Raw genomic sequence first — 57,671 nt, 5'->3', positions numbered from 1 at the left:
TCGCTGATGCGCAAAAACAGCGCCGCTTTCCGCGCTCTGTGGCTTCCGACATCGACAGCCTGCTACGACTCGGACGCCAGAAAGGCCTCACAGCCGGATTGTTAAAGCGGCTGGAATACCTCCTCCAGTCCAGCACGAAGCCGCTGGTACAGCAGTCGGATTTGTTCCGCCTGACATACGCTATCGAACATCTCAGGTCACAGGGCTGGGTCAATGCCGTGGTGGCGGAGGAAGAGTGGGTTCCTGAAACCCTGTCCGCCGAATACGCGGACGTACCTGCGTTGCTGGTGAGAAAGTCCGAACTGCAGCGCCATTTTACTGAAGAGGGTAAGCAGTCCGCGCCAGTGGAGTTTATCGTTGCTGGAGAGGTGCGTGTCGTTGGCGATGCGTTTGATGCGCGGGCGTTGCGTTATGTCATTCAGGAGCAACACGCCGGGTGGTGTTTGTTATCGTTGTTGCCAGTAGCCGATATCTGAAGTGCTGTTAGCAACACTACCGTAAAAGGATGAGCATGGAGCGGATTGATTATCACCTGGAAAAGTATCATTTTTCATGCGCTGACGAGTCGCCCCGCCTGACCCGGCAGTGGGCCGACGTGCTGGAGGAATGCCGCCATCTGAAAGCCGGAGCAGAAGAACGCCTGCGTATTGCCCTGCTCAACGTCGATTACGTGACCAGTTTTGAGCTGCCTTTCCGCTTACTGTTGCTCCGTACACCACAGCTGATCGCCGGTCTGCGAGATGAGCTACTGCTTAATCAGAAAGATGCGATTTTCAACGGGAAACGTTTTGGCTGCGTCTGGAGCCTGAAGACCGATCTCAGCGCAATACCGGACGCGTTCCGTTATCACCTGGTGACCCGCATACGCCGTGTGAGCCCTGATGGCGTTTCGGCAGTACCCTTTCAGCAGATCGCAAAGGAGGTGAAATCGCCCCGAGAGCGTATCAGGCTGGCACTTGCCTCAGGGTTGCCGGTGACCGCACTGGATGCTCTCTTCTGGTTCGGTTGCCAGCGTATGGCGGCGGATGTGCTGCGACTGCGTAAGACAGGGATGGTAATTGCGACCTCAGAAACCGACATCTTCGACACACTGACGGGGACAACCCGCCGGGTTCCGGTTTATCGATATGATGGCATGTAACGCGCCCTCGTGATGATCCATCGTTACAGGAGCCTATCTTTACTCTTTCACGTCCCGTCGCCCCGTCCCGTTTATCAGGTCACCCGTTATAAAACCACACCTTAATTAACATCTGAAATTCAGTTGAAACGTATTGTTAATCATCAGCCCTTGTGTGACTCATTTCCCGTTCGTAATATCCGCCACCGTGTTGGAAACACTGACCGCCATTCGCTCAGCAGGAAAGAGCCGGTGACACTGATGTTGCAGGTGCGGGCTTTGAGGCCCGGATGGCGGTCCATACTGGCTCTTCGGCCTGCGATGAAGGGTTAACCCTGAGTGGCCGGAGAGCCCATTTTCAGTCGATGTGTACCAATACCGGGCATGGTTGCTGTTGATCACCAGATCCCCGTACTTAGCTACATGTAAAACTCGCAATACACCCACCCTATCTGTAGTCGCAGCCCAGGCCACGCAACGCTGGCGAGCGCCATCCACTTGAATGCGCAGGGCCTTCTCTGTTGTGCCGTTTAATCTACTGGCCTTAATGACGCGTCAGATTTTTGCCTGCGTGACAGCCTGAGGTCATACCTGTTTGTCTTCCCGCCCCTGTCCCACGCCAGGCCTGAATGTCGGCACTGTGAATTCATTAAATTTACGTCTGGTATCACCAGGTTACAAAAAATGAATATCCCTGTTAAAAAACCGTTCGTATGTTTCCCGCTTCGGTTGGCCGATATTTTATCCCTGTTTTCATGGGTAATTGATGTCTGTCGTGCTTATAAAATAAATAAGCACGATCATTAATACTGTGATTTGAGTTTGTCGCAGTGCAAACAAAATAGCGGAGTGACGCTGTTGCACTAAAGACACAGGGATACTGGCTGACATTATTAACCCACAGAACAGGGACAGTTATGTCTAACTCTTTTCAGTCAGAAATACCCAAAGCACGTATTAATCTGAAGTTGGATGTTTTCACGGGAGGCGCGCAGAAGAAGGCTGAGCTCCCTTTGAAGCTGGTCGTGTCGGGAGACTTTAGTAATGGCCGGGAGACGGCACCGCTTTCAGAAAGGAATAAGGTCAATATCAATAAGCTGAACATGCAGCAGGTGCTGGCAGAGTTCGCGCCGTCGGCAAGCTTTGACGTGAAGCATACAGACGGTGATGAAGAAACGGAAGAGAAGATCAACCTCACGTTCCGCCATATGAAAGATTTTACCCCTGAGTGCATTGCACAGCAAGTGCCACGACTGCAGGCGATGCTCACGATGCGCAATCTCCTGCGCGATCTCAAAGCGAACCTGCTGGATGACGCCAGTTTCCGCCGCGAGCTGCTCAATATCCTGCGTGACCCCGCCCTGAGCGACGAACTTCGCGCCGATATTTCCGCGCTGGCTCCTCAGGACGTCTGATCTTCCTCCTTCCATTCACGAGATAAACCATGTCAGCAGAAAATACGACAGCCACAACGACAGAAACTCTGGTGCAGGAGCAGTCTGCCGGGATCTATACATCTTTACTGAATAAAATCAACCTGGTACCTGTTGAGCAGCTCAGCGATATCAGCGCCTGGAAAGATGAAGCCGATATGGCGGAAGCCGGTGCAAGCCAGCGCGTGACCGCTGCCCTGGGCGTCTTTCTGGAGCAGTTGCGCCAGTCGGGTACCCGTAAAGTCGATAAGCTGGATAAAGCCCTGCTGGATCAGATGATCGGCGAACTGGATCGCCAGCTCAGCCAGGATCTGGACAAAATCCTCCACCACCCGGAGTTTCAGAAGGTGGAAAGCCTCTGGCGCGGTGTGGAGCACCTGGTGGGTAAAACTGATTTCCGAAAAAATATTCGCGTAGAGTTACTTGATTTGTCCAAGGACGCGTTGCGGGAAGATTTTGAGGATGCGCCGGAAATTATCCAGAGTGGATTATACCAACATACGTATGTAAATGAGTATGATACTCCGGGCGGTGAGCCTATTGCAGCATTAATCTCTGCCTACGAGTTTGATGCGTCTGCGCAGGATATCGCGCTGCTGCGTAATATCTCTAAGGTGTCCGCCGCGGCGCATATGCCGTTCATTGGCTCGGTGGGCCCGGCGTTCTTCATGAAAAACACGATCGATGAAGTGGCCGCGATCAAAGATGTCACCAACTATTTCGATCGCGCAGAGTATATCAAATGGAAGAGCTTCCGGGACAGCGATGATTCGCGCTATATCGGTCTGACGATGCCGCGCGTGCTGGGGCGTCTGCCGTATGGCCCGGACACCGTGCCGGTGCGCAGCTTTAACTATGTGGAAGAAGTCAAAGGCCCGGATCACGACAAATACCTGTGGACCAGTGCGTCCTTTGCCTTTGCGGCCAACATGGTGCGCAGCTTTGAGAACAATGGCTGGTGCGTGCAAATTCGCGGTCCGCAGGCCGGGGGCGCAGTGGAAGACCTGCCCATCCATCTGTATGACCTCGGGACCGGCAGCCAGGTCAAAATTCCGTCTGAAATCATGATCTCCGAAACCCGCGAGTTTGATTTTTCCAATCTCGGATTGATCCCACTGTCCTACTACAAAGGCCGTGACTACAGCTGTTTCTTCTCGGCCAACTCCACCCAGAAACCGGCGCTGTACGATACACCGGACGCCACGGCCAACAGCCGCATTAACGCCCGTCTGCCGTATATCTTCCTGATGTCGCGCATTGCGCATTACCTGAAGGTAATTCAGCGCGAGAACATCGGTACCACCAAAGACCGCCGGGTGCTGGAGCAGGAGCTGAACCGCTGGCTGAGCGGTCTGGTGACGGAGATGACCGACCCGGGCGATGCGCTACAGGCGTCACACCCGCTGCGCGAAGGCAAAGTGGTGGTGGAAGACATTGATGATAACCCGGGCTTCTTCCGCGTGAGGCTGTTTGCGGTGCCGCATTTCCAGGTGGAGGGGATGGACGTCAATCTGTCTCTGGTCAGCAAGATGCCGAAGGCGAAAGACTGACGCCGGAGGGGCGCGTGAAGATAACACAACCGTACTGGGGAAAAGGTGTTTTCATTTCCCAGCACCACTTTCAGCAACAAATCACGGCGTCAGCCTGGCAGAGTGAGTGTATTGCACAGATGGGGCTGAATCACCCCTGGGGCGTGCTGGAAGCCACGTTTGAAACCGAATCGCTGAAGGTGGAGCGTCTGCAGGTGCAGCGACTGTCGGTGCGTTTTCAGGACGGAACGCTGATTGAGACCGGTAACACCGACACCCCGGCACCGGTCCTGGCACTGGAGGGACTCACCGGTGAGGTTGAAGTGGTGCTGGCCCTGCCGCTGCTGCACAGCGGTGAGAGCAACTGTCTGGAAGCGGAAGAACGGGCCGAGCGCCCGATCCGTTACCGCCAGCAGTGGCGTGAAATCCGCGATCAGTACGGTGACGGCACCCGTCAGATAACCGTGCTGCAGCATGAAGTCTCACTCCGGCTGGCCTCTCAGGACAACAGCGAATACCTGACCTGTCCGGTGGCGCGCCTGCACCGCGAGCCGCAGGGGAACTGGGTGCCGGATGAGACCTTTCTGCCGCCGTTGCTGAGCATGCGGGCCAGCCCCTGGCTGGCGAATAGCCTCGGGCGACTTCTGACCCAACTACGGGCGCGTCTTCAGCGCCTCATGTCCATGCGTCGGGAGAGTAACGAACGCATGGCCGATTTTGCCGTGGCGGACGTGTCGCTGTTCTGGTTGCTCAATGCGCTCAACGGCGCGGATCCGCTGCTGGAGAGTTTTCTCCGTTTTCCACAGACGCCGCCGGAGAGGCTGTGGCCTGTGCTGGCCCAGCTGGCAGGGAATCTGCTGACCTTCTCGCTGGACCATCAGGCGAGTGTTATTCCGCAATACGATCATGCCCGGCCGGAAAGTGTCTTTCCGGCGTTATTCGATCTGCTGAGTGATTTGCTGGAAGCCAGCCTGCCATCACGGGTGATCAACGTTGAACTCACCTTCGATAAACGGCTGCACCAGTGGCATGCGGATTTACGGGATGCCCGACTGCGCGAAGGCGCCGACTGGTATCTGTCGGTGCGCTCATCGATGCCCGTGGCACAGCTCCAGGAACAGTTTCCACGGCAGTGCAAAGTCGGCTGCCCGGATGAGGTCACGGATCTTGTGAATGCGTCACGTCAGGGTATTCCCCTTCAGCCGCTGCGTCATGTTCCGGCTGCAGTACCGTTGCGCATGGAGAATCAGTATTTCTCTCTCGACCTTTCCTGCCCGGCGGCTCAGGCGATGCTGGACAGTGGTCACTGTGTCTTTTACACACCGGGAACGCTGGGCGAACCGGAACTTGAACTGTTTGTGGTGCTGCGGACATGAGTGATAACCCGAAACGCCAATCTGTGGATATCGACGCCCTGTTGCAGGACACCTGGCTGCAGGTTATCAGTTTGCGCCACGGCCCAACAATTAAGGAAGGAGAAGGGCAGAGTTTCTGGACGTACTGTGTGGCCACTGCCGAAAGGGTGCAGAGCGTTCTGGAGAAGGCCGGAATGGATGAGGCCAGCCGGAAAGATATTCTCTACGTCCAGTGTTCGCTGCTCGATGAAGCGGTGAAAGGCCGCAACGTACAGGATGATGCCTGGGTTCAGTGGTACGTGATGCCGTTGCAGGGCCATTTTTTCGGCAATATTGATGCCGGGGATGCGCTGTGCGCGCGGATGCGTGAGGTACTGCGTGATCCGTCTGCAGATCAGCGGGTACTCACCTGTTTTCACCGGGCGATGATGCTGGGATTCCTTGGGGAATACCGGGCACTGGATGCGCCTGAACGTCAAAAGCTGGTCACTGAATTAGCCGCACGGGTCCCCCCGTTGCGTTATGCGCAGTCACAGCCGGTGCTGGCGGGCATGAAGGCCGGTTACCGCCTTTCGGGCTGGCTGAGCAGTTGGCCGCTGCAGACGGCCGTCGGCGCATTACTGCTGGCCGGGCTGTGGTGGGGGTTAAATCATTGGCTCGATCAGATCCTCGGATCACTGTTGCCGGGTGTGGTGAAATGAGCCAGACGCTACAACGTGCGCTGGCGCTATGGGCGGCCCTGCTGTCGTCGGCACTCTGTCTGGTCTTTCTGCCGGTCTCCCTACCTGTCGCCATCGCGCTCACGGTCTGTCTGTGGGCGGGAATTGCCGCGCTGCTGCTCACCCGCCGCCGTGCTTCTACCACAGCGGCCTCGTCTTTTTGGGTCGGGACACTGCCTCCGGCCTCGTATTGTCAACCAGTGATGCTGGTCTGCGGCGATTCTGACGCACTCTGGCAGGATGCGCCAGACGTGCAGATCACGACAACAGGCTGCCGTATCCGTGTGCCAGTGCAGCAGGATGTGGCACAGGTGGTCCGGGAGCTGTTGCAGGTCCGTCCGGGGTGGGGGACACAGTTGTCGGTGATGGTCTGCATCTGTCCGCAGCAGCATACCGATACCGCGGTGTTGACCGGCCGCCTGCTCTCTCTGCGGGGACAGCTCAGCCAGGGCCGCCGGGAGACTGGGGGCGCACTGCCGCTGGTGCTCTGTTCTGTAGTGAGTTCCTCCCTGACACCCGTCCCGCTGTGGCAGGTGCTGTTGCCGGGGGGGCATGTCAGCGTCTGGTCCGGTGAGGTGGCGCATGGGCCGGTAGCCTCATGGATGGCCGCCTGTGGTTCATGCGCTGTACAGCAGCAGATACTGATAAATAGCCTGAGCGCATGGTGTCAGCGGCACGTCACGGATGTGCTGGGCGAAGTACAGGCTGATTTTCCTGCCGTATCACCGTCCATCGTGCTGTGGGGCTGCATCCCTTTTGTGGATGGTTCACCGTCCTCCTCCCTCTGGACGCGCTGGTTACGTGAACATACCGCGCTACAGCGGGTTGCTGGCTGGCAGCCTGCCGCAAATGAGGTCTCTCACCTCCCTGCGTTGCCGGATTTTATTCTGTCATCCTTGCCCGGCGGGCACGGGCTGACGGCCCGACAACGGGCAGGGCGCAGCGTGCTGCGAATGTTCCTGTTGGCAGCCGTGGTGGCCCTGTGCAGCAGTGCCTGGAATAACCATCAGTTAATGCAGCGACTGGCTGCTGACATGTTGCAGTATGTCCATGCGGGCAGCCAGAGCGAGCGTCGCGCTGCTGCCGTAAAACAACTGCAGCAGGATGCAGCACAGCTGGATGACTACGCCCGCAATGGTGAACCGCTTCGTCTGGGGCTGGGGATGTACCGTGGCGAACGGCTGTATCTGCCGGTACTGGACACGTTGCGCGGTTATACCCCACAGATTGCGGCGACCTCCCCGGAACCACGTCCGGTGACAGCCACGCCTTCCACCGTGCGCCTCGACAGCCTGTCGCTGTTCGACACCGCCAGCGCCACCCTGAAACCCGGCTCCATAAAGGTGCTGGTGAATGCACTGGTCGGCATCAAAGCAAAACCCGGCTGGCTGATTGTGGTCAGCGGGCACACCGACAACACCGGCAGTCCCGTGCTGAACCAGACGCTCTCCCTGAAACGGGCCGAAGCGGTACGCGACTGGATGCGCGACACCGGCGGCGTGCCGGAAAGCTGTTTTGCCGTGCAGGGCTACGGGGCCACCCGTCCCCTGCAGGCGAATGACACGACGGCGGGCCGGGCGGCCAACCGTCGGGTTGAAATCAGTCTGGTGCCGCAGGCGGATGCCTGCCGGATACCGGGCGTAAACCCTGCGTCATCACAGGATGATGGCGCCTCTCAACATCATGAATAAAGGAAGCAATCCAATGGCAATTCCGGTTTATCTGTGGCTGAAAGACGACGGCGGTGCGGACATCAAGGGCTCTGTGGACGTGAAGGACCGCGAGGGCAGCATCGAAGTGGTCGCACAGGAGCACAAGCTTTACATCCCGACTGACAACAACACCGGCAAGCTGACCGGCACCCGTATCCACACGCCGTTCATGCTCACCAAGGAAATCGACAGCGCCAGCCCGTACCTGTACAAGGCGGTGACCACCGGTCAGACCCTGAAGTCTGCGGAATTTAAGTGGTACAAAATCAACGATGCCGGTCAGGAAGTGGAGTACTTCAACACCCTGCTTGAGAACGTGAAAGTGGTGAAGGTGAATCCGGTGATGCACGACATCAAGGACCCTTCCTACGAGAAACACAATCATCTGGAGCAGCTTGAGCTGCGCTACGAAAAAATCACCTGGACCTACAAGGACGGCAACATCATTCATTCCGACTCCTGGAACGAACGCGCCACCGCGTAAGCCCTCTGGCGGACAGCCCTTTCTGTCCGCCTTTTTTGTTCAGTTCCTGCCCTGCGGGTGCTGAGCAAAAAAACACCACAATCCGAAAAACTGACCTGATGCGCCTGGGGCTCCTTATCTACGGGAAACGGCGATGGGCGGTAGCGTGTCTGAAATCCCCGACTGCGAGTAAATGAACATGGAAAATCCTGCTGTACTGTTACGTCGTCTCAACCCGTTCTGCGCCCGCGCGCTGGAGGGGGCTGCCACGCTATGCCAGACCCGTTCCCATGCGGAAATTCATCCTGAGCACTGGCTGTTGAAGCTGCTGGAGCAGGGGGAGGGCGACCTCACCGTGCTGGCCCGCCGTTATGAATGGGACATGGATGCCGTCTGGCAGGATTTACTGGCATACCTGGACCGTCTGCCCCGTTCGGTCAGAAGCCGTCCGCAGCTGTCTGCGCAGTTTAACGAACTGCTGCGTCAGGCCTGGCTGTGTGCGTCGATGGCGGGAGAAGAGCAGATACGCAGTATCCATTTACTGATGGCGTTTCGCAGCCATCCGTCGCTGCTGCGCTGCGACGGCCTCTGGCCTTTGCTCTCCCTGACGGCCGGGCAGATAGCGCAGCTGCGCCCGTTGCTGGATATGCACTCCGATGAACGCCCGGACGTCCAGCGTGAAGAAGCGGAAATGATGGCCGATGACAGCCATGATACTGGCAACGGTAACGTGACCTTTGTCGGTCGTCCGGTCGGCGCGGGCGGGGCAGCAGCCTCAGCCACAAAAGAAGGTAAACCCACGGCGGCCCTGCTGGCCGTGCTTGACCGCTTCACCACAGACGTGACCGCCAGAGCCCGCGACGGGAAAATCGACCCGGTATTCGGGCGTGACACTGAAATTCGCCAGATGGTGGACATTCTCTCCCGACGTCGCAAGAACAACCCAATACTGGTGGGGGAGCCGGGCGTGGGTAAAACCGCCCTGGTCGAAGGGCTGGCGCTGCGTATCGCGGAAGGCAACGTCCCGGCGAGCCTGAAACCGGTCATCCTGCGCACCCTCGACCTCGGTCTGCTGCAGGCCGGTGCGGGTGTCAAAGGCGAATTTGAACAGCGCCTCAAAAACATCATTGATGCCGTGCAGCAGTCTGACCACCCCGTGCTGCTGTTTATCGACGAGGCCCACACCATCATTGGTGCGGGCAATCAGGCAGGCGGGGCCGACGCGGCTAACCTCCTCAAGCCCGCCCTGGCCCGGGGCGAACTGCGCACCATTGCCGCCACCACCTGGTCGGAATACAAACAGTACTTTGAACGCGATGCTGCCCTGGAGCGGCGCTTTCAGATGGTGAAAGTGGATGAGCCGGATGACGATACAGCCTGCCTGATGCTCAGGGGCCTCAAGTCCCGCTACGCGGAGCACCACGGCGTGCACATCAGCGATGAGGCAGTTCGCGCCGCCGTCACGCTGTCGCGACGCTACCTCACCGGACGCCAGCTGCCGGACAAGGCGGTGGACCTGCTGGATACCGCTGCCGCCCGCGTGCGCATGAGTCTCGACACGGCCCCGGAGGCCCTCACCCGGCTGGCGGTGCAGGAGAACGCGCTGGTGCTGGAAGAGGAGGCCCTGCTGGAGGACCAGGCGGTGGGCCAGTCCGTGCCCGATACCCGACTGACGGAGATTGCACGGCAGACCCGCCAGCTCACTGCCGAGCAGCAGATGCTTGAAGTCCGCTACAGCCAGGAGAAGCAACTGGTCACGCAGTTGCTGGACAGCCGCAAGACCTCCGGGCAGCAGGCCGAAACCGCTGCCTTTGTGCAACAGCTGCACACCCTGCAGCAGAACAACCCGCTGCTGTGCCCGGATGTGGATGTCCGCACGGTGGCCGAGGTGATTGCCGACTGGACCGGCGTGCCGCTCTCGTCACTGCTGAAGGATGAACAGACCGAACTGCTGCATCTGGAGGCGCATTTGCAACAGCGCGTGGTGGGGCAGGAGACGGCACTCACTGCCATTGCACAGCGCCTGAGGGCATCAAAAACCGGGTTGACGCCGGAGAACGGGCCACAGGGTGTGTTCCTGCTGGCGGGCCCCAGCGGTACCGGCAAAACTGAAACCGCCCACGCGCTGGCGGACGCGCTGTACGGTGGGGAAAAGTCACTGATTACCATCAACCTCTCCGAATACCAGGAGCCGCACACCGTCAGCCAGCTAAAGGGCTCCCCGCCGGGCTACGTCGGCTACGGCCAGGGCGGTATTCTGACCGAAGCGGTACGCAAACGTCCCTACAGCGTGGTGCTGCTTGATGAAGTGGAAAAGGCCCACCGGGACGTGATGAACCTGTTCTATCAGGTGTTTGACCGGGGATTCATGCGCGACGGTGAAGGACGCGAGATTGATTTTCGCCACACCGTCATCCTGATGACCTCGAACCTGGGCTGCGAATACATCATGCAGCAATTAACGGAAAACCCGGAGACCACTGACGGTGAGCTGCACGCGCTCGTCCGCCCGCTGCTGCGCGACCACTTCCAGCCTGCGCTGCTGGCACGTTTTCAGACGGTGCTGTATCGCCCGCTCGGTGAAGCCCCGCTGCGCACCATCGTGGCGATGAAGCTGGAGAAGGTCATGCAACGACTCACCCGCCACTACGGCATCACCACCACCATCGATGAAAGCCTGTACGACACGCTGGCGGCGGCCTGTCTGCTGCCGGACACCGGGGCGCGCAATATCGACAGCCTGCTTAACCAGCAGATACTCCCGGTGCTGAGCCAGCAGCTGCTGCATCACCTCGCTGCCGGACAGAAGCCGCAGCACCTGACGCTGGGCTGGAATGAGGACGAAGGTATCGTGATGGAATTTGACGCCAGGGCAAACCGCGAAGCGTAAACCCGCCATCCCTTTTTTACCCTTTTGATAAACAACAGATAATGAAAGAGTCTTTTATGCGTATGAAGAAAACAGCGTCAGTCCTGAGCCTCCTGGTGGTATCCGTCTGCGCACATGCAGGCATGTTCGGTGATTCAGGGGATTTCAAATGCGGCCGGGACGATGCGGTACAGGCTGTGAAAAACGCCATCCGGGATGATGCTTCCGCGAAACTGCAGACGGAGTTTATTACCGAAGCCGGTATCTTCACACAGCCCCGTAACAGTTACAGCACCGCGCTGGCAAACATACAGGCGGATGTTCGCGGTGTGTCCACCCTCAGCCAGAATGAGAATGGCATCGCCTGTACGGCGACTATCTCCATCCCCCTGCCGGAGAATGCCCTGATTGCCGCCACAAAAATCCTTGGTCTTTTTGACGAATATCTCCAGGAAAACGGCGCGTTCAGCAACGGGCATGTGACCTGGAAAAACTATTCGTACCGCATCAGGCTGGCGGATAACAAAAAGGATATCACCGTCAGCGACATGGACAATATTGCCGCCGTGATGACCAAAACCGCCTGGGCCAGCGTGAACAAGGACCAGTTGATTAACCAGGTGAATGCGCAGGCGCTGGCCGATGTCCGCACCGAATACGAATCGCAGGACGCGCGTCTGAACGCCGTCTGGAAAGACCTTCCGGACGCGGTCCGCGCAGCCATGAAGACTGAGCAGGTTAACTGGGTCAGTGCCAAAACCCGCCAGTGCGGAAAAATCAGCGACACCCGCCTTGAGTCCATTCCGGTTGAACGCCGGGCTGAAATTTTTAAATGCCAGACGCAGATGACCACGCAACGGATTGAGTTTCTCAGCAACAACAGTAATGAATTGCGGGACGAGAACTATTCACAAAGGGAAGGTTAACGCATGAGTACACAATCCGTTCGATACAGCCACAGTCACCATCTGCTGTCGGTGAAAGGCTGCAGCGCCATGCTGGACGTGCTGGCACTGGAAGGCGATGAAGGGCTCAGCACGCCGTTCCGCTACCGTATTGAATTTACCAGCGATGACCACGGTATCACCCGTGAGGCCATGCTGATGAAACCGGCCTCACTGACGCTTCAGAAACCGGGTAACCGGAAAGTGGCGGCCCAGCCCCTGCGTATCATTCGCGGTGTGGTGACCGGTTTTGAATGCCTGAGCACCTCGAAGGACGAAACCCGCTACGCCCTGACCCTGCAGCCGCGTCTGGCGCTGCTGGACCGTTCGCACCAGAACGTGATTTATCAGGACCAGTCGGTACCACAGATTGTGGAGCACATTCTGCGCGAGCGTCACGGCATGCGCGGCCAGGATTTTCTGTTTTCCTTCGATACCGAAAAATACCCGCGTCGCGAACAGGTAATGCAGTTCGGTGAAGATGACCTGACCTTTATCACCCGCCTGTTGGGCGAGGTGGGTATCTGGTTCCGCTTTACCACCGACACCCGCCTGATGATTGACGTGGTGGAGTTTTATGACAGTCAGCAGGGGTATGAGCGGGGACTGACGCTGCCCTCCGTCCCGCCTTCCGGCCAGCTTGACGGGGAGACTGATGCGGTGTGGGGCATGGCAAGCCACTTTGCGGTGGTGGAAAAGCAGGTCAGCCTGCGGGAATACAACTACCGCCAGGCAGCAGAGGACATGAATACGAAGGCGGATGTCACCCGGGGCGACAGCACCACGTACGGCGAGGCATACCACTGGGGCGACAACTACCTCACGCCCGGTGACAGCTACGCCCGTTACCCTGAGCCGGAAAGCGGCATGTTTTATACCCGCCTGCGCCATGAGCGCTACCTTAACGCGCAGACACACCTGACGGGACAGACCGCCTGCTGCACGCTTTTCCCCGGCCAGGTGATGCGCGTCACTGGTGGTCATGAGGTCAGCGACATCTATGCGAAAGGCGTGCTGGTGACCCGGATTATCAGCGAAGCCCGCCGGGATAAAGCGCTGGTGGTCAGTTTTGAAGCGATACCGGATAACGACAACTATGCTTACCGTCCACAGCCACCGGCACGCCCTGTGATGGCCGGAACGCTGCCTGCCCGGGTGACCTGTACCCCGGGGAACGAACTCTACGGTCATATTGACCCTGACGGGCGTTACCGCGTCAACATGCTGTTTGACCGCGATGAGTGGCGGCCTGGTGGTGAGAGCCTGTGGGTACGGCAGTCACGGCCTTATGCCGGTGACACTTACGGTCTGCACCTGCCGATGCTGGCGGGAACGGAAGTGGCGATTGGGTTTGAGAACGGCGACCCGGACCGCCCGTATATTGCCGGGGTGCTTCACGACTCAAAACACCCGGACCACGTGACCATCCGCAATGACAGGCGTAACATTCTGCGTACTCCCGCGAAAAATGAGATTCAGCTTGGTGACAGCCGGGAGCAGGAGCATATCCGCATCCGTACCGAATACGGTGGCAGGAGCAGCCTGAGCCTCGGACATATCGTGGATGATGCGGGTGAGAGTCAGCTCCAGAACCAGAAACGCGGTGACGGCTTTGAGCTGCGCACCGACACCTGGGGAGCGCTCCGTGCCGGTAAGGGGATATTTATCAGCGCCGACGGCCAGCCGATGGCGCAGGGGCAGCAACTGGAGATGGATGCAGCCCTCGGTAACCTGAACCTGGCCCGCGAGCAGATGAGCGAAATCTCTGCGGATGCACAGGCTGCCACCGCCAGCCCGGCGGATTTACAGGCACAGATTGCCCTGCTGGAGCAGAAACTGACAGATTTGAAACAATCCGTTCTGCTGCTGAGCGCCCCGGATGGTGCGGCGATGACCAGCGGCGAACAACTGCAGCTGTCGGCAGGCAGCAACCTCATTGCCACTGCCGGTAAAAATGCTGATATCAGCGTGGTGAAGAATTTCTTTATTGGCGTCGGGAATACGCTGAGCGTGTTTGTGCGCAAACTGGGGATCAAACTCATTGCCAATCAGGGACCGGTTCAGCTCCAGGCCCAGAATGACCTGATGGACCTGCTGGCGCGTAAAGTCATCAATATCGTCAGCACGGAAGATGAGATCAAAGTTCTTGCGAATAAAAAACTGACCTTAGGCGGTGGCGGCAGTTCGATCACGCTGGATCAAAATGGCATTATTTCAGCAACGATTGGTGATTTTCGGATCAACGCCGGGCAGTTTATTCGCTCGGGAGGCGCATCGCAAAAAACAACGTTTCCGGTATTTCCGGTGATTGAACCCGGCGAACAGAGCATGCGCTTTGCTTTTGCCGGAGCAGATACTGCCGCAGAGGTCATGGATCTGATGGTGGATCAGCCCTATACGATCGATGACGGGAAAGGAAATATTCTGGCATCCGGGAGAACTGACACAGCAGGGCGATTGCCGGAGATTGTCACCAAAGAGAATGAAACACTGAATTTAATTATCGGTGATGAAGAATGGCAGTCTGAAACTTTGGTTAGCCAGTCAGTGGATCAAGAACCTGTTGATAACTTACTGGATGATGAACAGGATCCGACAATTTTTGTTTTAGACAGTGAGGATGTTCCGGAAACGTCGCTGACGGAAAGCATGCTGGAAAAATTACTCCGTACATCATGAGGCTACGAATTATGTTAACAACATTAAGAAAATGGATAGTTGGTGTATTCATTATACTGATGAGCACCACTGTTTATGCTGGTTGCCTTAAAGAGGGAGACAGTGTGGAACTTAGCGGCATCATGAAAAAAGAAATGTTCTATGGCCCCCCAAACTGGGGGGAGGATAAAGAACATGATAAAAAAATGTATTACTGGATATTACATCTAAGCACGCCGCTTACATGTGTTGTCGATGCTAATACAGATCTGGAACGCTGGAATAAAGAAGTTCAGCTTGTTATTTCTGGTGGCGAATATAAAACAAGGGAAAACCTGCTTAATACCATGGTCACTGTTAAGGGAAGCATTTTCCTTGCTGAAACTGGATATCATGTAGAGCCAGTTTTACTGGATAATGTGACTTTTACTGATGGTAAGTGATTTTTACAGGAAGTGATGAGATGAGATTTGTTAAAGCTACATATAACGAAACATTAAAAACGGTTGAGTATGAGGCTAACGATGGTTCCCGTTTACTAAAAACCGGAGGTACTCTTAACTGGCGATTTAATAACCCTGGAAATCTTATGGCGACAAAGGATGCTAGTAAGCAGGCGGGAAGGATTGGTTCTGCTATTGTTCATAATCCAGAAGCGAATAAGTTTGCAATATTTGCAAGCATTTCACTCGGGGAGAAAGCTAAAAACAGGTTGTTAAAAGAACAATACAAAGATAAAACAATTCCTGAAGTCACGGAAAAATACTCACCTTCTGAAGGGGGGAATGATCCCGTAGAGTATGCTAATTTCATTATGAAAGAAACGGGGATACCGGATAATAAAAAAGTCGGTGATCTTGATGATGAGGACTTTGGAAAGCTTTTAAAAGCCATTAGCAAACAGGAAGGTGGTTTAAAGCCGGGAACAGAAAAATGGGTTTACGTGACGAATATAACAGTTTCTGATGGTGCCCGTCCTGTTGCTGATGTGCCTTTTAATGTCACTCTTGACAAAACGACTTACGAATGGAAAACGGATACCTACGGGAAATTAAAACCAATCATACACATGAAGAAAGGTATGGTTATTACCATCAAATATGTGAACTCTGCTGGTAAGGAAGATATTGTTTACTCTGCAATTGCCGGAGATGAAACGAAAAATGTACTCATCACACGTCAGTTCTCACAGTTTACTGCCAGTACTTTAGTCCGTACACCAAAGACACCGAGAGAGAAAAGTCAGCCAAAACCAATTAATTACATTGTGAGGTCTGGTGATACGTTGTCCAAAATTGCTACCCGATACCAGGTAAGTGTGGGTGAACTGGCGAAAAGCAACAACATCAAGGATGTGAACAAGATTTACCCCGGGCAGACTATCGTCCTTTATCATCAATCAGTAGCGGTTCAATCAACGGACAAAACGAATTCGGTTAGATCGACTTTACCAGACTCAGCGACCAAAGATAATCCGACACCACCGACAGTACAGAAAGTCGCAGCTGTTACCCATAAAGTGAAACTGGAACCGGTTGGTAGCAAAACATCAGGCAATCCGATCGCGATTTTACCTCATGATCAACGTGAAGCTCCATGGATGGCTATTGCTTTTCATGAGGGGGCCGAGGTATGGCACTGGGGAGTAAATAAAGAAGGGTATAAAAACATTAACTATCATGCTGAAACGGGAGCCCCATATAAAACTATGGTGGGTGACGCTAACGCCTGGTGTGCCTCTTTTGTCAACTATTGCCTGAAGAAAAGTGGTTATTTGATGTCAGGTAGTGCAAATTCACAGTCATTCGCTCATAGCAATAATTTCGTTAAAATTGATGAACCTGTATATGGCGCAATTGTTGTATTCCACAAAAAAGGGACGAAAGGAAGTGGGCATGTAACAATGGTATATTGTAAAATGAAGGATGGTGAAATTGGTGTTTTAGGAGGAAACCAAGGGGATAGTGTTACTATAAATCCAATGTATCGAGTATATTCAGGCGAAAGTTCAATATTAAAATATGAATTGGTTGGCTACTATGTTCCGATTAATTACTACCCAGAGGCCAATAAAATATTGAAGAAGGGTGGTGATTTACCACCAACTTACGATAACATTAGAGCTTTAAGAAAGCATCTTGGATTCCCTACTCATTCAACGCATGAAAATAAAACGCGTTAATATGTTAAGGTGAAAATTATGAGGTATGTATTCCTTTTGGTCCTTCTGCTTACTACTGAAGTTCATGCTAGTAGTAATGATTGTTTTAACAAGGATGATGTTTCTACTATATCTAAATTATTTCTCGCTAATGACAAACTTAGTCTAAAAAACTTAGCCATTGACTCAATTAAATCCGATCTTGTTTCTGAGGATTTCTACACTAATGATAACGTGACTCTTAGAAATGTATCTGAGGTGGACTATAGATGGAGTAAGGACAGTAAAGTTGCTAACCTATCTAACTCTGCAAAGTCTTTTCCTGAAGGTAACGTTTGTGTAAGGTTGGTTATGTTTTCTTTACCAGAAAAGATTAGAATAAAATGTGATGATGATGGGGCTTATGGTTATTTTTTTGATTTCAAAAAGAAAAGTGGGACAGTGATATTGTCAGACTTTGATTCTGAAGTTAGCTACTCTGGTGCGGTGTTATCCTGCAAGGCAGCAAATAAATACCTAATGCTTCGGTAGTTTTTAACAACATTTACAGCTATTTGTTATTAATAATTCTGACCTTAAAGAAGTTTAGATGCACTAAATATCAAAGTTTAATCAAAAGGCAAGGAGGGTTTTAGATGAAATACAGGCTCTGTTTTTTATTTTTACTTGTTAACCTTTCAGCCTTTGCCAAGGAAATATTGTTATACAAAACATGGGATGATCTTGCAGGACACCATGAAGTAACTTTTACACGTGGCGACTTAGCATCTGATGAATTTGGTGGTGGAAAATATTTAATTGTTGAGCAAAAAACAGGGGCGCATCTCGACTGGCATTTAAAAGATTATTTAACAGAGTGTGATGCTGATAAAATACTGGATTTAGCTAATGGCTCTGTGGAGTTTAAAAATGTCTTCAATGATGGGGTTATGACTGTATTATTTGCCTACAGAATAGGGTGTGTAGGTGGGATTGATGCTGTTGATTTAAAATACTTCGCTTATCACAATGGGATTAAATACTCTCTGCGAGGGGAAGAAAATATTGTTGTTAGCAATGATGGCAATAAGAATGATAAACCCAGAAATCCTGTCCCAGACTACAACCTTAGAACAACCAAACCATTGCTGAGCTACATGATTAATAAATGGCCTTTAATTTCAGTAAGAAAATTACCTTAGGCCAAAATGGGTGTATGAAATAAACGGTTTTTTAATAAAAAATCCACAACTAGCTGATATGCATTAGTTTATCTGAACATGGTAATGCAAACTGGTGTTCGGTGGTTATCAATTAAATAAAGATAACGATGAAATACTCCTTAAAAAATCCCCCTCCGGTCGCGTACCGACCGGATCCGCTAACAGCGCTGCCCTGGCTGCTGTTTTTCCTTTTTTTAATCGTAGCAGGGATTATCCTGACCCGCGTGATCGGTAAGTATACCGATGTATTGTCATTCTGGATGCTGGCGACAGGTGGTGCTATTGCCGTCTGGTCGTGCTGCTTTATCGGCTACCTCCTGTTCTGGCTGATACAGCACATCATTGCCAACGGATATGACACCGAGCGCGAAGTATGGATGTGGCAAAAGACTTGTCAGAGCCGTCGGGCCCTGCAGGTCCTGCAGGCTAAATTTATTACCGCTTATCCCGATAACTCAGCCACGCAGCCTCCGCTGGAAGCAATGATGGCAAACGACAGAATCATTGCAGCGCAAACTGACCGTGGTGGTAACAAAGGTATCAACCATTCGCAACTGGCAGCAAAGCGGACCGACACAGTGAAGGACATCGTTACCCGGACGGTAACTGATTTGTTGCTGGAGATAAAGACCCCACTGTTACAGCTTCCCCCCACGCAACCAATCAATATCCTGCTGGAAAGCACCTCATCGCTCAGTGCTGATGAGGTGAAGTCTGTATTTGTCGCACAATGGCAGGCCGCCGGGTTGATGAATCCCTTTGTCTTCATCGCCGGAAGCGGCGTGCAGGTGGTGGAGCACTGGCTCGATCACTGCATTCGCGAAAAAGCCCTTCTTCTGGTCCTGGCGCTACAGATTGATCCTGAACAGACCGACAACACTGGCGAAGCGGCGGTGGCATTGTTACTCGGAAATCGCCTGACGCAGACCACAATTACCCCCACGGTGCTGCTACACCGCCCGGATCGTTCGTCAGCCGATACGCTGGACACCGGCATGAAACAGGCAGCTTATCACGTACCGTTGCACGGCGATGACGTTCAGTACCTCTGGTACTCCGGGCTGACGCCTGCGCAGTGCTCAGCCGTGATGACCCACAGCAATGCTTTCCCTGCCGGTGCTGTTGAACAGGAAAATCTTATTCAGCCTGACCGCTCCATCGGACAGGCCGGGGTGGCAACCTGCTGGCTGATGTTTGCCGCCGCAGCGAACGCCGCCGATATAACCGGACATCCCCATATGGTGATAACCGGGGACAGCAAAACAGATGAGATATGGAGCGCCATTATCGCGCCGGTTGATTTCCACCAGGAGAAGGACGCTTGAAACGTTACAGGTCACTGATTTTACCCTCATCGGGGGAAGTCACTTTTGTGTGCATCCTCACCGTTTTTTTTCTTGTCGTGCTGGGACTGGGTTATGTCTCCTGGCATGACCCCGCCATGCTGGGGCTGGTTCAGGGGAGTGCACAGCAGCAGCGCTGGATGAACATTACCCTTACGCTCTCTGCCGTCCTGTTCTTTTTGCTGCTGATGTCGGTCTTTGCCTTACGTCGTGCAGGTAAAGGGACGTTTAACAAGAATGCGGGCGATAAAGGCGATGACGATGTGGTTAAAGCTCAGGATGCTGCGGTTGCGACGGTACTGCCGCTCATCTCGCAAATCCGCAGCCATCTGCATTTTCGCTATCACACCTTCTGGCGTAATAAGGTCACTCTGTTGCTGGTGGTCGGTGATGAAGCCACCGTCAGCCAGCTGGTTCCCGGCCTGGTGGCTGCACAGTGGCAGGAGGGTAACCGCACCGTGCTGATTTACGGTGGTGACCCTGCTGAGGCGGTGGACAGTGAGCGTTTCACCGCCCTGCGCCAGCTGCGTTACGGTCATCCGCTTGACGGCATTATCCGCGTGCTGGGTGCAGAGCAGACAATGACCCCGGCGCTCAGCGATTCGGATTTACGCTGGCTGGAGCAGGTGGGGGGATTGTTGCGCCATCAGCCGCCGGTCTGGCTCTGGCAGTTGTGTAAAAGCAAATGGTCGCAGGCAGGACGTGTCCCCCAGCCGGTGGGGATTTCCCTCTCCCGTCAGGCCTCCGCAGACGAAGTGGCGGCACAGCTGACCGGGCTGTTGCCACAGCTGCGTGAACAGGGGATGGCGCAGATTGCGGTTAATCCACAGCATGACTTTCTGCTGCGCCTGGCACAGTCGCTGACGGACGGGGAGATTGCACACTGGCAGCAGCGTCTGGTGCCGTGGTATTACGCCTCACAGCAGAAGGTTCCACTGGGCGGTGTGATGTTCAGTCTGCCGGAGTCTGCCGCCGCAGAGGCGCAACCGGTCACCGCGCTGCATGTGCTGCCGCCTTCAACGCTCTGGCCGGGTATTACTGCGGCCTGTCAGCAGGTGCGGGGCTCCCGTCCTGTCACCGCACGCGAAAGCTGGCTGCCGCGTGCAGTGTTGCTGGCAACCGGCTGCTGTGCAGCGGGCATGGTGCTCTCCTTTGTCCTCAACCGTCAGCAGATTATCCTGGTCGCGGACCAGGCGCGGGCACTGGTGGCGCATCCGGCGGTATCGGATGCGCAGCTCACCGCGTTGCACGACCTGCGCAATCAGGCCGGGCGTCTGCAGCACGATGTCCGCTCGGGAGCACCCTGGTATCAGCGCTCTGGCCTGAATCATGCACAACCTCTGCTCGACGCCCTGATGCCGTGGTATATCGAGGCAAATAACCGTCTGCTGCGTGACCCGGCCACGCAGGCGTTGCATCAAAAACTGCGTCATTTTGCGGACCTGCCTCCGGCAAGCCCGCTGCGCTCACAGCAGGCGAAGCCCGTCTATGACCAGCTGAAAGCGTTACTGATGATGAGCCGCCCCGATAAAGCGGAGGCGGCGTTTTATGCTGCCACGATGAAAACCGTACAGTCCGCACGGCCTGGTATCTCGCCGGGGCTGTGGCAGAGCCTGGCCCCGGATTTGTGGGCGTTTTATGCCGCTGAACTGGCCGGGCACCCTGAGATGGCGATAAAACCTGATGCAGCGCTGGTCTCGCAGGTTCGCCAGAGTCTGCTCCAGCAGCTCGGCAGGCGCAACGCCGAAGGCACCCTGTATGAGAATATCCTCACGCAGGTGCGTCACAACTACACCGATTTGACTCTGGAGGACATGACGGCCGGTACCGAGGCCGGTCGTCTGTTTACCACAAAAGAGAGTGTGCCGGGGATGTTCACCCGCCGGGCCTGGGAAAATGAGGTGAAGGACGCCATTGACCAGGCGGCTTCTGCCCGTCGCGAAGAGATTGACTGGGTGCTCAGCGACAGTCGTAAACCGGTGACCGGCGACGTTTCACCGGAGGCACTGAAGGCCAGGCTGACGCAGCGATATTTCACCGACTTTGCCGGAAGCTGGCTCGGCTTCCTCAACAGTCTGCGCTGGGTACCTGCCCGCAACATTGCCGACGTGACCGACCAGTTGACGCTGATGAGCGACGTGCGTCAGTCGCCGCTGATTGCACTGATGAACACCCTGAGCACTCAGGGCCAGACCGGTCAGCAGGGCATCGGGCTGTCGGACTCGCTGATGAACTCGGCGAAGAAGCTGATAAAGCGTGACGATATCCCCGCCATTGACCAGCAGGCCGGACCCACAGGTCCGCTGCAGGAGACCTTTGGCCCGTTACTGGCGCTGACCGGGAAAAAAGACACCGACGGTGCTGTCAGCACAGGTGGTACGCTGACCCTCGCGGAATACCTCACGCAGGTCACGCGAGTACGTCTTCATCTGCAGCAGGTGGCAACCTCACCGGACCCGCAGGCGATGATGCAGACGCTGGCACAGACGGTGTTTCAGGGGAAAAGCGTGGACCTGACCGACACGCAGCAGTACGGCACGCTGATGGCGGCGGGGCTGGGTGAAGAGTGGCACAGCTTCGGGCAGACCGTGTTTGTGAGACCGCTGACCCAGGCCTGGGAAAACGTACTCCGCCCGTCTGCAGCAGGACTGAACGACCAGTGGCGGCGTTCGGTGGTTACCGGCTGGGATGCGGCCTTTGACGGCCGCTATCCGTTTGTGGCTGCCGGAAGCGATGCGTCGCTGCCGGAGCTGGCGGAATACATCCGCCAGGGCAGCGGCCGTATCGACACCTTTTTAACCAGCCAGCTTGCCGGGGTACTGCATAAGGAGGGTAACCGCTGGGTGCAGGATAAATCAGCCAGCCAGGGGCTGACGGTGAACCTGGCGTTTTTGAAAGCCATCAATGAACTGAGCGGTCTCTCGGCGGTGCTGTTTGCCGACGGCGGCCAGGGGCTGAGTTTTGACCTGCAGGCCCGGCCTGTGCCCCGGGTGGTTGACACAACGCTCACCGTTGACGGGCAGGTGCTGCACTACTTTAACCAGCTTCCGGAATGGCAGGCGTTTCACTGGCCGGGCGAGACTTACAGCCCGGGCACCATGCTGACCTGGAGTACCACTACCACCGGCTCACGTCTCTACGGGGATTACAGCGGGATATGGGGGCTTATCCGCTGGCTGGACCAGAGCCAGCGCCAGCAGCTTGACCCACACCGCTGGATGCTTAGCATGAAAGCCCCAGACGGCAACACCCTGCAGTGGGTGCTGCGCCCGCAACTTGGCAGCGGCCCGCTGGCGCTGTTGTCCCTGCGCGGCTTTACCCTGCCGGAGCAGATTTTCCTGGCAGGGAGCACTACGCCCCCCCAGGTACAGGCGGATGACGATGATGATGAAACTGACGGGATGGTGCCATGAGTACGCTTCAAAAACTGGTGGTTGTCTGTCAGGCGGATGCTGACCTGCTGAGGCGTCAGGCACAAATAAACGCAGAGCGCTGGAATACCTGGCTTCTGCCGCTGAGTGAGTCTGCGCCAGTCGGGGAAGACCCGGCGTATGATGATGACTTTCAGCAGCTTCGCGAGGAAATCAACCGCCTCTCCGGGATAGATACATCGCAGATTGTCGGGCTGGCCGAAAAACTGCTGACCACCGTCTGCAAGGATATTCGCGTGGCGACGTTCTGTGCCTGGGCTCGTCTGCAGGAGGAGGGTGACAGCGGACTGGCGGAAGGGCTGGAGCTGATGGCCGGTCTGCTGCAGCGTTTTGGCCCGGACCTGTATCCACAGCGTGCGGCCAGTCGTAAAAGCGCGCTGGAATGGCTTTCCGGCCCGAAAATGCTCGACAGCCTCACCCGCTGGCCTGAGGCGGATGTGCTCATGACGCAGCGTATTGCCGGGGCCCTGCTGCTGGCGGAATCCGCGCTGCTACCCGAAGAGGTGGCGTCGTCCCCGTTTGCCGGACTGAGCCTGGCGTTGTTGACCCGGCTTGAGCGTAGCGGCGGTACACAGGACCCGTCGCCCCTGCCTGCCGGAGAAACAGTAACGAATGCCACAACCTCACCACTGGGGGGAGTATCCGTATCGACCCGAATCACCAACAGCCGCGAGCTGCTCGACCAGGCCCGCCTGATGGCGGCCTGGCTGCGTGAACAGCCGCAGGGATGGCTCGCAGGCCACCATCTGATGAAGGCCGTACGCTGGGCACCGGTTAACCAGTTACCGGCGCTGGACGCCTCCGGCAGAACCCGTCTGGCGGTACCGAAACCGGAGCACCGTGCACAGCTGAAGCGTCTTTTTCTGCAGCAGTCATGGACGGAACTGCGGGCACTCACCGACGACCTGTTTATGCAGGGCGTGAACCATCTGTGGCTGGACGTGCAGTGGTACGTCTGGCAGGCGCTGGTGAACACCGGCAACGACAGCGTACTGGCCGATATTGTCCGCAACGACCTGCTGGGGTTACTGCGCCGTCTGCCCGGACTGGAAAGCCTCACCTTCAGTGACGGCACCCCCTTCGCCGATGAGGTGACGCTGAGCTGGATACAGCAGCAGGTGCTGAATGAAGACAGTGACATGCTGGTTCAGCAGGTGACGGCCACAAGCCACACCGATAATGACATTCTGGCGCTGGAAAGCGAAGCGCAGGCAATGGCTGACAGCGACGGTCTGGACGCCGCGCTGAGCTGGCTGCAGCACCGCCCCGGCGTGGTCACCGACCGCGACCGCTGGCTGATGCAACTGCTGATGGCCCGTCTGGCGGAACAGTACGGAAAAAATGCGCTGGCCCTGCACCTGCTGGGTGAACTGCATACCCGGTCCCGTGACCTCACACTGCGTCACTGGGAGCCGGAGCTGCTGTTTGAGGTGAAGGCCCGGAAACTCAAACTACTGCGTTTGCAGGCCGGGCGCAGCGAAACGGAGAAAACGCGACTGCAGCCGGACATGGAGGCACTGCTCGCCGGACTGGTTGCACTCGATCCGGTACGGGCTGCCGTACTGTGTGGATAATCACAACTGAATAAGGAGAAACACAATGGCAACTGGCTATTACCTGGCGCAGGGGGATAAAACCTCCTGTGGTGGCAAAATCACGGGCGGCACCGCCGACCATCAGCTGCCCGGTAACGTGGCAGCCTGTGAGGGCGATCCGGTCACCTGTGGTCAACATGCCGGTACTTACAAAATCACCGGGGGGATCCCGGGCGATATCGTTCACGATCGCCACATGGCCGGAACTCTGCACAGCACCAGTACCTGCCCGTGTAAGGCGCATTTTATTCCGTCAGTGACGACCGATACTTACGAATAAACGCTGACGAGGTGCCCTTTTAAAATAAAACAACAGATGTTAATCCATTAATTATCAAACCTGTTGCTGAGCTGTATTTGTAAGTGATTTTTTGTTTTTTTATTTTTTAATGGGAATGCGGCAAGTTTGATTGGTGAGAATGCTTACTCATGACGTCAATGAATGTAAATTTGAGTGTGAATGGTTTTTAATCAAGGAAGGGAGTGACAATGAATAAATTTTTTAGGATTATGTTAGTGGTTGGTCTGGTATTTATTGGGGGCGCGGGATATCTGTCTTACACCGATTACTTATTTCAGAGTACGGCACTGCATTCCACAGGTAAAATAACAGACCTTCGTTACAGTAAAAGTCATGATTCATCGGCGGTCTGGTATCCGCAAATTACTTTTACAGATGAACAGAATGAAAGAGTCATCTTTGAATCCTCAACAGGCAGCTCTTCTTATCGCAATAGCCTTGGTGACAGTGTCGATGTTCTCTATCAACATGGCGATGCCAAAAATGCGAAAATCAATGATGTAACAGGGCTCTATCTCGGTCCTGCTGTCCTCGGTGTTTTGGGGGGCGTATTGCTGTTTTTTGGCCTGGTGAGTTCACGTTTACTGAACAAAGGAAGCAAGCACCGTACGTTGATGCGAAGCGGCAAGCCACTGACGGCGAAAATTATTGCAGTGGAGCTTAATGATTCCATTAGCTTTAATGGTCGTTCGCCATGGAATATTGTCTGCCAGTGGTTAGAGCCACAAACCAACACGGTTCACGTTTTCACCAGCGCCAACTTTTATTATGACCCATCCCCTTTTATTTCAGGTGAGAGTTTAACGGTGTATGTCTCACCTGATAATTATAAGAAATACTACGTGGACATTTCTGCTTTTCCCAAAAAAGCGTAACGACGTTCAGAACAAGTACATCGTCGTGCTGCGCAACGTAAATATGCCTTGAGACAATGAATTTATGGATGATGTAACCCTGCGTTATTTTGACGCGGAAATGCGCTACCTGCAGGAGGCGGGAGAGGAGTTTGCCCGCGCCCACCCTGAGCAGGCAGCAATGCTGCTCCCCGACCGGGTCGGTGCACGCGACCCGTCCGTCGAACGTCTGTTTGAAGGGTTTGCCTTTCTGATGGGACGCCTGCGGGCGAAGCTTGATGATGACCTGCCAGAACTGACCGAGGGGCTGGTCAGTCTGCTTTGGCCCCACTATCTGCGTGCCATTCCCTCGCTGTCTGTGGTGGCCTTCACCCCGGACTGGCAGGTCATGAAAGATCCCCTTACACTCCCCAGGGGTTTTGAGGTGATGTCCCGCCCTGTGGGTGAAAAGGGCACCCGCTGCCGTTATACCACCACCCGGGAGGTGAATCTGTTACCGCTGTCGCTTGAACAGGCCACGCTGACAAACGACACCGATGGCCGCGCCATGATCCGCCTGCGCTTCGCCTGCAGCGGACTGGCCGACTGGAGCAAAACGGATGTATCCCGTCTGCCGCTGTATCTGAATGCCGATCCCGCTCTGGCCTGCGCCCTGCACGAGGCCCTGACGCTGAATGTGGCAGACATATGGCTGCGTTTACCCGGTGAAGCGGATCGTCGTCCGTTGAACGGGTATTTTGCGGCGCAGGGATTTGGGGAGGATGACGGGTTGTGGCCGCAGGGCGGCAGCAGTTTTGCTGGCTGGCAGCTGCTGCAGGAGTATTTTACCTTCCGCGAAAAGTTTATGTCGGTCTGCCTGCGGGGGCTGGAAACCGTCGAATTACCCGAAGTACTTTCCGGGTTTGAGCTGGACGTGGTGCTGAATAAACACTGGGAGCATCCCTTTTCGTTCCAGGCGCGGCATCTGCAACTGAACAGTGTGCCGGTTATCAATCTTTTTCCGCTGGAGTCAGATCCGCTGAGTATCAGTGCCCTGCAGACGGACTATCAGTTGTGTCCCATGCGTATTCAGGACGGCCATACCGAAATTTACTCGGTAGATACGGTGCTCTCCGGCAGCGGACACCGCTACGTGCCATTTTCCAGTTTTCGCCATAAGGGCGGGATGATGCGCCATGCCGCGCCGGAATATTATTACCACACCCGTGTGCGCCGGGGCGCATCCGGGCTGCATAACACCTGGCTGATACTGGGCGGTGAGGGGTTTGACACGCTGAGCATCCCGGATGAACACCTGTCACTCAGCCTGACCGCCACCAACGGGCAGCTCCCCCGGCGGGCGCTGGAAAACAGCGTGCTGGATACCGTGGTGAAAGGCACAGAGGTGGCCCTGTCCGTACGTAACCTGTGCGCGCCCACTCAACCCTGTTATCCCCCGGATCGCGATCGCTTTCACTGGCGCGTACTGAGCCACCTGGGGTCCGGTTTTCTGTCGATGATGGATAACGCCGAGGTGCTGCGCGGGACGCTGGCGCTTTATGACTGGACCGGTGAGGAAATGAACCGCCGTCGGCTGGAGGCGATAATTGACGTCAGACACAGCGAAACTGAACGCTTCCATCAGGGCTATCTGCTGCGCGGCGTATTGATTGAAGTGACGCTGGACAGTACGGGCTTCACCGGTCGCGGGGATATCTGTCTGTTTGGTGAGATGCTGAGCCGATTCTTTGCGCTCTATACCGACATTCATTTGTTTAATCGCCTGGTCTTTATTCTGCAGCCAACCGGAGAACGCCTGGAATGGGAAGAGAAACATTCGCGACGGATACCCGGTTAAATCCGCGCCTGGAGGCGGACATCACCCGGGTGGGATTTTACCGGCTGTGCCAGATCCTCGAAAAACGGCATGCCGGTCATCCGCCAACCGGCAGCACGTCGAACCCGGCTGACGATCCGGTGCGTTTTTATCCGCATCCCGGTATGGTCTTTCCGGCGGGTGAAGTCAAAGCGGTGGAGTATGACGACAGTGATCGTCACGCCCCGCCGGTAATACGTACCACCTTTCTTGGACTGTATGGCGTGGACTCGCCGCTGCCGACCACCTGGATTGATGACATTGTTACCCGGCGGGAAGGCCATGAGGCGATGCAGGGGTTTCTCGACATCTTCAGCCACCGCATCATGACGCAGTTCTACCGGATCTGGCGCAAATACTCGTACCCGGCCACCTTTGAAGCCGGGGGCAGTGATGCCATTTCACAGTCGTTGCTGGGACTGGTGGGGCTGGGGATCCCCGGTACGGCAAGCCACATTGCCACGCCGGTGTCGCGCTTCCTGGCGTTGCTGAGCGTACTGCGTCTGCCGGGACGTACCGAAGCGGGGATCAGGGCAATCGTACATCTGCTGGCACCGGCCACCACGGTTCAGGTGTTGCCTTACAGCCCGAGGACGGTGCCGGTGAGAGAACCGCCGGAACTCACGGATGAAGGAAGTATTCTGCTGGATGGCAGCCTTCCGCTGGGGGATGAGCTGACGGAGCTGAACAGCCAGATACGGATTGGCCTGCGTACCGCTGATGAAGAGGAAGCACAGTCCTGGTTTCCGGGCGGTGAGTTATATCATGATTTTCTGGTGATGCTGCGTGTCTATCTCGGCTGGCGCTGCAAAGCCCGTATCACGCTGACACTCAGCACGGCATTGCTTGCCGTTCGACCGCTGGGTGACACCGGGTTTTCACTCGGGATGAGCGGCGTACTGAGCGTGGACGGCCCTGTTACAACGGACGATATTCCGGATGATATCCCGCCCGATTTTACCCTTGAACTCTGCCATTACCACGGGCTTACACCGGCGGTATCAACGAAAGGAAACACGCGTGTTATCTATCAGTTCGACTAAAGGGTATTACCTCCTCCTGCTGGCGGTGCTGTTGTCAGGCTGTGGGCTGGCCCAGCGGACCTCAGAGGGCACGGCTTCAACCATGAAAGCCATTTTCTACAAAAAAATCACCACCCTGCATCTCGATATCACCGCCCGCGAGGCGCTGAATACTGACGCGATGGAAAGCAGCCATATCTCCGAGCCGGTGATGGTGCGGGTATACCAGATGAAGGATCGGAAAGCGTTTGACCTGGCGCTGTATCAGCAACTGGTGAAAGACGACAGTGGGGTGCTGAAAGGTGACCTGCTGAGCCAGCATGACGTGGTGCTGAAACCCGGTGCCGACGAAGCGCTGAATCTGCCGATGGACCCGGAGGCGAAGTTTGTGGCGGTGGCGGCCTTCTTCCGCCAGCCGGACGACGCGAAGCAGAACTGGCGTCTGGTGATTGACCGGGAAGCGCTGGATCCGGATAAAGCACGGATCGTTGAAGCCCGTGATAACTTGCTGACGCTGCTGCCGGTGAAGGAGTAATAACATGCGCCGTCCGTCTCTGTACGAAAAACTCTATGGGCATTTTGCCGGTGGTCTGCCCCTGGGGCAGGTTAGCGAAGAAAACCAGTACATTCTGTCGGTGCTGGATAACCTGCAGCGGGTGCTCAATACCCGGGCTGGCTCGGTGGCGCATCTGCCGGACTATGGCCTGCCGGATATGACACTGATACTGCAGGGGATGCCCGGTACCGCCCATGAGCTGAAAACCACGCTGGCAAAAGTGCTGCTGAAATACGAGCCGCGCATTCAGGACATTCATGTGGTGATGCTGGAGCAGGCCCAGCCCGGTGAGCTGCGCTACGCCATCGAGGCTGAGATGCCGGACGGTGAACTGGTTCGCTTTGGCACCGAGTTTATGTCCGAAGGCAAAGTTCTGCTCCGCCACCTGAAGCAACAACGTATTCTTCCCTCCTGATTAAAGGTACTGACGCTATGTTTTCCCGACACCTGCCCCTGCATGCGGGCCAGGACCCGCGCGCGTGGTCTGAATACACGCAACTGCGCGATGAACTGAGCAAGCTGACCCACCCGGCCAGACCCGACGTGGACTGGCAAAGCGTGGAGCAGCTGTGTGTGACCCTGTTTCGCCACAATGGTACCGACCTGCAGACGGCGGCGTGGTTTTGCTGTGCCCGCCTGCAACGTTCCGGCCTCACGGGGCTGTCGGAAGGTCTGGAGCTGGTGGATTCATTGATAACGCACCAGTGGAGCGTCATGTGGCCTCCCCAGATGCCGGTGCGCAAGGACATTCTGGTGTGGCTCAGTGAACATCTGATGCTGAGCCTGCGCCGGTTTACCCTCAGTCATCAGGACCTGCCTGCTATTTATCGTCTTGAGCAACAACTTCGGCACCTGTGTGACCTGCTGCAGCGTCTGGTGCTTCGCCAGGTGAGTAAAATGGATGCACTGCTGCACTGGATGCACGCGGCGGTGGTGAGGCTGGAGAACGCAAAAGATGCCCCCTTGCCCCCGGCCGTTGAGTCTTCATACCTGCATACCTCCCGTGCGATACCGGAGAGTATCGGGCAACCCTGTGGCAACAGTGAACCGGTGGTACTGGTGGTGCGGGATGATGGTACACAGCACATCACACAGACCTCCATCCTGAAGCGTCATCGTCGCGGTGTGTGGACGGGATTTGTCGGTGGTGTCGGCGTAACACTGTTGTTCACGGCGCTGAGCGCCTTGGGCTGGCAGCACTGGCAGGATAATCAGCCAGAAACCCTGATTGACGCGTCGCTCTCTCCGTTGCCGGTCGTGCTCTCTGCCTCTGAACAGGGGGCAATGATTGAAGACAATGCCGCCGCGTTACAGTCACAGGGGCGTGTTATTACGGAACGCACGCGTCGTCAGCTGGATGTGGTGGCAGGTCTTTCCCCGTCATGGTCGCAGGATTACGGCTTCGCGCTGGTGGCGCAGACGCAGCGCCTGTGGCCACATCAGCCGGAAACGGCAGCGCTTGCGAAGCAGTGGCAGCAACAGGTGGAGGCAAATGCCCTGCCGGAGGCGCGTCTGCAGGGCTGGCATCAGGCGATGGGACAGTTGCAGTTGCTGATGGAGAAACTCAACAGCACCGATATACAGCGAGGAAAATACCTGACGGTCTCGGAGCTGAAATCCTCGGTGTTTGCTATCACGCAGACGCTGAGCCAGAACGTGCCGCTGGAAGAACAGTTACGTCAGTTGTCACAGCAAAAAAAAGAGAACGGCAATCAGCCTACCGCAGAACAGCAGGCAGAACAGAATCTGCGACAGTTGCAGAACCGTTATGTGTTGATTACCCATGGCGGCTCGAGTGACTGAATAATGAAAATGAAACCGAATCCATCATCAGTGGGTGCTGCAGAAAAAAGTGCCACGCGCCGTAATCACTATGTGCAATGGACGCTGGCAGAAATTGCCTTTGTTGAGAAACACTACGGCAAACTCCCGGCGCGGGAAATAGCCACGACTCTGGGAAGAGGGGTGGCTGCGGTCAGGTCGATGGCATTAAAGATTGGTGTTGGTCGCCCGGGAGCGAAACCCTGGGATATGTGGGAAATTAACATCATGAAAAAACATTACTCTCATGGTGCCGGTATCGCCATGGTGAGGGCATTGCTGCCGCACCGTGATATGGAGTCTATCAGGAAACAGGCGGCCAGGGCAGGTCTCACCGATGTGCGGGAATGGCATCCTGACGCCATCGCATTCCTGAGGGAGCATTATGGTCGTATGCCTGTTGAGGAGGTTGCTGCAGCCCTTGATAAAAGTGTCAGTGCTGTGAGGAACCGGGCAAATGTACTTAAGCTGGGGAAAACGCAACTGAGTAGGTGGACCCGTGAGGAAAACGCGATATTGACCGGGCATTATGGTAACTCAGGTAACCTTGATGCCATTCATTCACTGTTGCCCCATCGTTCCAGAAAAGCCATTGAGGCGCAGGCTGCCAAATTAGGGTTAACACGAGCGCAGATATGGACACCCGAGGAGCTCAGCATTCTTCAGCAGCTTTACCCGATACTGGGAAGAAAGTTGACCAGGGTATTGCCCGGCAGGACGAACAGTGCGATCCACCACCAGGCAGAGAGACTGGGATTGCGACGATACGCTAAAAAGCATAGCGGTAAGCCTGAACATGACAAGGGGTAATGGTTTAATCATTATTAACGGTGGGAATTACTTAGAAAACACATTCTCTCTATTTTGAAGTTTGCGAGGAAAATGGGCTTTATTATGGTTTTTATTTTTCTTTTTCTTTCCTGTTGCGCCGATATATAGCATGATTCCCTCATGTGGATGGAGTAAAGGGAATAGTGTTCATTATGGTGGTTTGTAAATATTAGCAAGCACGATGATGAGGAGTAATGATGTTTATCTGGACAGCGAATTTATCAATGTGAGCTAACGGGGAAACAATGATTCGTCATATTTTATTTATTACATTTACTGATTGTGCTCTACCGGAACAAATACTGGCCGTCAGAACGGCATTTCTGCAGATCCCCGATCGGATTGAAGGGGTTACAAGTGTGGAGTGGGGCGTAAACGACAGTCCGGAAGATAAGAATGCAGGGTTTACTCACTGTGTACTGATGACGTTCGCGAATGAGACAGCTCGCCAGCGATATCTGCCACATCCTGTACATGATGATCTTAAAACGATATTTCGACCGATTCTACAGGATATCATGGTGCTGGATTATACCCTGGCGCCCTGATTAATTTTTTCTGTAGATTGGTAACACGATGAATTTGAGTGAAATGACACAGACGATGACGGATGACGCAAAACGTATTATGGCCGCATTCAGAGAAGCACCGGTCATGACGTTACAGGCAGTCACCACCATGACAGGCCTGAGTGAGCACACCACGCGATTTATCCTGGAGCAGTTGCGGCAGGCCGGGTGGGTTATTAACAGACATGAACGCTGGAGTCTTGCTGAGGGGGATATTCTCTCGAGCCGAGGCGATGGGGGTACTCAGCGGTCGGTTCTGGCGTGAAGACGAACTTCGTATTCTGAAAGCACATTATCCCCTGCTGGGTAAGAAAGTTGCCCACCAACTGCCAGGCAGAAATGAAGTCAGTATTCTGATAATGGCAGGGCGGCTGGGTCTGAAGAAATCCCGTGAAAGTCGGGTCGGGTTTCGTCGCTGGAGCGATGAGGACTGGGCGCTGCTGGAGAAAAATATGCACCTGAGCATAGCAGAACAGCAGGCCACAATTTTTCCTGACAGGACTCAAAGAGCGGTTGAAAAAGCGTGCGAACGGCTTATACGCGGAAAAGGAAATGATGGAAGTCGTACCTGATGTAAAGGTCTTTTCGTAGGTCATCAAGCATGCGAAAGTAGCCGATAAAACATTTAATGCTAACTTTCCTTGTGTTCGGAGGTAAATATGAAATCGTTGCAGTCGGCATTGTAAGGTTATACTGGGTTTATGAGGTTTATGAGGTTTATGAGGTTTATGAGGTTTATGAGGTTTATATTTGTAATGGTCCATTCTGATCTGGAATAGCAGGAGTAGTTGTGGCTGGAGTATATGGTATCAATTCCCCGAAAAAAATGTTTGATCATCTTAAATGGAAAGTATCCATTTACGGAGAAAACCCAACAGATGAGCATTTAACTGATGTGTTATTTCCACTTATTCATTTACGAGAATGGGTTTACCCTGATGGGCATAAGCGACTAAAGAAGTTACCGGAACAACTACGAACACGTGAGGAGTTGCTCTTTGGGAAGTTATATAAAATGCATGAATTCAGGATGATACTTAGTTTATTTAATAAGGCAAAGCACTTTAAAGATAAAGGCAATACCCCTGCGATGTCATCGGTACAAAACGCTCGGGTAGGATTGATGCGGTGCGGTGATCGGCTTAATAGAAAATACCATCTGGTCGATGGTAGAGATATCCGCGAGTATTTCAGCACAGTAATAGAAATGTACAAGGCATACTTTGATGAAATATCAGAGTAATCACATTGTTCAATTAGGCTTTGATGTAATTAAAAACTAAATACTGGAGGGAGTATGAATGAGAAACTGAAAAAAGCATTGGATTATCTCTGTGTTGTTAACAACGTATCCGCTGGAATGCTTTCTCACCCACTTGACGAAAGCAGAACAAAAGAAATGTTTAAATTTCTTCATTCAATAGGTGTTGAATTAGAACAACAGGCTATTCGTCGTTGGGCTGTTGAAAAAAAATGGGAGAAAGTAAGTGTAAAAGAGCTTACAGATTTAGCCCATAAAATTAGCTCAGGCAAGAGAGTTGTAATTAATTACCCCGGACGATTGGGGGATAAAATACTTTCAGAATTAAAATCCATGTAGTGATTGCCAATACCGTCCGCTTTTCGCTGTGAGTTCAACCGATGGATGCAACACACTTGTTGAATCGCTCTGCGGGTGAGCTATAGTCTAGCGTTTTTCTCGAGCTTTCGTTGAGCTGAAAGGTCAAGTCTGAGCTAATTCAATTAAGATGTTTTGATGTAATTCATTAGTTTTAGCCATTCATCAACATCGTTTTTTGCTTTGCTTTTTGCCTCGTTTTCGGTCAACCCCCAAAAAATATATTTTGGGGGGAAGACTTCTTCTCTGTCTTGATTATCATTTTCTATAAATACACGAGAGACCTTTGCTTCATAACACTCACCTGACGGAAGGGGCGCGATTTTTTCAACTTTAATATGAGTGTCGGGGTAATTTTTCATTTTATACCACTCAATATAATTTAATAGATATTAATGCAGTATAATTACCTGTTCATAAATGCGCAAGGTTCATGACTTCTCAAAGGTGTATTTTTTAAGCAAACATCACAACCAGAAAAAATAGAGCAGAAACGCCCAGCCACAAAGGTTGGGCGTTCAGATTGATGACGTTTGTTTTACCACCCATGAATTAACTATATAACATTTCAACTCAAATTAATCAGGCAAAGCTCCAGCCAGATTTTTTGCGGAAATGCTACCTGTGCTCTGCTCTGCCGATGACTGTTGTGGTTCTGTAGAAGGTACTTCTGTGGCCTGGTATGATTCTGACTGAATGTTCAGAAACGATACCAACATGGTATGCAGAGTTTCCGGGGAGGTGTTATCGGCTAACAGCGCCGCCAGTACAGACGGCAAACGGCTGTCGATTTCACCCAGCGCAATGCCTGCCAGTAATGCCGTTCGCAATATTTCACCACGATCGCCCCGGTGATGCGCTTCTATCCTCGCATCCGCAAAGCGCTCGCTGGCATGTGTTCCAGGGCGCAGATAAATCAGTACTTTTCTACGGTTCATTTCCATCTCCATCACCCAATGGCTTTCAATCCGTGAACCAGCGCAAACTGCGGCTCCTGTGCCACGAAGAAACGATCGTCGCGCAGGTGAACATGAGTACGAATGTCATCAGCCAGCAGACAGGCTCCACCGCCAACAATCGCAACATGGGTATACCCTTTGAATAGATTAATCGCTTCCAGCACCCGCGCCCGGTAACGCGTAATACCGCTGTGGATTGCCTGTTTTATGGGATCGACGGCATGCGGATCGTTGATATTGTTCGCCAGATAGGTATCGTCGAGCCGTTTGATAATCAACCTGTCTACGTTGTAACGGGATAGCGACATACCGGCTTTACGTAATGCCTGCTGAACTTCATCAGTCACCAGCGAAACGCCTAACGCCGGATCGCCGTAGATACGCGATACTGAAGACATCTGGCCCGCTACCTGCGAGATATCCAGTGTGGTTCCGCCAAGGTCAACTATCAAAACCGAGTTGGAGGACGAGAGTTGATCGCACAGCGCAATCCCTGCAGGAATGGACTCCGGGCGCACGGTAACGCGGGTGATGGTAAACAGGCGACCGTTATTTAGGTCCACAGGTTGTAGCAGACTCTGTTTCTTGCGCTCAATGTTATCAAGCCGGTACTGGGCGTCTTCGTCGTAAAACTCCGCCAGCGGCAGCGTGACCACGATATCCACACACTGTGGTGCAAGTCCGCTGGTCAACAGAGCATGATGCACTGCCACCGCGTTGAGCGGGCTGTACTGCCATTCAATATTGCTGGTGGTGAGGGTATCGGGGGAAATCAGGTCAAAGGAGTATTTCTCTTTGCCTGCAATGTAGTTAAACGGCTTACCGTTGCCAAACGTGGCTGACCAGCCTCGTTTGAAGCTGTTAGTGCTTATATGAGTGAACGTTTTGCCGTGCTGCTCCCACAGCATTTTGATGTGAGTCGAACCGTCGTCGATGTAAATGCGCATATTGCACCTAAGTTGAGTCAAATATGAGTTGAGATTGAGTCATCCGGCGTTGCCGGACACGTGAAGGGCGTTTATTGAGCCAGAACTGAGAGCACCATGAGATGAATCAGCTTCATAAAGCGCTCAATGAGAAAAGGCAGCATTATCAGTAAGACAAATATGAGAAATCTTTTCATCGGGTGAGTTTCCTGTATGGGGAGAGTGAAATGCGAATTGCCATACAAGATTTAGGGGATCGTCGTAGAGAATTTACTGCAGTGCCCGATATTGAGACTGCTGTATCTTATTAAATAAAATAATAGTTTATTTAAAATGAAAACAGTAGTGGAGAATTGAAGTAACGGCTATGAAAGAAAAACGCCCAACCTTGAAGGCTGAGCATCCTGTTTTATGCCACTTTGCTTTCCATTCCACTGCTCAGACTATTGATGTGGTCAGCATACCATTGCATCATTTCACGCCGACCATCCAAATACTGCGCATGGTTATAAGTTCCACGAATCGAGTTTTTATCGACATGTGCAAGTTGAGTTTCAACCCAAGCCGAGTTAAAACCCTGCTCATGTAAAATGGTACTCATCATGTGGCGAAAGCCATGCCCTGTGAGTCGACCTTTGTATCCTAGTAATTCAATGACTTGGTTCACACTTTCTTTACTGATAGGTTTGCGTGGATCGTTTCTGCCGATAAAGACGAGAGGATGATGCTTTGAGATTGGTTCAAGTAGTTTAAATAACACAATAACCTGCTCTGATAAGGGGACAATATGAGGCCGCTTCATCTTCATCACTTCAGCAGGGATCTCCCATAATTTCTTTTCAAAGTCGATATCTTCCCATCGGGCAAAACGTAGTTCCTGTGTGCGTACTCCTGTTAACATAATAATCTGCGTTGCCGTTTTGGTTATGATACTGCCAGTATAACCAGCTAAGTCTTTGAGGAAATACGGAAGTTCACTGGAGGTAAGGAAGGGGAAATGAGCCTTTTTGGGAGTAGCTAAAGCGCTGGCAAGATCGGGGGCGGGATTATATTCAGCTCTACCAGTGACTATCGCATAACGGAAGACCTCACCGCAACGTTGGCGAACTTTTCGCATTTTCTCCAGCGCTCCGCGTTTCTCCATTTTTCGTAGTGCTTCCAACAACTCCATTGGTTTGATTTCGGCAATAGGACGCTTGCCAATATAGGGGAAAATATCTTTCTCAAAAGTATCAATAATTTCATCACGATAGCGTAATGACCATCGATCGGCTTTTGACTGGTGCCACTCACGGGCGACAGCTTCGAAAGTGTTTTTCAGGCTCATTTTCTGAGCGATTTTTTCCTCTTTCTTTGCTTCTCCCGGATCTATTCCTGCGGCGAGAATTTTTCTGGCTTCGCTGCGTTTTTCACGCGCGCCGGCCAGTGAAACATCGGGGTATACGCCAATAGAAAGCATCTTTTCTTTACCGGCGAAGCGGTACTTCATTCGCCAGTATTTTGAACCATTAGCGTTAATCAGCAGATACATACCACCGCCATCAGCCAGCTTATAGGGCCTTTCTTTGGGCTTCGCGGTTTTCACTTTAACATCGGTTAGCGCCATGACATCCTCCGGCTTTTAATTAATCCATGCTCCTGAGGGGATTTCTGCTAGAACTAACCAGATACCCCCAATGTATCCCTTGTATAACAAAGATTTTATTTAAAGCTATTGTTATATATCACATTTTTGACATTGTGGGGGTGCTGATATTTTAAGAGAAAATAACACCCCCTAAGGTACCCCCAAAAACAACTTGATGGGGGTTGAAGTCGGTTGACTTCGAGATACGGATAAGCCGTGATTTATAAGGCCTTGGAGGGGATTTATTGACTTTGAGAGAGTTCAGTAGAGGCTAATTGGCGGAAGATCACAGGAGTCGAACCTGCCCGGGAACGCTGGCGTCCCCAACTGGATTTGAAGTCCAGCCACCTCACCGGAGATGACGATCTTCCGCGCCTCGATTGCTACATGGAGGCGGGGCGCATTATAGCTACTTTCAGGCATTTACCACATACCCAGACACACTTTTTTCACCTCTCTTTTGACCTGTACCCCCCTGTTTCAGTTAATTCCTAAGAAAATCCTCATGTTAGCCCCTCGGGTTCCCAACATTTACCGCGATCACAAAAAACAAGAAACGTAATCTGCTAACCAGAAAACGCAATACCCGCTCCTGAAACAATGGTTTAAAACTCTGTAACCGGTCTCAGCGCCCCCTACAGCGTGAAGGATAAAAAAAGATGAGCGAAGTATTGTCAGTAAAAGAGAAGATTGGCTACGGCATGGGAGACGCCGCCAGCCACATCATTTTTGATAACGTCATGTTGTACATGATGTTTTTCTACACCGATATTTTCGGCATTCCCGCCGGGTTTGTCGGCACCATGTTCCTGCTGGCGCGCGCGCTGGATGCGATCTCCGACCCGTGCATGGGGCTGATTGCCGACCGCACCCGCAGCCGCTGGGGCAAGTTCCGTCCGTGGATTTTGTTCGGTGCCATCCCGTTCGGCATCGTCTGCGTGCTGGCCTACACCACGCCGGACCTCAGCCTCAACGGCAAAATGGTTTACGCCGCAGTTACCTACACCCTGCTGACCCTGCTCTATACCGTGGTCAATATCCCCTACTGCGCGCTGGGCGGCGTGATCACCAACGACCCGACGCAGCGTATCTCCCTTCAGTCCTGGCGCTTTGTGCTGGCAACGGCGGGCGGCATGCTCTCCACGGTGCTGATGATGCCGCTGGTGAACCTGATTGGCGGCGACGATAAGGCGTTCGGCTTCCAGGGCGGCATCGCCGTGCTGTCGGTGGTCGCGTTCCTGATGCTGGCGTTCTGCTTCTTCACCACCAAAGAGCGCATCCAGGTGCCGCCGAGCACCACCTCCATGCGGGAAGACCTGCGCGACATCTGGCACAACGACCAGTGGCGCATCGTCGGCGTGCTCACCATCCTCAACATCCTCGCCGTCTGCGTGCGCGGCGGCGCGATGATGTACTACTGCACCTGGATCATGGGCTCGCCGGAGGTGTTCGTCGCGTTCCTCACTACCTACTGCGTCGGCAACCTGATTGGCTCCGCGCTGGCGAAACCGCTCACCGACTGGAAGTGCAAGGTCAGCATCTTCTGGTGGACCAACGCCGCGCTGGCGGTGGTCAGCGTGGCGATGTTCTTCGTGCCGATGCACGCCACCGTGCTGATGTTCGCCTTTATCTTCGTCATCGGCGTGCTGCACCAGCTGGTGACGCCGATCCAGTGGGTGATGATGTCCGATACCGTCGACTACGGCGAATGGACCAACGGCAAGCGCCTGACCGGCATCAGCTTTGCGGGCACGCTGTTCGTGCTGAAGCTCGGCCTGGCGCTGGGCGGGGCGATGATCGGCTGGATGCTGGCAGGCGGCGGCTACGACGCGGCAGCCAAAACCCAGAACAGCGCGACCATCAGCATCATTATCGGCCTGTTTACCCTGGCCCCGGCGGCCTGTTACGTGCTGAGCGCCATTATCGCCAAACGCTACTACACGCTGAAAACACCTTTCCTGACCAAAATTATGGGCGAGCTGGCGCAGGGCGCGCGCCGCAATCAGCAGGAATTTGAAAACCTGCCGGTCAGCAAAGAATTACAGAACTAAGAGGACGAGAGCATGAAAATCAGTGATGGAAACTGGCTTATTCAACCGGGCCTGAACGTGACGTATCCGGTTCAGGTGTTCGACGTGGAGCAGCAGGGCAACGACCTGGTGGTGTATGTGGCGCCGCGCGACGTGCGCGAACGCACCTGGCAGCTCGACACGTTGATGTTCACGGTGCGCCTGTTTGCCCCGCAGGAAGGGATTGTCGGGGTGCGCATTGAGCATTTTCAGGGCGTGCTGAATAACGGCCCGCACTATCCGCTGAACGTTCTTAAAGACGTGAAGGTAGAGATTGAAAACAACGCCGACTTTGCCGAGCTGAAAAGCGGCAGCGTCAGCGTGCGCGTCACCAAAGGCGAGTTCTGGGCGCTGGATTTCCTTCGCAACGGCCAGCGCATTACCGGCAGCCAGCTGAAAAATAACGGCTACGTGCAGGACAGCAATACCGACCACAATTACGTGTTTGAACGTCTGGATCTGGGCGTGGGGGAAACGGTCTACGGTCTGGGCGAGCGCTTTACCGCCCTGGTGCGCAACGGCCAGACGGTCGAAACCTGGAACCGCGACGGCGGCACCAGCACCGAGCAGTCCTACAAAAATATCCCGTTCTACCTGACCAACCGCGGCTACGGCGTGCTGGTGAATCATCCGGAAAATGTCTCGTTTGAAGTCGGTTCCGAGAAGGTCTCCAAAGTGCAGTTCAGCGTGGAAGGGGAATATCTCGAATACTTCGTGATCGACGGCCCGACGCCGAAAGAGGTGCTGAACCGCTATACGCAGTTCACCGGGCGTCCGGCGCTGCCGCCTGCCTGGTCGTTCGGCCTGTGGCTCACCACCTCGTTCACCACTAACTACGACGAAGCGACGGTAAACAGCTTTATCGACGGCATGGCCGAGCGCGACCTGCCGCTGCACGTGTTCCACTTCGACTGCTTCTGGATGAAGGCCTTCCAGTGGTGCGACTTCGAGTGGGACCCGGTGACCTTCCCGGATCCGGAAGGCATGATCCGCCGTCTGAAGGAGAAAGGCCTGAAGGTCTGCGTGTGGATCAACCCGTACATCGGCCAGAAATCCCCGATCTTCCGGGAGCTGAAAGAGAAGGGCTACCTGCTCAAGCGCCCGGACGGCTCCCTGTGGCAGTGGGACAAATGGCAGCCGGGGCTGGCGATTTATGACTTCACCAACCCGGACGCGTGCCGGTGGTATGCCGACAGGCTGAAAGGCCTGGTGGATATTGGCGTCGACTGCTTCAAGACCGATTTCGGCGAGCGTATCCCGACCGACGTGCAGTGGTTCGACGGGTCCGATCCGCAGAAGATGCACAACCACTACGCCTACATCTATAACGAGCTGGTGTGGAACGTGCTGAAAGAGACGGTGGGGGAGGAAGAGGCGGTGCTGTTTGCCCGCTCCGCGTCCGTGGGTGCACAGCAGTTCCCGGTGCACTGGGGCGGCGACTGCTACGCCAACTATGAATCGATGGCCGAAAGCCTGCGCGGCGGGCTGTCGATTGGCCTGTCCGGCTTCGGGTTCTGGAGCCACGATATCGGCGGGTTCGAAAACACCGCTCCGGCGCACGTCTATAAACGCTGGTGCGCGTTCGGGCTGTTCTCCAGCCACAGCCGCCTGCACGGCAGCAAATCCTACCGCGTGCCGTGGGCGTACGATGACGAGTCCTGCGACGTGGTGCGCCACTTCACCCAGCTGAAGTGTCAGCTGATGCCGTATCTGTATCGCCAGGCGGCGATGGCGCGCGAGTTCGGCACGCCGATGCTGCGGGCGATGATGCTGGAGTTCCCGGACGATCCGGCGTGCGATTACCTCGACCGCCAGTACATGCTGGGGGATGCGGTGATGGTCGCGCCGGTTTTCTCCGAGGTGGGCGACGTGCAGTTCTATCTGCCGGAAGGCCGCTGGACGCACCTGTGGCACAACGACGAAATTCAGGGCAGCCGCTGGCATAAGCAGCAGCACGATTTCATGAGCCTGCCGGTCTACGTGCGCGACAACACCCTACTGGCGCTGGGCAACAATAACCAGAAGCCGGACTACGCGTGGAACGCGGGGACGGCCTTCCAGCTGTTTAACCTGGACGACGGCGCAACGGCGGTGAGCGAAGTGCCTGCGGCGGACGGGGCCGTGGCGTTTACGCTGAAGGCGTCACGTCGGGGCGACATCGTGACCTTTACCGGCGCGGGAGACGCGAAAAACTGGTCGGTGTGCTTGCGCAACGTACAGAAGGTGAGTGGCGTAAAAGGTGGTTCACACGCGGGCAGCGAATGGGGTGTGGTGGTGAAAGCGGAGGGGAATGAGGTGGTGGTTCACCTTTAATTCCCCTCACCCTAACCCTCTCCCCAAAGGGGCGAGGGAAGGGTTTGCTCCCTCTCCCTTTCAGGGAGAGGGCTGGGGTGAGGGTGCGGTCGATACCACACCGCCCGTCATCGTCTGCTGCACCTGCTGTTTATCCATATTTACCGCGTTCAGCTTGCCGTTCACCGTTGGCTTCAACGGTGCGCTGGCCTGCACGCTGCCGCTGGCGGTGAGCTGGATATTGCCGTCGCCCGTAATCGGCAGCGCAGGCCAGCCCCACTGCTGCAGCACGCTGAGCGGCACGCCGCGACCGTTCAGGCTCACCGTAGTCTGCCGCTGTGGCAGCTGAGAAACCGTCGCCGTGGCTTCCAGAATGCCTTTCTCGGTAAAGGCGCTCAGGTCGGTAATGTTCACCGTGGCGGCGTTCGCATTCAGCGCCAGCGACGGACGACGCACGTCCACGCGGTTAAAGGTCGCCGCCGCGCCGTTCAGGGTTGCGCTGCCGCCCCAGATACCCCACTGGCGATCTTTCACCAGCTGCAGGTTTGCGCCGTAGCCGTCCAGAGAGGTGATCTGCCACGGGAAGGCGGGATCGATGTCGATCACCAGGTTGCGGCTCAGGCCGAATTTTTGCAGCGTGACGCTGTTAAGCCATTCCGGCAGAGGCTCCATCCACAGCGTTTTCCAGTTTTGCGGCAGGGTGTACTCCAGCCCGGCGATGGCAACATCGTCCAGCACCAGCGCTTTACCGTCGCGCAGCCAGTTACCGGACGTGCGCACCATGCCGCCTTCCCAGCGAGAGGTGAACTGACGCAGCGCCATGCCCTGCGGGGAAAACTCCGCATTCAGGATCGGGTCGAAAAGATGCAGCGAGCCGTAGATAAACTCGCTGGCGTTCATGGACAGGCGGCCTTCCTGGCTCTGCCAGTCGCCTTTGCTGAGAGTCAGGTTGCGCAGGCTTAAATCGAGATCGGTCACCGCCCAGTCCGGGCCCTGAAGCCGGGCGTCGGTTACGTCCAGACGACCAATCTGCAGAGAAGGGATGGAGGCCAGCGGCGCGAAGAACGCCATCAGCGTTTTATCGCTCTGCAGGCGGATCTCATTCAGGCGCATCGTGTCGATAATCCAGCTCCCGTCGGCGTTGCGCAGGGCGGAGCCGGTAAGCGAGCCACGGGCCATGTCGGCACCAATCGTTTTCAGCACCACTTCCTTGCCGTTGAGCTGGCCCTCGATCAGCACGTTGGTCGCCGGTACGCCGTTCAGGGTCAGCGAGCCCGCGCTCATCTGGATCTGCGCGTTGTTCCCCAGCACGTTGCCCGCTTCCGGCTGCCACGGGCTGACGCCGCCCGTGACCTTCTGCGCGCTCAAGTCCCATTCAGTATTCGGGCTGTTAAAGGCCATGTTGTTCAGCTGCAGGCGATCCGCCTGGAAAGGCAGCGGTGCCGTCTGGGGCGAGAGATTCAGCGTGCCGTCGAACAGGGTGATGGTGTCCATATGCAGCGGATCGGTTATCTGGCGGCTGCTCAGGCCGATATCGACTTTTTTGGCTACCAGCGTGGCGGGTTTACCGTCCCGACCGAAGGTGACGTTTTCCAGAATGATGTGGGAAGGCGACGAAAAGCGGTGATTCATCTTGTCGAAACTGAGTTCGTAGTCGGTATTCACCGTCACCCAGCTGCTGACCTGAGACGCGCCCCAGCGGGTCTGGAGCAGAATGTAGAACGCCAGCAGCACAATGAGCAGGGCTACCAGAAGATAGATGAGGAGCTTTCCAATAAATTTCATGGTCTTCCATCCCGCAAAACGCACATAAGGGAGTTATGCACGATTTATGCGCAATCCTCAAGGCGGGAATGGTGTAATTAGATGTCACGGCAGGCATTGGCTGCCTGCCGTGAAGAGGATCAGTTCTTTTCAGGCGGGAAAACGAGGTTCAGAACGATAGCGGTGATACCGCCCGCGGCAATGCCGGAAGAGAGCAGGTTTTTCACCCAGTCAGGCGCAAACTGCAGGATCAGCGGCTGCTGGGAAACACCCAGACCGACGGCCAGCGACAGGGCGATAATCATGATCGCGCGGCGGTTCAGAGGCTCGCGGGAGACGATACGCACGCCGGAGGCCGCGATGGTCCCGAACATCACCAGCGTTGCGCCGCCCAGCACCGGCTCAGGAATGTGCTGCACAAAGCCGCTTACCGCCGGGAACAGGCCGAGAACGATCAGCATCAGCGCCACCACAAAACCGACGTAGCGGCTGGCAACGCCGGTCAGCTGGATGACGCCGTTGTTCTGGCCGAAGCAGGAGTTCGGGAAGGTGTTGAATACCGCAGAGACAAACGAGTTCAGGCCGTTAGCCAGCACGCCGCCTTTCAGACGCTTCATGTACAGCGGTCCGGACACCGGCTGCTCGGAGACGTCGGAGGTAGCGGTGATATCGCCGATGGTTTCCAGAGAGGTGATCATAAAGACCAGCATCAGCGGCAGGAGCAGGCCCCAGTCAATGCCCAGACCGTAGTACAGCGGCGTGGGGACAGTGATCAGCGCGCTGTTGGTCGGCGCGGTGTTCTCCGGCAGCATGCCCAGCGCCCACGCCAGCAGGTAGCCCGCCGCCATGGCGATCACCAGCGAGGCGACGCGCAGGTAAGGATTTCGCTGACGGTTAAGCAGAATAATGATCGCCAGCACGACCCCCGCCAGCAGCAGGTTTTTCGGCGCGCCGAAGGTGTGGTCGCTCATTGCGGCATAGCCGCCGCCGATGGAGGTGAGGCCCACCTGAATCAGCGACAGCCCGATAATCATCACCACCACGCCGGAAACCAGCGGGGTGATGACGCGGCGAGCCAGATGCAGAACGCGGGAGATGACCATCTCCGTACAGCTGGCCAGCATCAGGGTGCCGAACAGCGCCGCCATCATGGTTGGGACATCCGCACCGCCGGTTTTCAGCGCCGTACCGCCCATGATCAGCGGTGCCACGAAGTTAAAGCTGGTGCCCTGAATCGATAATAATCCCGACCCCACCGGACCCCACGCTTTAATTTGAATAATCGAGGCCACGCCGGAGGCGAAGAGAGACATGCTGATAATGTGCTGCGTGTCCTGCGCCGGTAAGCCGAGCGCCTGGCAAATCAGCAGCGCCGGGGTGATCACCGCAACAAACATCGCCAGGAGATGCTGGCAGGCGGCGAAAAGCGTTTGCGGCAGCGGCGGGCGATCCTCAAGGCGGTAAATCAGTTCGCTATTTTGCTTCTGCGCAATCGGTTGCGCATCAGGCGACTCTATGGTGTTAACGGACATCGGCGGCAATCCCACGGTGGAAAAGCGGGCATTTTATCTGACCACCTGGTAAAAGCAAACGATTGCCAGCAAAAAAAGGGAAGAAAATCTGCCGCTGTGAGCAGGTTTCCTACAACGCGTGGGGAAAAAAAATTACACTTTTTGCGCCGGGGGCTCATGAAGAGCGCAAACCGGCCCAGGATAACGCCGCGTGTGTATGGAACACGCGCATAACAGGAGCCTTTTATGATTCATCTCGATACGTTGTCGACCCTTGTTGCCGCAACGCTGGTTCTTCTGCTTGGTCGCAAGCTGGTACATAGCGTTTCCCTTCTGAAGAAATACACCATTCCTGAACCTGTTGCCGGTGGCCTGCTGGTGGCGCTGGCCCTGCTGATACTGAAAAAAAGCATGGGCTGGGAAATCGATTTTGATATGTCCCTGAAAGATCCGCTGATGCTGGCCTTCTTTGCCACTATCGGCCTGAACGCCAACCTGGCGAGCCTGCGCTCGGGCGGTAAGGTGCTCGGCGTATTCCTGATTGTGGTGGTGGGGCTGCTGCTGATGCAAAACGCCATTGGCATCGGCATGGCAACGCTGCTGGGGCTGGATCCGCTGATGGGTCTGCTGGCGGGGTCGATTACACTTTCGGGCGGTCACGGAACCGGGGCCGCGTGGAGCAAGCTGTTCATCGAGCGCTATGGGTTTGAAAACGCGACGGAAGTGGCGATGGCCTGTGCGACCTTTGGCCTGGTGCTGGGTGGCCTGATTGGCGGTCCGGTGGCGCGGTATCTGGTTAAGCACTCCACCACGCCGAACGGCAGACCTGACGATGAGCTGGTGCCGACCGCGTTCGAAAAGCCGGACGTCGGGCGCAGCATCACCTCGCTGGTGCTGATTGAAACCATCGCGATGATTGCCATCTGCCTGACCGTAGGCAAAGTGGTTGCGCAATGGTTGGCGGGTTCCGCGTTTGAACTGCCGACGTTTGTTTGCGTGCTGTTTATCGGGGTGATCCTGAGCAACGGTCTGGCGCTGATGGGCTTCTACCGCGTGTTTGAACGGGCGGTATCGGTGCTCGGCAACGTCTGCCTGTCGCTGTTCCTGGCGATGGCGCTGATGAGCCTTAAGCTGTGGGAGCTGGCCTCGCTGGCGCTGCCGATGGTGGCGATACTGGCGGTACAGGCGCTGTTTATGGCGCTGTACGCCATGTTCGTGACCTGGCGCATGATGGGCAAAAACTACGATGCGGCGGTGCTGGCGGCGGGTCACTGCGGGTTTGGTCTGGGGGCTACCCCAACGGCTATAGCCAACATGCAGGCGATCACCGAACGGTTCGGACCATCGCACATGGCGTTTCTGGTGGTCCCGATGGTTGGGGCGTTCTTTATTGATATCGTCAACGCGCTGGTGATCAAGCTGTACCTGATGCTGCCGATGTTTGCCTAAGATCAGGCGTTGGAATACCGCTCGGTTTCCGGCATCCAGCGCTCAATTAACGCTGCCGCCTGTTCGGGGTAGCGTTCATGAATATGGCGGGCGAGCCGCTGAACCTCGGGGATCATGGCCTGATCGCGCAGCAAATCCGCTACTTTGAATTCCGCATTACCCGTCTGACGCGTGCCCAGCAGTTCGCCCGGGCCGCGGATCTCCAGGTCTTTTTGCGCAATAACAAAACCGTCGTTGCTGTCGCGCAGCACCTGCAGACGCATCTGGGCGGTTTTGGAAAGCGGGGCTTTGTAGAGCAGTACGCAGTGGGACGCCACCGCGCCGCGGCCGACGCGCCCGCGCAGCTGGTGGAGCTGGGCAAGGCCGAGACGCTCCGGGTTTTCGATGATCATCAGGCTGGAATTCGGGACGTCCACGCCGACTTCGATCACCGTGGTGGCGATCAGCAGATGCAAATCACCCTGTTTGAACGACTGCATCACCGCCTGTTTTTCGGCGGGCTTCATGCGTCCGTGAACCAGACCCACGTTCAGCTCGGGCAGCGCCAGCTTAAGCTCTTCCCACGTTGCTTCGGCAGCCTGCGCTTCCAGCAGTTCAGACTCTTCAATCAGCGTACAGACCCAGTAGGCCTGACGCCCTTCGTGTGTGCAGGCGTTGCGCACGCGGTCGATGATGTCGCTGCGGCGCGTGTCGGGAATGGCGACCGTGGTGACCGGCGTACGGCCCGGCGGCAGTTCGTCGATGGTGGAGGTATCCAGATCGGCGTAGGCGGTCATCGCCAGGGTACGCGGGATCGGCGTAGCGGTCATGATCAGCTGATGCGGGTGGAAGCCCTGCTGCAGGCCTTTCTCCCATAATGCCAGACGCTGATGCACGCCGAAGCGGTGCTGCTCGTCGATAATCACCAGCGCAAGACCGTTAAACTGCACCTGCTCCTGGAAGATGGCGTGCGTGCCAACAATCATCTGCACCTGCCCGCTGGCAATAGCCTCCTGTTGCGCAAGGCGCGCTTTGCCTTTTTGCTTCCCGGCAAGCCAGCCCACTTCAATCCCGAGTGGCGCAAACCAGGCGCGGAAATTGTTGGCGTGCTGTTCAGCCAGCAGCTCGGTCGGCGCCATTAGCGCCACCTGTTTACCGTTAGCAATCGCGCGCAGGGCCGCCAGGGCGGCAACCAGCGTTTTACCGGAGCCCACGTCGCCCTGCACCAGACGCATCATCGGCACGTCGAGCGCCATATCGCGTTCAATCTCGGCGGTGACGCGCGCCTGCGCGCCGGTGGGTTTAAACGGCAGCGAGGTCAGCAGCTTATCTTTGAGCGCATCATTCTGGCTTAACGGCTGAGCGTGGAAACGCTGCGCGCCCGCGCGAAGCGCCAGCATGCTCAGGTTATGGGCCAGTAATTCCTCAAGGATAAGACGCTGTTGTGCGGGATGTTTGCCGCTTTCTAAATCGCTGAGCTGCAGCGTTGGCGGCGGTCGATGCAGGGTTCGCAGCGCCTCGGGTAGGCTCATCATGCCCTGCGCCAGCTCTGGCGGCAGCAGCTCGGTAATGGCGCAGGTATCCAGCAGCTCCAGCGCCTGATCGGTGAGCTTGCGCAGCGTCGCCTGCTTGATGCCTTCGGTCGTCGGGTAAACCGGAGTGAGCGTCTCCTGCATTTCCGGCGTGCTGAGATCGCCCTGCACGCGGTACTCCGGGTGGATCATCTCTGCGCCGTATTTCCCGCGTTTGGCTTCGCCATAGGCCAGCACCCTGCGGCCCGTCGCCAGGCTGTTTTTCATCGCCGCGCTGAAGTTGAAAAAACGCATGGTGAGAATGCCGGTACCGTCGCTGATCTGGCAGGTCATCATCCGGCGTCCGCCGAAGGTGATGTTGCAGTTCAGGACTTCGCCTTCAACGGTGGCGTAAATGGCGGGAAGAAGATCGCCAATCTTGTAGAGCTGGGTGCGGTCTTCGTAACGCAGGGGGAGGTGAAGCAGGAGATCCTGAATGGTGTGCAGGCCAATTTTTGCCAGCTTATTACTTTGCGCCGCGCCCACGCCCGTCAGGCTGTTAAGCGGGATGGCATCCAGCAGGCGGCCTTTCATCGCTTACCCGGCGTACTGCATGGTGGCCCACCACCCGGCATTGGCTTCAATTTCGCCCTGCGCGTTGACGTGGGGGTAAGGCAATTTTTTCTGCTTCGCAACGCGAGCCAGCACCGGATAACCACCTTCAAACAGCAGGCGCTGCTGTTCCTCTTCCGGCAGCATGCTGTTGCTGCGCTCGTACATTCCGGCGTTCTGACGCTGGCGCTGCGCTTCATACAGAATGAGCGCGGACGCCACGGAGACGTTGAGAGACTGGACCATGCCGATCATCGGAATGATGATGTCACGATCCGCCAGATCCAACGCTTCCTGGGTGATCCCGGTTTTCTCCTGACCCATCAAAATGCAGGTCGGGCGGGTGTAGTCGATCTCGCGGAAATCTACGGCTTTAGCGGACAGGTTAGTGGCGAGGATCTGCATCCCGCGCCCTTTCAGGTGCGATACGGCTTCGCCAATGGTGTGATGATTTTTGACAGACACCCAGCTGTTGCTGCCTGCCGCCGCCGAGACCGTATTGCGCATACGGCCGTCCGGCCAGACGGCGTGCACTTCATGCACACCGACGGCATCTGCGGTACGGACGATAGCAGAGACGTTATGAGGTTTATGTACCTGCTCCATGCAGACCGTCAGGTCAGGCTGACGCCTGGCGAGCATTTCGCAGATACGTGCATAACGTTGTGAATTCATAAACCTAGTTTCGGTTTCGGGTGACTTTAATCACGTCCGGCATGACGCGGATCTTGCGCATAATATTCGCCAGATGCACGCGGTCACGGGCGGTCAGACGAATAAAGGCGCTGTACACGCGGCCATCTTTTTCTTCCGTATTCAGGCTCTGAATGTTGGATGAAGCCGTGTTGATCGCTGCCGTCAGGTTCGCCAGAGCACCCTGATGGTTGAACATATCCACCTTAATTTCGGTGATAAATTCCTGCGCGGTCTCTTTATCCCACTCGACCGCCATAAACTTCTCGGCTTCTTTCTGGTAGCCGCGAATGTTACGACAGGACTCGTGGTGGATAACCAGCCCTTTACCCGGGCTGACATGCGCAATAATCGGGTCGCCAGGAATTGGACGACAGCATTTTGCGAAGGTGATCAGCACCCCGTCTGCGCCTTTAATCGGCAGGTGTCCGTGGCTTTGCGTGGTTGCAGGCACCGCTGTCGTGTCGCCTTGCTGCAGATTCTTCGCCACCACCACGCTCATGGCGTTGCCGAGGCCAATCTCTGCCAGCAGGTCGTCAAGCGACGCAAGCTTCATGCGCTCCAGCTCACGCTGGACGTTCTCCTGCGGAATTTCAGCCAGCTTACGGCTGCCACCCAACGCGTGGTTGAGCAGACGACGCCCCAGGCTGACGGAATCATCGCGCTTGAGGTTTTTCAGCAGCTGACGAATTTTGGCGCGCGCTTTGGAGCTCACGACAAAGTTCAGCCAGGCCGCGTTCGGACGTGCGCCCGGTGCGGTAATAATTTCTACCGTCTGGCCGCTGGAGAGCGGTTGAGACAGCGGATAAGGCTGTCTGTCGACGCGCGCGCCGACGCAGGCATGCCCGATATCGGTGTGCACGGCGTATGCGAAGTCGACAGGCGTTGCGCCAGCAGGCAGTTCGACAATGCGACCTTCTGGTGTGAAAACGTAAATCTCATCCGGGAAGAGATCGGATTTAACGCTCTCGATAAATTCAAACGAGCTACCCGCACTCTGCTGAAGCTCCAGCAGGCTCTGCATCCAGCGCTGGGCACGGATTTGTGCGGTCGTGCTGCTTTCGCCACCGTGCTCTTTATATGCCCAGTGTGCGGCAACACCCATCTCTGCCATCTGGTCCATGTCTTCGGTGCGAATTTGCACCTCAACAGGCACGCCGTGTGGCCCGATCATCGAGGTGTGCAAAGATTGATAGCCGTTCGCTTTTGGAATGGCGATGTAATCTTTCATGCGGCCCGGACGCGGTTTGTAGAGGCTGTGCATCTGCCCCAGCACGCGATAGCAGGTGTCCGAGTCGTGGACAATTACGCGGAAGGCGTAGATATCCATGATCGAGTGAAAACGCTGCTCCTTGAGCACCATTTTGCAGTAAATGGAGTACAAATGTTTTTCGCGACCGCTGACGCGGCACGGAATTCCAGCTTCCTGTAAGCGCCCTTCAATTTCCGAGAGGATTTTTTGAATCATCTCTTTACGGTTACCGCGTGCGGCTTTCACCACCTCTTTAATCACGCGATAGCGGTTCGGGTACAACGCTTCAAAACCCAACTCTTCCAGCTCGGTTTTAATGTGGTGAATACCTAAACGGTGCGCCAGCGGACTGTAGATTTCGAGGGTTTCGCGGGCAATGCGGCGACGTTTATCCGGGCGAAGTGAGCCCAGCGTGCGCATGTTGTGGGTACGGTCAGCGAGTTTGATGAGAATGACGCGGATATCCTGCACCATCGCCATAATCATCTTGCGGAAGTTTTCGGCTTGCGCCTCTTTCTTGTCGCGGAAATTCAGCTTATCAAGCTTAGAGACCCCTTCCACCAGTTCGGCAACGCTTTTGCCAAACAGCTGTTCCATGTCCTGATAGGTGGCAGGGGTATCTTCGATCACGTCATGCAGCAGAGCGGCCATCAGCGTTTCGTAGTCGAGTTTCATCTCGGCCAGAATACAGGCCACCGCTACCGGGTGCGTGATATAGGGTTCACCGCTTGAACGTGTCTGGCCCTCGTGAGCGTCACGTGCAACGAGATACGCCTGCTGAAGACGCTTAATCTGGTCTTCAGGCAGGTAGGTTTGAATCAGTTGATTCAGGCTTTCAAACAGATACAAGGGCGACCCGCAGGTTTAATTAACGACGACCTTCAGCAATAGCGGTTACGGCCTGCAGTTCTGCGGCTTCCTGCTCTTGCTGCTCCTGGCGCTCACGCACGTCGAGGATCTGGTTGTTGATCAGACCTTCTTCGATTTCGCGAAGTGCAATAACGGTGGTTTTATCGTTTTCTTCCGGTACCAGCGGATCTTTACCGCCTACCTGCATCTGACGAGCGCGACGCGCGGCGACCAGCACCAGGTCAAAACGGTTACCAATTTTCTCTACAGCGTCCTGAACAGTTACGCGTGCCATACTTAAAATGCTCCACAGGTGAAGAAATGACTGGGCATGATACTGAAAGTGGGTTCAGTCTGCCAACAGTTTGGTGATTAATGCGTCATGTCGCTGCTTCTGGCGGCTCATACGCAGACGTTCTGCACGAAGAATGGTTTTGAGATCGCTCAGTGCGGCATCAAAATCATCATTCACAATAAGGTAATCATATTCCGCGTAATGGCTCATTTCTGCAACAGCCTGTTCCATACGCTTTGCGATCACTTCTTCGCTGTCCTGACCGCGGCCACGCAGGCGGCGATCCAGCTCATCTTTCGATGGCGGTAAAATAAAGATACTGCGCGAATCAGGCATTTTCTTACGAATTTGCTGTGCGCCCTGCCAGTCGATATCCAGGAACACATTCACGCCCGTGGCCAGAACCTGCTCAATGGTTTCACGCGAGGTACCGTAGTAATTACCGAATACTTCAGCGTGTTCAAGAAACGCGTCTCTGCCAATCATCGCTCTGAATTCGTCGTGATCCACAAAGAAATAGTGTTCACCGTGCACTTCACCCGGACGCGGCGCTCGCGTGGTGTGAGAAACAGAAACCTGTGTGTCGTACAACGGTTGGGTTTTTAACAGTGCCTGAATAAGGCTGGATTTACCCGCGCCACTAGGGGCAGAAACAATATAAAGCGTGCCTTGAGCCATGAGAGTCTTTTGTATGTGTTAACGAAGAAGTCCTACATACGGGCTTATTATACACGTCACCGCCGTGTGACGTAGCCTTTGTCACACTTTTTCCCCTGGATTATTGAATTTTGCGTGCCGTTTTCAGGTTTTATCTGTGGTTTTCAGCAACCAAAAGAAACACCGGATAGCGTCTCGCATTGTGAAACGTTGCCGTTAGCGTTGTTTCAGGCATCCGGGTATACCTCCTGCAATGCAAAGGAGGGGTAGCGATGTGGCGATGGATAAGCGGGTTAATGCTGTTGTGGTGTGGCTATGGCGCGGCGGTGTGTCCGGTGTGGTCGCAGGCAAAAGCAGAGAAAGAGATGGCGTCGTTAAGCGCGCAAATCAAACGCTGGGATGAGGCCTACTGGAAGCAGGGCGTGAGCGAGATCAACGACGAGGTTTACGACCAGCTTCACGGGCGGTTAACGCAGTGGCAGCGCTGTTTTGGCAGCGAGCCTTCAGAAGAGAAACTCCCTGCACTGGCGGGAAGCGTAAAACATCCTGTTGCCCATACGGGCGTACATAAAGTGGCCAGCAAAGAGGAGTTGAGACAGTGGATGCGTGTCCGAAAGCATCTGTGGCTGCAGCCGAAAGTTGATGGTGTGGCGGTGACGCTGGTCTATCGTGACGGGAAGTTAACCCAGGCTATTAGTCGCGGTGATGGCCTCAAAGGGGAAGACTGGACCGGGAAGGTACGTTTAATCCCGTCTGTTCCGCAAAATCTCACCGGCGCGCTGGCGAATAGCGTCTTGCAGGGCGAGCTTTTCTGGTTGCGTGACAACCACATTCAGAGCCAGTTGGGCGGAATGAACGCTCGCGCAAAGGTGGCGGGGGCGATGATGCGGCAAAAGGATAACTCGCTATTGAGCAAGATCGGCGTATTCATCTGGGCCTGGCCGGACGGACCGAAAGATATGAGTACCTCTTTAGCTGAACTGTCTCAGGCCGGTTTTCCGTTGTCGGCACGGTACACGCTACCCGCTGAGTCTGTCGATGCCGTCGAGAAGCAGCGCGCGGCCTGGCACGTGACCGCATTACCCTTTGCCACGGATGGCATTGTGGTGCGTTCGGAGGATGAACCTGCGGGCGAAGAGTGGTTACCGGGAGAAGGCCACTGGGTTGTCGCGTGGAAATATCCTCCCGCAGCTCAGGTCGCTGAGGTGAGCGGTATTCATTTTTCCATGGGGCGCACGGGCAAAATTTCCGTTGTAGCAGCGCTGGAACCCGTGCAACTGGATGATAAACAGGTGCAGCGGGTGAGTCTGGGCTCGGTTGGGCGCTGGCAGAGTCTGGATATTGCTCCGGGGGATCAGATACAGATCAGCCTGGCCGGGCAGGGTATCCCCCGGTTTGATAAGGTGCTCTGGCGCGGGACTGACAGACATAAACCAGAGCCACCGGCCTCACGCTATCATGCTCTTAGCTGTTTCTATGCTTCGCCGGAGTGTATGGAGCAGTTCTTTGCCCGGCTGACCTGGCTCAGTTCAAAGCAGGTATTCGATATTGAAGGATTAGGCGAATCAGGCTGGCGGACCCTCTGGCAGGCACATCGTTTTGAACATCTCTTTTCATGGCTGTTATTAACGCAGGCGCAGCTGCAGGCTACACCGGGGTTTTCCTCAGCACGCGGGCTGGCGCTCTGGCACCGATTTAATCTGGTGCGCGAGAAGCCGTTTATCCGCTGGCTCATGGCAATGGGTGTGCCATTGACCCAGGCTTCGCTGAAGGCGATGGGAGACATATCGTGGCAGAAGATGAGCGGGCGCAACGCAAAGGGCTGGCAGACCCTGCCGGGAACGGGAGAGGAGAAAGCGCGACAAATCGTAAACTGGATTCACGCGCCTCAGATTGATGTGCTGGCGAAATGGCTCGCTGAACAGCACATCAACGGGTTCTGAAGCTAGTGGGCGCTGTGTTTGTAATGAAAAACGGGCAGCCCGAGCTTCAGACGCAGCGCCAGCATGCGGGCCGTAAAGCCAAACAGCAGCGTTGAGATGACCACCACATCATGGTTTGAAACGTAATGCTGCAGGGCCATATAGAGCACCGCTGCCGCAAAGGAGATGCCGGCATACAGCTCTTTTTGAAAGACCAGGGGGATGCGTTTGCAGAACATATCGCGCAGCACGCCGCCGAATACGCCCGTGACCACGGCAGCAATGGTGGCGATAACCGGTCCTTCCCCCATATCGAGCGCGATTTGCGCGCCGATGATCGAAAATACGATCAGCCCCAGCGCATCAAGCACCAGGAACAGGCGGCGAAGATGGGGCATAACGGGCGCCACGATGGTGGTTAACACGGCGGCCGTCGCAACAATAATCACATACTCAGGGTGTTTAACCCAGCCGAGCGGGTAATGGCCAAGCAGGATATCGCGCACGGAACCGCCGCCCAGTGCGGTCGCGGTAGCAATAATGATTACGCCGAAGGTGTCCATACGGCGACGTCCGGCGGCAAGTGCGCCGGTCATGGCTTCTGCGGTGATGCCAATGAGATAAAGGATGTGAAGCAGCATATACCCTCCGGTGTGAACGCGGGGGAGGTTAGCGATTTGTGCGCGAGATCACGATTGAGATTTTCTAAGGCGAGTCAGTTTGCCCTATAAATTTTTATCAAGTTCTATAGAGAAAGCTTGATGAAAGGCGGTAAAACGACAAAATGGACGTTGAGATGGATTAAAAATAGTAATGGGTGGTGCATTCGACACCACCCGAAAAGCATTACTCGATGTTCTGGATCTGCTCGCGCATCTGTTCAATCAGCACTTTGAGCTCAATCGCTGAATTCGTCACTTCTGCATTGATCGACTTAGACGCCAGGGTGTTCGACTCGCGGTTGAACTCCTGCATCATAAAGTCCAGACGGCGGCCCACAGCTTCTTTTTTCTTCAGAATGTTGTAGGTTTCTTTAACGTGCGCTTCCAGACGGTCCAGCTCTTCAGCGACATCGATACGCTGCGCCATCAGCACCAGCTCTTGTTCCAGGCGGGTGTTTTCCAGCTGAACTTCCGCTTCTTCCAGTTTGGCGACAAGGCGCTCGCGCTGCCATTGCAGCACTTCTGGCATATGGGTGCGGACTTTCGCTACTTCGGTGCTCACGCCTTCAAGACGCTGCTCAATCATCGCTTTCAGCGCCTGGCCTTCGGTTTCGCGGGCAACGATAAAGTCGTCCAGCGTGCCGTCGAGAGCTGCCAGGATTTCAGCGGCAATGGCGTCCAGATCCTGCTCACCGGCGGCCATAACGCCAGGCCAGCGCAGAATATCAACCGGGTTGATTTCGCCTTCATCGCTCTGCATTTTGACCCAGTTCGCCGCATTCACGAGCTGTTTTGCCAGTTTTTCGTTGAGGATGAGCTCGCCCTGTGCGCTCGCATCAGGCTCAAAGCGCAGGTTACATTCCACTTTTCCGCGCGTCAGACGCGTACGGATACGTTCACGTACGACAGGCTCAAGGCTGCGGAACTGCTCCGGCATACGGAAATACGTTTCCAGGTAACGCTGGTTTACCGAGCGCATTTCCCATGTGGCGCTACCCCAGCTACCCTTGATTTCACGCCGGGCGTAGGCGGTCATACTGCGGATCATAGACATTCCCGTTTTTAAAGGAGAGATGGGGGGATTATAGCTTTCGGGGGCTTCTCAGGATAGGAATAAGCGTCCTTTATCCGTATAATGCGCAGCCACATTCGTTTCAAGCCGGAGAATCCATCATGCGTCCATCAGGCCGTAGCGCCAATCAGGTGCGTCCCGTCACCCTGACCCGTAACTATACAAAACACGCTGAAGGCTCCGTGCTGGTTGAGTTTGGTGACACTAAAGTGCTGTGCACCGCCTCCATCGAAGAAGGCGTTCCGCGCTTCCTGAAAGGTCAGGGCCAGGGGTGGATCACCGCAGAATACGGCATGCTGCCGCGTGCGACCCATACCCGTAATGCCCGTGAAGCGGCAAAGGGTAAGCAGGGCGGCCGTACCATGGAGATTCAGCGTCTGATCGCGCGTGCGCTGCGCGCCGCCGTTGACCTGAAAATCCTTGGCGAATTCACCATCACTCTCGATTGCGACGTGATTCAGGCTGACGGTGGCACGCGTACCGCGTCCATTACCGGCGCCTGCGTGGCGCTGGCCGATGCCCTGAACAAGCTGGTTGCGGCCGGTAAGCTGAAAACCAACCCAATGAAAGGCATGGTTGCGGCGGTTTCTGTCGGTATCGTTAACGGCGAAGCGCTTTGCGATCTGGAATACGTTGAAGATTCCGCAGCCGAAACCGACATGAACGTGGTGATGACCGAAGACGGTCGCATCATTGAGGTGCAGGGCACGGCGGAAGGCGAGCCGTTCACCCACGAAGAGCTTCTCTCCCTGCTGGCGTTGGCCCGAGGGGGAATCGAATCCATTGTAACGACGCAGAAAGCGGCGTTAGAAAATTGATTTTAAAGGCGACCAATGAGTCGCCTTTTTTTTGCCTGTAAGACAGAAAAACCAAAGGAGCAAATCCATGAAATCGTATCAGCGCCAGTTTATTGAGTTTGCGCTTAACAAGCAGGTACTTAAGTTTGGCGAATTTACGCTGAAATCCGGGCGTAAGAGTCCCTATTTCTTCAACGCCGGGCTGTTTAATACCGGGCGCGATCTGGCACTGTTAGGCCGTTTCTATGCCGAAGCGCTGGTGGATTCCGGGATTGATTTTGACCTGCTGTTTGGCCCGGCCTATAAAGGCATTCCGATTGCGACCACCACCGCGGTGGCGCTGGCGGAACACCATGACCGCGACGTGCCGTACTGCTTTAACCGCAAAGAAGCTAAAACCCATGGTGAAGGCGGGAATCTGGTCGGCAGCGCGCTGCAGGGCCGCGTCATGCTGGTCGATGACGTGATTACCGCGGGTACGGCGATCCGCGAATCAATGGAGATTATCCAGGCCAACGGTGCGACGCTTGCTGGCGTGCTGATTTCTCTGGATCGTCAGGAGCGTGGTCGCGGTGAAATTTCCGCTATTCAGGAAGTCGAACGCGATTACAGCTGCAAAGTGACGTCGATTATCACCCTGAAAGACCTGATTGCGTATCTGGAAGAGAAGCCCGAGATGGCGGACCATCTGGCGGCGGTACGTGCATACCGGGAAGAGTTCGGGGTGTAATTAAATTGCCCGGTGGCGCTACGCTTACCGGGCTTACGGATTACTGCAACTGAGCAGCCACTAATGGCCAGCGGGCGTCAAA

The 57,671-nt window shown here is 55.2% G+C and carries 50 protein-coding genes and 1 tRNA gene (2 of these 51 running past the window's edge); 36 read left to right on the top strand and 15 right to left on the bottom strand.

Features of this window, described 5'->3' with window-relative positions:
• The 30 genes from ACERY3_RS19625 to ACERY3_RS19480 form a co-directional block, all read left to right on the top strand.
• On the top strand, positions 1-476 hold the 3' portion of the coding sequence (locus tag ACERY3_RS19625; protein ID WP_373226321.1) for a DUF2913 family protein. Its footprint begins 154 nt before the window's first position; the window shows 476 of its 630 coding nt (coding positions 155-630); its start codon lies beyond the left edge, outside the window; it ends in the stop codon at positions 474-476.
• A gap of 35 nt (positions 477-511) precedes the next feature.
• Positions 512-1,141, top strand: a complete 630-nt coding sequence (locus ACERY3_RS19620) for a helix-turn-helix domain-containing protein (protein ID WP_373226319.1) — start codon at positions 512-514, stop codon at positions 1,139-1,141.
• An 896-nt stretch (positions 1,142-2,037) separates the two neighbouring features.
• On the top strand, positions 2,038-2,535 hold the full coding sequence (gene tssB / locus ACERY3_RS19615; protein WP_373226318.1) for a type VI secretion system contractile sheath small subunit: 498 nt from the start codon (positions 2,038-2,040) through the stop codon (positions 2,533-2,535).
• 29 nt (positions 2,536-2,564) lie between these two features.
• Positions 2,565-4,103 carry a type VI secretion system contractile sheath large subunit gene (gene tssC, locus ACERY3_RS19610; protein ID WP_373226317.1) on the top strand — a complete coding sequence of 513 codons (1,539 nt, stop codon included), beginning with the start codon at positions 2,565-2,567 and terminating at the stop codon, positions 4,101-4,103.
• 14 nt (positions 4,104-4,117) lie between these two features.
• Positions 4,118-5,458, top strand: a complete 1,341-nt coding sequence (gene tssK / locus ACERY3_RS19605) for a type VI secretion system baseplate subunit TssK (RefSeq protein WP_373226316.1) — start codon at positions 4,118-4,120, stop codon at positions 5,456-5,458.
• Complete coding sequence (tssL, locus tag ACERY3_RS19600) at positions 5,455-6,138, top strand: type VI secretion system protein TssL, short form (protein WP_373226315.1); 684 nt, start codon at positions 5,455-5,457, stop codon at positions 6,136-6,138. The genes tssK and tssL overlap by 4 nt, the downstream gene beginning before the upstream one ends.
• Positions 6,135-7,847, top strand: a complete 1,713-nt coding sequence (locus ACERY3_RS19595; protein ID WP_373226314.1) for an OmpA family protein — start codon at positions 6,135-6,137, stop codon at positions 7,845-7,847. Before tssL ends, ACERY3_RS19595 begins: the two co-directional genes overlap by 4 nt.
• 13 nt (positions 7,848-7,860) lie before the next feature.
• Complete coding sequence (gene tssD, locus ACERY3_RS19590) at positions 7,861-8,352, top strand: type VI secretion system tube protein TssD (RefSeq protein WP_373226313.1); 492 nt, start codon at positions 7,861-7,863, stop codon at positions 8,350-8,352.
• A gap of 178 nt (positions 8,353-8,530) precedes the next feature.
• The gene (tssH, locus tag ACERY3_RS19585) at positions 8,531-11,221 is read left to right on the top strand and encodes a type VI secretion system ATPase TssH (RefSeq protein WP_373226312.1); all 2,691 of its coding nucleotides are present in this window, start codon (positions 8,531-8,533) and stop codon (positions 11,219-11,221) included.
• Positions 11,222-11,277: 56 nt separating this feature from the next.
• Entirely contained in the window at positions 11,278-12,126 is an 849-nt protein-coding gene (locus ACERY3_RS19580) for a lysozyme inhibitor LprI family protein (RefSeq protein WP_373226310.1), read from the top strand.
• Positions 12,127-12,129: 3 nt separating this feature from the next.
• Positions 12,130-14,823, top strand: coding sequence for a type VI secretion system Vgr family protein (locus ACERY3_RS19575; RefSeq protein WP_373226309.1), 2,694 nt, complete (start codon positions 12,130-12,132; stop codon positions 14,821-14,823).
• An 11-nt stretch (positions 14,824-14,834) separates the two neighbouring features.
• A complete protein-coding gene (locus tag ACERY3_RS19570; RefSeq protein WP_373226308.1) occupies positions 14,835-15,245 on the top strand; it encodes a DUF4431 domain-containing protein in 411 nt (136 codons plus the stop codon).
• 20 nt (positions 15,246-15,265) lie between these two features.
• Positions 15,266-16,984 carry a TIGR02594 family protein gene (locus ACERY3_RS19565; protein WP_373226307.1) on the top strand — a complete coding sequence of 573 codons (1,719 nt, stop codon included), beginning with the start codon at positions 15,266-15,268 and terminating at the stop codon, positions 16,982-16,984.
• An 18-nt stretch (positions 16,985-17,002) separates the two neighbouring features.
• Positions 17,003-17,494 carry a sugar ABC transporter permease gene (locus tag ACERY3_RS19560; protein WP_373226306.1) on the top strand — a complete coding sequence of 164 codons (492 nt, stop codon included), beginning with the start codon at positions 17,003-17,005 and terminating at the stop codon, positions 17,492-17,494.
• Between the two features lie 104 nt (positions 17,495-17,598).
• Positions 17,599-18,144, top strand: coding sequence for a M949_RS01915 family surface polysaccharide biosynthesis protein (locus tag ACERY3_RS19555; protein WP_373226305.1), 546 nt, complete (start codon positions 17,599-17,601; stop codon positions 18,142-18,144).
• 128 nt (positions 18,145-18,272) lie between these two features.
• The gene (locus ACERY3_RS19550; protein ID WP_373226304.1) at positions 18,273-19,490 is read left to right on the top strand and encodes a hypothetical protein; all 1,218 of its coding nucleotides are present in this window, start codon (positions 18,273-18,275) and stop codon (positions 19,488-19,490) included.
• On the top strand, positions 19,487-22,921 hold the full coding sequence (locus tag ACERY3_RS19545; protein WP_373226302.1) for an ImcF-related family protein: 3,435 nt from the start codon (positions 19,487-19,489) through the stop codon (positions 22,919-22,921). The genes ACERY3_RS19550 and ACERY3_RS19545 overlap by 4 nt, the downstream gene beginning before the upstream one ends.
• Positions 22,918-24,513 (top strand): type VI secretion system protein TssA, encoded by a 1,596-nt coding sequence (gene tssA, locus ACERY3_RS19540; RefSeq protein ID WP_373226301.1) that lies wholly within the window; start codon positions 22,918-22,920, stop codon positions 24,511-24,513. Before ACERY3_RS19545 ends, tssA begins: the two co-directional genes overlap by 4 nt.
• Positions 24,514-24,538: 25 nt before the next feature.
• Entirely contained in the window at positions 24,539-24,814 is a 276-nt protein-coding gene (locus ACERY3_RS19535) for a PAAR domain-containing protein (RefSeq protein ID WP_332908677.1), read from the top strand.
• A gap of 209 nt (positions 24,815-25,023) precedes the next feature.
• Positions 25,024-25,710 (top strand): DUF3592 domain-containing protein, encoded by a 687-nt coding sequence (locus ACERY3_RS19530; protein WP_373226300.1) that lies wholly within the window; start codon positions 25,024-25,026, stop codon positions 25,708-25,710.
• A 64-nt stretch (positions 25,711-25,774) separates the two neighbouring features.
• Positions 25,775-27,526: a type VI secretion system baseplate subunit TssF gene (tssF, locus tag ACERY3_RS19525; RefSeq protein ID WP_149330376.1), complete on the top strand. Its 1,752-nt coding sequence runs from the start codon at positions 25,775-25,777 to the stop codon at positions 27,524-27,526.
• Positions 27,490-28,587 (top strand): type VI secretion system baseplate subunit TssG, encoded by a 1,098-nt coding sequence (gene tssG, locus ACERY3_RS19520; RefSeq protein ID WP_373226298.1) that lies wholly within the window; start codon positions 27,490-27,492, stop codon positions 28,585-28,587. The genes tssF and tssG overlap by 37 nt, the downstream gene beginning before the upstream one ends.
• Positions 28,565-29,101 (top strand): type VI secretion system lipoprotein TssJ, encoded by a 537-nt coding sequence (gene tssJ / locus ACERY3_RS19515; RefSeq protein WP_262484706.1) that lies wholly within the window; start codon positions 28,565-28,567, stop codon positions 29,099-29,101. The genes tssG and tssJ overlap by 23 nt, the downstream gene beginning before the upstream one ends.
• Before the next feature lie 4 nt (positions 29,102-29,105).
• Positions 29,106-29,537 carry a type VI secretion system baseplate subunit TssE gene (gene tssE / locus ACERY3_RS19510; RefSeq protein WP_149330373.1) on the top strand — a complete coding sequence of 144 codons (432 nt, stop codon included), beginning with the start codon at positions 29,106-29,108 and terminating at the stop codon, positions 29,535-29,537.
• Positions 29,538-29,554: 17 nt separating this feature from the next.
• A complete protein-coding gene (locus ACERY3_RS19505; RefSeq protein WP_373226297.1) occupies positions 29,555-30,925 on the top strand; it encodes a VasL domain-containing protein in 1,371 nt (456 codons plus the stop codon).
• Positions 30,926-30,928: 3 nt separating this feature from the next.
• The gene (locus ACERY3_RS19500; protein ID WP_373226296.1) at positions 30,929-31,753 is read left to right on the top strand and encodes a hypothetical protein; all 825 of its coding nucleotides are present in this window, start codon (positions 30,929-30,931) and stop codon (positions 31,751-31,753) included.
• A gap of 266 nt (positions 31,754-32,019) precedes the next feature.
• Positions 32,020-32,322 carry a Dabb family protein gene (locus ACERY3_RS19495; RefSeq protein WP_373226295.1) on the top strand — a complete coding sequence of 101 codons (303 nt, stop codon included), beginning with the start codon at positions 32,020-32,022 and terminating at the stop codon, positions 32,320-32,322.
• A 206-nt stretch (positions 32,323-32,528) separates the two neighbouring features.
• Positions 32,529-32,915 (top strand): hypothetical protein, encoded by a 387-nt coding sequence (locus ACERY3_RS19490; RefSeq protein ID WP_373226294.1) that lies wholly within the window; start codon positions 32,529-32,531, stop codon positions 32,913-32,915.
• Positions 32,916-33,133: 218 nt separating this feature from the next.
• The gene (locus ACERY3_RS19485) at positions 33,134-33,586 is read left to right on the top strand and encodes a hypothetical protein (protein ID WP_373226293.1); all 453 of its coding nucleotides are present in this window, start codon (positions 33,134-33,136) and stop codon (positions 33,584-33,586) included.
• Positions 33,587-33,640: 54 nt separating this feature from the next.
• A complete protein-coding gene (locus tag ACERY3_RS19480) occupies positions 33,641-33,943 on the top strand; it encodes a DUF1889 family protein (protein ID WP_373226292.1) in 303 nt (100 codons plus the stop codon).
• 143 nt (positions 33,944-34,086) lie between these two features.
• Here ACERY3_RS19480 and ACERY3_RS19475 read toward each other — a convergent pair whose 3' ends face one another.
• The 5 genes from ACERY3_RS19475 to ACERY3_RS19455 all read right to left on the bottom strand — a co-directional run bounded on the left by ACERY3_RS19475 (position 34,087) and on the right by ACERY3_RS19455 (position 37,844).
• The gene (locus ACERY3_RS19475) at positions 34,087-34,323 is read right to left on the bottom strand and encodes a hypothetical protein (protein ID WP_373226290.1); all 237 of its coding nucleotides are present in this window, start codon (positions 34,321-34,323) and stop codon (positions 34,087-34,089) included.
• Between the two features lie 216 nt (positions 34,324-34,539).
• Positions 34,540-34,905 carry a plasmid partitioning/stability family protein gene (locus tag ACERY3_RS19470; protein ID WP_373226288.1) on the bottom strand — a complete coding sequence of 122 codons (366 nt, stop codon included), beginning with the start codon at positions 34,903-34,905 and terminating at the stop codon, positions 34,540-34,542.
• A 5-nt stretch (positions 34,906-34,910) separates the two neighbouring features.
• Positions 34,911-35,867, bottom strand: coding sequence for a plasmid segregation protein ParM domain-containing protein (gene parM, locus ACERY3_RS19465; protein ID WP_373226286.1), 957 nt, complete (start codon positions 35,865-35,867; stop codon positions 34,911-34,913).
• A 388-nt stretch (positions 35,868-36,255) separates the two neighbouring features.
• The gene (locus tag ACERY3_RS19460; RefSeq protein ID WP_373226284.1) at positions 36,256-37,452 is read right to left on the bottom strand and encodes a tyrosine-type recombinase/integrase; all 1,197 of its coding nucleotides are present in this window, start codon (positions 37,450-37,452) and stop codon (positions 36,256-36,258) included.
• Positions 37,453-37,749: 297 nt separating this feature from the next.
• Positions 37,750-37,844: transfer RNA gene (locus tag ACERY3_RS19455), tRNA-Sec, on the bottom strand.
• Between the two features lie 288 nt (positions 37,845-38,132).
• On the opposite strand from ACERY3_RS19455, the gene ACERY3_RS19450 reads away from it, so the two are divergent.
• Positions 38,133-39,524 (top strand): glycoside-pentoside-hexuronide family transporter, encoded by a 1,392-nt coding sequence (locus tag ACERY3_RS19450; protein ID WP_048980239.1) that lies wholly within the window; start codon positions 38,133-38,135, stop codon positions 39,522-39,524.
• A gap of 12 nt (positions 39,525-39,536) precedes the next feature.
• Positions 39,537-41,855 (top strand): alpha-xylosidase, encoded by a 2,319-nt coding sequence (yicI, locus tag ACERY3_RS19445; protein WP_319877030.1) that lies wholly within the window; start codon positions 39,537-39,539, stop codon positions 41,853-41,855.
• A gap of 60 nt (positions 41,856-41,915) precedes the next feature.
• On the opposite strand, the gene ACERY3_RS19440 is transcribed toward yicI, so the two are convergent.
• The gene (locus ACERY3_RS19440; protein WP_319877031.1) at positions 41,916-43,619 is read right to left on the bottom strand and encodes an AsmA family protein; all 1,704 of its coding nucleotides are present in this window, start codon (positions 43,617-43,619) and stop codon (positions 41,916-41,918) included.
• Positions 43,620-43,738: 119 nt separating this feature from the next.
• Complete coding sequence (gene xanP, locus ACERY3_RS19435) at positions 43,739-45,130, bottom strand: xanthine/proton symporter XanP (RefSeq protein WP_014881972.1); 1,392 nt, start codon at positions 45,128-45,130, stop codon at positions 43,739-43,741.
• Positions 45,131-45,355: 225 nt separating this feature from the next.
• Here xanP and gltS point away from each other — a divergent pair, with 225 nt between their 5' ends.
• The gene (gene gltS / locus ACERY3_RS19430; protein ID WP_042714437.1) at positions 45,356-46,558 is read left to right on the top strand and encodes a sodium/glutamate symporter; all 1,203 of its coding nucleotides are present in this window, start codon (positions 45,356-45,358) and stop codon (positions 46,556-46,558) included.
• Between the two features lie 2 nt (positions 46,559-46,560).
• Here gltS and recG read toward each other — a convergent pair whose 3' ends face one another.
• From recG to gmk, 5 genes are read right to left on the bottom strand one after another with little or no spacing between them, the layout of a single operon-like run.
• Entirely contained in the window at positions 46,561-48,642 is a 2,082-nt protein-coding gene (recG, locus tag ACERY3_RS19425) for an ATP-dependent DNA helicase RecG (RefSeq protein ID WP_319877032.1), read from the bottom strand.
• A gap of 3 nt (positions 48,643-48,645) precedes the next feature.
• The gene (gene trmH, locus ACERY3_RS19420) at positions 48,646-49,335 is read right to left on the bottom strand and encodes a tRNA (guanosine(18)-2'-O)-methyltransferase TrmH (protein ID WP_205905709.1); all 690 of its coding nucleotides are present in this window, start codon (positions 49,333-49,335) and stop codon (positions 48,646-48,648) included.
• 4 nt (positions 49,336-49,339) lie between these two features.
• Complete coding sequence (spoT, locus tag ACERY3_RS19415) at positions 49,340-51,454, bottom strand: bifunctional GTP diphosphokinase/guanosine-3',5'-bis pyrophosphate 3'-pyrophosphohydrolase (RefSeq protein ID WP_023309883.1); 2,115 nt, start codon at positions 51,452-51,454, stop codon at positions 49,340-49,342.
• A 19-nt stretch (positions 51,455-51,473) separates the two neighbouring features.
• Positions 51,474-51,749 (bottom strand): DNA-directed RNA polymerase subunit omega, encoded by a 276-nt coding sequence (gene rpoZ, locus ACERY3_RS19410; RefSeq protein WP_000135058.1) that lies wholly within the window; start codon positions 51,747-51,749, stop codon positions 51,474-51,476.
• Positions 51,750-51,803: 54 nt separating this feature from the next.
• A complete protein-coding gene (gmk, locus tag ACERY3_RS19405) occupies positions 51,804-52,427 on the bottom strand; it encodes a guanylate kinase (protein WP_010426438.1) in 624 nt (207 codons plus the stop codon).
• A 251-nt stretch (positions 52,428-52,678) separates the two neighbouring features.
• Between gmk and ligB the strand changes: the two genes are divergently transcribed.
• Positions 52,679-54,349, top strand: coding sequence for an NAD-dependent DNA ligase LigB (ligB, locus tag ACERY3_RS19400; protein WP_058841847.1), 1,671 nt, complete (start codon positions 52,679-52,681; stop codon positions 54,347-54,349).
• A gap of 2 nt (positions 54,350-54,351) precedes the next feature.
• On the opposite strand, the gene ACERY3_RS19395 is transcribed toward ligB, so the two are convergent.
• Both ACERY3_RS19395 and ACERY3_RS19390 read right to left on the bottom strand, forming a co-directional pair.
• Positions 54,352-54,969 (bottom strand): trimeric intracellular cation channel family protein, encoded by a 618-nt coding sequence (locus ACERY3_RS19395; RefSeq protein WP_058841848.1) that lies wholly within the window; start codon positions 54,967-54,969, stop codon positions 54,352-54,354.
• A gap of 205 nt (positions 54,970-55,174) precedes the next feature.
• Positions 55,175-56,038 carry a YicC/YloC family endoribonuclease gene (locus tag ACERY3_RS19390; protein WP_023309886.1) on the bottom strand — a complete coding sequence of 288 codons (864 nt, stop codon included), beginning with the start codon at positions 56,036-56,038 and terminating at the stop codon, positions 55,175-55,177.
• A 125-nt stretch (positions 56,039-56,163) separates the two neighbouring features.
• On the opposite strand from ACERY3_RS19390, the gene rph reads away from it, so the two are divergent.
• Together rph and pyrE are read left to right on the top strand one after the other, a co-directional pair.
• Entirely contained in the window at positions 56,164-56,880 is a 717-nt protein-coding gene (gene rph, locus ACERY3_RS19385) for a ribonuclease PH (protein ID WP_010426431.1), read from the top strand.
• A 67-nt stretch (positions 56,881-56,947) separates the two neighbouring features.
• Entirely contained in the window at positions 56,948-57,589 is a 642-nt protein-coding gene (gene pyrE, locus ACERY3_RS19380) for an orotate phosphoribosyltransferase (RefSeq protein WP_010426430.1), read from the top strand.
• A 40-nt stretch (positions 57,590-57,629) separates the two neighbouring features.
• Here pyrE and slmA read toward each other — a convergent pair whose 3' ends face one another.
• A protein-coding gene (gene slmA / locus ACERY3_RS19375; protein WP_010426428.1) for a nucleoid occlusion factor SlmA crosses the window boundary here: on the bottom strand, positions 57,630-57,671 show its 3' portion. Its footprint extends 555 nt past the window's final position; the window shows 42 of its 597 coding nt (coding positions 556-597); its start codon lies off the right edge, out of view; its stop codon occupies positions 57,630-57,632.

Source organism: Enterobacter cloacae complex sp. ESBL7 (assembly GCF_041679625.1).
Classification (GTDB): Bacteria; Pseudomonadota; Gammaproteobacteria; order Enterobacterales; family Enterobacteriaceae; genus Enterobacter; species Enterobacter asburiae_B.
Note: the sequence above shows the minus strand (reverse complement) of the source record. Positions and strands in the feature narration are given on the sequence as shown.

Bases quoted from the DNA above. Each gene is read 5' to 3' on its own strand.
- tssL (WP_373226315.1), top strand. From the start codon at position 5,455: ATGAGTGATAACCCGAAACGCCAATCTGTGGATATCGACGCCCTGTTG.
- ACERY3_RS19505 (WP_373226297.1), top strand. From the start codon at position 29,555: ATGTTTTCCCGACACCTGCCCCTGCATGCGGGCCAGGACCCGCGCGCG.
- ACERY3_RS19575 (WP_373226309.1), top strand. From the start codon at position 12,130: ATGAGTACACAATCCGTTCGATACAGCCACAGTCACCATCTGCTGTCG.
- ACERY3_RS19550 (WP_373226304.1), top strand. From the start codon at position 18,273: ATGAAATACTCCTTAAAAAATCCCCCTCCGGTCGCGTACCGACCGGAT.
- ACERY3_RS19480 (WP_373226292.1), top strand. From the start codon at position 33,641: ATGAATGAGAAACTGAAAAAAGCATTGGATTATCTCTGTGTTGTTAAC.
- tssC (WP_373226317.1), top strand. From the start codon at position 2,565: ATGTCAGCAGAAAATACGACAGCCACAACGACAGAAACTCTGGTGCAG.
- tssH (WP_373226312.1), top strand. From the start codon at position 8,531: ATGGAAAATCCTGCTGTACTGTTACGTCGTCTCAACCCGTTCTGCGCC.
- rph (WP_010426431.1), top strand. From the start codon at position 56,164: ATGCGTCCATCAGGCCGTAGCGCCAATCAGGTGCGTCCCGTCACCCTG.
- tssD (WP_373226313.1), top strand. From the start codon at position 7,861: ATGGCAATTCCGGTTTATCTGTGGCTGAAAGACGACGGCGGTGCGGAC.
- ACERY3_RS19395 (WP_058841848.1), bottom strand. From the start codon at position 54,969: ATGCTGCTTCACATCCTTTATCTCATTGGCATCACCGCAGAAGCCATG.
- gltS (WP_042714437.1), top strand. From the start codon at position 45,356: ATGATTCATCTCGATACGTTGTCGACCCTTGTTGCCGCAACGCTGGTT.
- yicI (WP_319877030.1), top strand. From the start codon at position 39,537: ATGAAAATCAGTGATGGAAACTGGCTTATTCAACCGGGCCTGAACGTG.
- recG (WP_319877032.1), bottom strand. From the start codon at position 48,642: ATGAAAGGCCGCCTGCTGGATGCCATCCCGCTTAACAGCCTGACGGGC.
- tssE (WP_149330373.1), top strand. From the start codon at position 29,106: ATGCGCCGTCCGTCTCTGTACGAAAAACTCTATGGGCATTTTGCCGGT.
- xanP (WP_014881972.1), bottom strand. From the start codon at position 45,130: ATGTCCGTTAACACCATAGAGTCGCCTGATGCGCAACCGATTGCGCAG.
- ACERY3_RS19580 (WP_373226310.1), top strand. From the start codon at position 11,278: ATGCGTATGAAGAAAACAGCGTCAGTCCTGAGCCTCCTGGTGGTATCC.
- trmH (WP_205905709.1), bottom strand. From the start codon at position 49,335: ATGAATTCACAACGTTATGCACGTATCTGCGAAATGCTCGCCAGGCGT.
- ACERY3_RS19490 (WP_373226294.1), top strand. From the start codon at position 32,529: ATGAACGCTGGAGTCTTGCTGAGGGGGATATTCTCTCGAGCCGAGGCG.
- ACERY3_RS19595 (WP_373226314.1), top strand. From the start codon at position 6,135: ATGAGCCAGACGCTACAACGTGCGCTGGCGCTATGGGCGGCCCTGCTG.
- gmk (WP_010426438.1), bottom strand. From the start codon at position 52,427: ATGGCTCAAGGCACGCTTTATATTGTTTCTGCCCCTAGTGGCGCGGGT.
- ACERY3_RS19560 (WP_373226306.1), top strand. From the start codon at position 17,003: ATGAGGTATGTATTCCTTTTGGTCCTTCTGCTTACTACTGAAGTTCAT.
- ACERY3_RS19440 (WP_319877031.1), bottom strand. From the start codon at position 43,619: ATGAAATTTATTGGAAAGCTCCTCATCTATCTTCTGGTAGCCCTGCTC.
- ACERY3_RS19530 (WP_373226300.1), top strand. From the start codon at position 25,024: ATGAATAAATTTTTTAGGATTATGTTAGTGGTTGGTCTGGTATTTATT.
- ACERY3_RS19555 (WP_373226305.1), top strand. From the start codon at position 17,599: ATGAAATACAGGCTCTGTTTTTTATTTTTACTTGTTAACCTTTCAGCC.
- ACERY3_RS19450 (WP_048980239.1), top strand. From the start codon at position 38,133: ATGAGCGAAGTATTGTCAGTAAAAGAGAAGATTGGCTACGGCATGGGA.
- ACERY3_RS19495 (WP_373226295.1), top strand. From the start codon at position 32,020: ATGATTCGTCATATTTTATTTATTACATTTACTGATTGTGCTCTACCG.
- ACERY3_RS19570 (WP_373226308.1), top strand. From the start codon at position 14,835: ATGTTAACAACATTAAGAAAATGGATAGTTGGTGTATTCATTATACTG.
- ACERY3_RS19475 (WP_373226290.1), bottom strand. From the start codon at position 34,323: ATGAAAAATTACCCCGACACTCATATTAAAGTTGAAAAAATCGCGCCC.
- ACERY3_RS19620 (WP_373226319.1), top strand. From the start codon at position 512: ATGGAGCGGATTGATTATCACCTGGAAAAGTATCATTTTTCATGCGCT.
- tssF (WP_149330376.1), top strand. From the start codon at position 25,775: ATGGATGATGTAACCCTGCGTTATTTTGACGCGGAAATGCGCTACCTG.
- parM (WP_373226286.1), bottom strand. From the start codon at position 35,867: ATGCGCATTTACATCGACGACGGTTCGACTCACATCAAAATGCTGTGG.
- pyrE (WP_010426430.1), top strand. From the start codon at position 56,948: ATGAAATCGTATCAGCGCCAGTTTATTGAGTTTGCGCTTAACAAGCAG.
- tssG (WP_373226298.1), top strand. From the start codon at position 27,490: ATGGGAAGAGAAACATTCGCGACGGATACCCGGTTAAATCCGCGCCTG.
- ACERY3_RS19535 (WP_332908677.1), top strand. From the start codon at position 24,539: ATGGCAACTGGCTATTACCTGGCGCAGGGGGATAAAACCTCCTGTGGT.
- ligB (WP_058841847.1), top strand. From the start codon at position 52,679: ATGTGGCGATGGATAAGCGGGTTAATGCTGTTGTGGTGTGGCTATGGC.
- ACERY3_RS19500 (WP_373226296.1), top strand. From the start codon at position 30,929: ATGAAAATGAAACCGAATCCATCATCAGTGGGTGCTGCAGAAAAAAGT.
- ACERY3_RS19390 (WP_023309886.1), bottom strand. From the start codon at position 56,038: ATGATCCGCAGTATGACCGCCTACGCCCGGCGTGAAATCAAGGGTAGC.
- ACERY3_RS19565 (WP_373226307.1), top strand. From the start codon at position 15,266: ATGAGATTTGTTAAAGCTACATATAACGAAACATTAAAAACGGTTGAG.
- tssA (WP_373226301.1), top strand. From the start codon at position 22,918: ATGAGTACGCTTCAAAAACTGGTGGTTGTCTGTCAGGCGGATGCTGAC.
- ACERY3_RS19470 (WP_373226288.1), bottom strand. From the start codon at position 34,905: ATGGAAATGAACCGTAGAAAAGTACTGATTTATCTGCGCCCTGGAACA.
- ACERY3_RS19460 (WP_373226284.1), bottom strand. From the start codon at position 37,452: ATGGCGCTAACCGATGTTAAAGTGAAAACCGCGAAGCCCAAAGAAAGG.
- tssB (WP_373226318.1), top strand. From the start codon at position 2,038: ATGTCTAACTCTTTTCAGTCAGAAATACCCAAAGCACGTATTAATCTG.
- rpoZ (WP_000135058.1), bottom strand. From the start codon at position 51,749: ATGGCACGCGTAACTGTTCAGGACGCTGTAGAGAAAATTGGTAACCGT.